Raw genomic sequence first — 55,471 nt, 5'->3', positions numbered from 1 at the left:
CCGGTCCAATAAGGCCGGCGCCGCGGTAGTATTGTCCTGGGTGTAGCGTTCCAGCAACATGATATTGCCGTTAGCGTCGTAGACGATGTTCTTCTCGTCATATGCCCCCTGCTCTAGCGTCCAAAATTCCCACGGATTAACCCGGGCGGCATGCGTGGCCGCCGTCAACCGGCCCAGTCCGTCATAAGCGAAGCGGTAGCTGCGCTCTCGCTCGGCCGGGTTTTGAGGGGCGGCGCTGTTGTGCACCATCCAGCTCACGGCCGAGATGCCGCCGTCATAGCGGGGCGTGTTGCCCAACGAGCCGGGGCCGGCTTGTTCGCGATAGAGCGCGAACCCAAACAGGTCGTTTTCCGAATTGTTTTTCAGGCTGCCGTTATTAATGCTGGTCAGCTGCCCGTGCTGATTGTAGGCAAAGTCTTCGTATTGCAGGAACTTGGCGCCCTGGTCGCGGCTGTGCAATTTCTTTTGAGTCAATTCCCCCAAGCCGGTGTAGCGGTTGCTGCTCACCAGCACTTCGGGCTCGACGGTGTTTTTCCACGCGTGCTGCTGCCAGGTGTGCAGCAGACGGCCCGCCGGGTCGTAAGCAAAGCGATTGCGTACCACGACGGGAGTGGTGGCCCCGTACTCCTGCTTCTTTACCGTCCGCAGCAGCTGGGCCACAAACCCTCCCTCCCGGTACACCAGGGTGGTGACATCGCGGAGGTCGGCACTGGGCTGCAACAGGTTGTTGCCCTGCTTTTGCACCACGTTGCCGTACTGGTCGTAAAAAAAGACCGTAGTCAGCCATCCGCCGTACTGCCCCCCGGGCTGCACCACGCGGCGACGGGTTACCGTGGTCATACCGCGGGTTTGGGTGGTGGCCGTCGGTTGTTCGGCAGGGAGCAGCTGCGGCTCGGCCCGCAAGGAGAAGTCGGCCGTTCCATTGCCATCCAAGTCGTAGTCATCGTAGAACGAGGCGGCGAGCAATACCGCGCCGCCAACCCCATCCTGGACGGCCGGAAAGGTATTGCCGGTGGTGTAGCCACTCGCCGTGCGGGTTTCATACTCCACCGTTTGGGTCTGCGCGAAGGCATCGGCGGCGTCCTGCACTTCCGCCCGGGAGCGGCCGCTGGCGTCCTGCCACAGGCCTTCCACGACGCTGCGGTTCTGAGCGTCGAACTTGGTGAACAGCCATTGCTTATTAGCCGACGCGCGCCGGTTGCCGTCCTGCACCAGAATGGGGCGGTCAAAGGCATCGTACACCACGTACACCGGGGCGGCGCCGGGGAACTGGCGCTCTACCACGCGCCCGCGGTCGTCGTACGTGTAGAGGTAGAGCCACCGGTTCTTGAACCCGGTGTCCACAATGTTCCACTGGCCGGAGCCGGCCATCTCCCGCACGGCCGCGGGAGGGATGATGGCCTGCACGTAGCCGGCGTCGGCGTACACGGTGTAGGTGTCGAAATGCTGGCCGTCGGCCACTTTGCGCTGCAGCACCACCCGCCCTAGCTGGTCTTTGAATACTTCGGTGCGCCGATTGTCGGGGTCCAGCGCGACTTCCTTGCTCAACTGCCCTTCGGGGTACCACTGCCGGCCGTCCAGGCCCTGCCAGCGGCGGACTTCGGAAGCGGCGTTGCCCGCGTAGCTCACCCGCGAGGTGCGGCCGGCCCAGGCCTGGCCGGTCTGGGTTTGCTCCAGCGGCCGACCCAGCGGGGACGCTTCGGTGGTGGTGGTGCTGGACGGCAAGCCGCCTTTGGCAGCGTAATAGCTGTTGAGTTTGGTTAGCGGGTCGGCTTCGTACTCGCCGTTGGCCTTGGCTAGGGTGGCAACGGGGACGGGCAAGTAGGTGAGGGCCGTCGTGCCGGTGCCCTCGTAGCCAAAGTGCTGGACAAGGTCTTCCTGCAAGGGTCCGGCCTGCACCCCCACCTGCTGGATGGGTCGGCCCAGGCCGTTGGCGTAGGTGACCGTTTGCCGGCGTTCGGCGGGCAGCAGGCGCAGCACCTCATCGGCCGTGGTCACGCCCGGCTTGAGCACGACAATCTCGTTGGCGTACGTGAGCGGCTGGTCGTTGACGGTCTGGCCCGCCAGCGCGTCGACAACCTCCACCGGGTTGGAATCGTGCGCCGCGCCGTTGCTGCCCGTGATGCGGACGACATACGTACCAGCCTGAAAAACCGTCAGCCGGGCCGTCGTGGCGTTGGGCACGACGGTGCCGTTGAGCAGCCACGTGTACGGCCCCGGGTAGGCGGGATCCACCTGTTCCGCCTGCAACGGCAGCCCCGGGCCATAACGCAGCGCGACGGGCCGCGTCGGCGCCTGCCCGTCCACGGTGATGCGCACGTTGCGCAGGAGCACGGGGTGGGGCTGCCGGGAACTCTCCCGGCACGTGGTCACGCTCAGGTAGTAGCTTCGGCTAGCGGCGATCGTGGGCGTTTCAAACCGCCCCCCACCCAAATCGACGAAGGGGGCCCGGGTTGGCCCCGTTTCCTGTTCGTACCACGTGTACACAAACGTGGGGTCATATTTTTGCAGCGTAAACACCACTTTGCCGGGGCCGTACCGTCCCAGGTTGGTGGGTTCGGGCCAGTAGGGCTGGACGCCCACGTTTACGGTGAAGGCCAGCGGGGGAAGTGGGCAGGGGCCGGCATTCGGCAACCGGTAGGTTAACCGATATTCATAACTCCCTTGTTCGCCCGAAACGAATAGCCGGCCGTCGCTGTCCGACGCCACCGGGGTGCCACCGGCCGTGCTCCACACGCAATTGGTTGCGCCGGAGGGGGGCGCCAGCCGCAGCCAAGCCTGCGGGCAGGTGGTGGCACTGGTAGCGGTGATATTAACCGGGGGGTTGTTGTTGCTGTAGCTGTGAATGGTAATGACCTGGGGCGACGGGGAAGCCCCCACGTAAACGTCCAGGTAGGCTTGGGGGTACGAGTAACGGCCCCCAATATCATCCAGACACCCCGCGTACAGCCAAATGCGCTTAAAGCCGCTTGAACTCCATGCGATGGTCACGGTGCTGCCGTCCGGAGCTTCGGACAGGCGGTTTCCGCCGACTTCGTCCCACCCCCAGCTGCAGCTCCCGCCGCTGGCATAGGCGTAAAAAGTAGCTGCTTGGCCCATGCAAACGCTTGTCGGGCCGGAAATCGCTATGTAAGTGGGCGAACCCGTTTCGGGCTCTAGTTCAAACTGGCCGAAGGCCGGCGTTGCGCTGCGCCAGGCCAGCAGCACCAGCAGCAGCAGCCCGCGCAGCAAAAGGGAGGGGGGTAGAACTCGTTTCATAAAGGACGGTAGAGCAGCGAGGGAATCAGCACAGGTCAAGGGGCAATAGAAAGCCCGCACGGGTTGGAGGTGCCCCCTTGGCTATTGTAGCGAAGGATCGAAAACACTTGCGACATGCCCAGCACCACGCCGTTGCTGTTGGAGAGGGTGCACCGGTAAGCGCGGGGCTCGGCTACGAGAACCCTAATCGACGCCCCGGTGGCCGCATACGGAGACCACCCGCCACCGTCAACCCCCCGGTACTCCCAGCGGTAAACCAGGCCCGGCCCGGTGGTCGTAACCGTGTACACGTTGTGGCTCGGTCGGCCCGAGGGAACCTGGTTGGGGGAGCAGGTATTGACCAGCACATCGTCCTGCTCCCCGCAGTTATCAATGGACACAACGCCGTTCACGCAGTCGACGACCGTTAACGGAGCGGGGCGGACCTCCACGTACTGCACCGAGCGGAACACTTGCCCTTGCCCCACGCGAGCCAGCAGGGTGACGGCAAAGGATTGAATTTGCCCGCCGGTGGTGAAGCGGTGCAAGACCGTGGGAGCCGCGACAAAGTCCGTTTTCGTGCCGTCGCCGAAGTCCCAGCTGTATTGCAGGTTCGTCGAGCAGGCGGTGGCGGCGGTAAAGGACAGGGTCTCCCCGTCGTAGCGACTGCCGGTAATCGTAAACGAGGGGCTGATTTCGGGTGCCCGGCCGGCCACCACCCGCTCCAGCTGTTTGACAACGGATCCGTTGTGGTCCCGCACCCGGGCCAGGTCGCCCAAGACGTTGTAGTCGTAGTAGGTGGTCTGCCCCCGGCCGTCCGTTTCCGACGTTTTGCCTTTGGCCAGGTCGTAGGTGGTGCTGGCGGCGGCGGCGGCGCTGGGCAAAAACAGCACGTCGTCTAACTGCACGGCGGCAGAAGTCTGCAACTGGAGGGCCAGATTGCTCAGGGACGGCTTGGTAAGGCCAGACAAATTAACCGTGGCTTCGTAGTACCGCCAGGTGCCGTCGGTGTTCCCGAGGACGAGGGGTTGAGCGGGTGGGGCCCCAGCGGTTCCACCCCCTGCGTAGGCCGTGAGGCTGACCGTAACGGTAGCCGCCGCGGTGGTCCGGGCCCAGAAGCTGAGCCGGTAGGCCGTGTTGGCGCAGGCAACCAGTGAACTAGTCACAAAGCTTCCTCCCGGCAAAGAGGCGCCGGTTGTGCCGGTGCGCGCGGCGTCAGACCTTAAGGTAGCCCCCTGCCCGAGGCTGAACCCGTACGGTTTGGCGGATTCAAAATCGGAAAAAAGGACTTCCGACGACAAGGCATTGGCAATCTGCAGCACCGGCACGGTGCCGCTCTGGTCCAGCTGCACGGCGGAGCGTTGCCGGCCGGCCTCGGTGCGGGTGGAGAGCGGCAGCTGCTGCGCGCTGGTTTCGAGGACTGTGGACACCAGGCGGAAGCTGGGACTGACATACAGTTCTTTCCCACCCGCGGCATTGGTCACCACGCGGATAGAATCGTAGGTGCCCACGGGCGGGGGCGTGGTGGTGGGACGCGGCAGCGCGGCCGCGGGCTGCCAGCGCAGCACCTGATACGGGCGGGTGGGCACCCCCGGGCTGGCCGCGGCAAACGTGTTCAGGGTAGCCCCCGCAAAGCGCACGTCCGTGGGACTGAGCACCAGCTCGGTAATGGTTTCCACCGGCGTGGCGCTGATGTGCTCGTTGGTGCCGATGCGCTGCTGCATGGCCTGAAACCGGGGCTCGGCCGCCGAGCCGGTGAGGTCGTAGTCCGCCAGGTACTTGTAGCGGGTGCGGTAGGCTTTGCCGTCGCTGTTGCGCCGGCCTTGGCTGGCCAGCCAGCCCTGGGCGTTGTAGTTGTACCAGGTTTCGGATTGGTTATCGGCCAACGACCCGTTGGGCACTACTTCCGTTTGGCGCCGGATGGCGTACAGAAAGTCCGTCAGAATGGAGTACTTGGCGTAGGCGTAGAGCTGTTGGGCCCCTCCCGTGAGTTGCTCATACGCCAGTCCCGTCACCCCTACGGATCGGTCGGTGGGGGTCAGGTCGCGGTATTCGTAGGCAAACGTTTCCCGCCGAACCGTTGCCGGGGACGCGTTCCCCACGGGCTCGGCCTGGTAGGTGATGCTCAGCGGCAATCCCCGCCGAAAATCGTAGTTGGTGGCGGGCGCGAAAGGATACAGCCCGGTTCCGGCTCGCAAGGGCGCCGCGGAGGGACAAAACGTTCCCTCTCTTCGGGGTACGGTATAGGTTGCCCGTCCCAGTCCCATGATGGCCCGCGACCACGCGAAAGTGAGGCCGGCCGCGGGCTCCTCCGCGACAAAGGCTTCGTCGGCGCTGCCTAGGGCCTGGTACACGGTCACCACCCGGCCCCGGCCCGTCATTTGCTCGCTGACCCGGCGGTAGCCAATGGCCCGCCCTTCAAACGGGTCTTCGGTCAGGTCGTCGCCGCACCGCACCGTGGCGTTGGTCCACTGTTGTTGGGGAGAGTCGCCGCTGGCGGGCAGGGCAAACGCGAACCGGGGCGCGCGCAGCAGCACGCCGCTGGCCCGGCCGTTGTCCTCCTCGTACCCGTAGTCGCGCCGGGCTTCCAGCCCCGTGACGGGGTCCTGCACGCGGACGGCGCGGATGCGCGTGCCGCCCGCCGGGTACGACTGCTGCGCCACGGCGTCGTAAAACCGGTGGGGCTCGTACTCCAACAAGGCCTTGCCCCCGCCCGGGAGCACGAAGGCCTTGAGGGTGCCGGCCAGCGCGGCTTGAAAGTTAAAGCACGCCGCCGGCCGCCGCTCGGCGCCGGGCAGGGTGAAGCCCCCCGCGGCTGCGGTTGGTTCCGGGACTTCGTACAGGCGGTAGGGGGCCCCGGGAACCGGCTGGGCTGGCCCCAGCAGGGCGGGGTAGACGTGCAGCCGGGGCACCAGCGTCGGGCTATGGTTGGGGGTGTAGTAGCCCCAGTAGTCCCGGTCGTTGGCGCCCACCGGCGGCAGGGCGACGGTTTCTCGGAAGGCGTTGCCTAACAGGGGAACCTTTTCAACACCATGGTAGGTGAACTCGTACAGGGGCTGGCTGGCGCACCCGTTCGTCGCGTGGACGCTGCGCAAAAACCGGCGGGTGGTCAGAAATTCCGAGAGGGGGTTGCCGTGGCTGTCAAAGGAGTTTTGCCCGGTTGCCGAACTGGGTGCCGCATTGGTGTAATTAAAGTCGTAGCGGCGAATCAGGGCGTTGTTGACGCCGGACTTGACCTCCACGGCTTGGATGTAGTAGGCAGAAGCGTCGACTGCCACCAGGGTAAAGTCCACGCGGGTAGCGTCAGAAACTACGGACCTTAGATACAGGGTGGTGACCTGCGTTTCAGTGCGGTACTCCTCCGCACCCGCTCCCGCGGACCCACCCCGCAAAAGCAGCCGCGACGACCGCGCTGGATTGTCTACCGGCGTGTGGGCGGCCCAGTACTCCAAGCCAATAGCCGCGCCGGCGGGGGTCCGGATGCTCGAGGCCAACCACGCGGTAGCATAGGCAAAGCGCTTCGCGTTATCCGGTAGCTTATACTGCCAGTACTCCCGTAGAAAGTAGCTGGGGGCGGCGGCTACGTTGACCAGCTTCTTGGTGACGGTCTCCGGCATGTTAAAGTCGTAAACGGTGCCATCGGCCGTCCGGATGGTAAACGAGGTAATGCCACTGCCCGACGTGGCCCCCACGGGAGTTATGTTGATGGGGTCGAAGGGAATGGTGCGGGCGTGGCCTTGCGCGTCGAAGACGAACTTGCCGGAATGGCCGGGCAGCGAATAAGAAAAGACGTCGGGTTCGGAGTCGTACCAGTGGCGGGCACCGGTGAGCCCGTGCTGCAGGCTGCCGAATTGGTGGAGCGCCTGCCGCGCCGCCGCCTCATTACCATCTACACAGGCGTCGGCTGAAAAAGTAGCCGGGGCGGTGGGGACGGCATTCATCTTTGCTTCCGGGGACCCGCTGTTGTAGACCAGCCACCCGTAGCGGAACTCGTTGCGGGTGGGGTCTTCTTCCTTTCTGTCGTCGGGCAGCCCGCGTACTTCCCGGCTTATGCGCACGCCGCCGGTCAAGGCCCAGTTGACGCCCACGGCGCCGCCTTGGTCGTCCACGCGCACCCCCGTGGCCGCGTAAGCCAGGCCCAGGGGTAGGCTAATGCCGGGGGCAGCCACGGTGTGCAGGGGCAGGTAGAGCTGCGCCGTCCCGGTGAATTTGTCGACGGAGATTTCCGAAGGGAACCAGCCGGCGGTGGGCGCTGCGCCTAATTTATAGCCTTGGCTGTTCGCTTCCGCCCGGACCTGAATGTAATCCAGATCGACGCCCCCGCTGTCGTCGGCATCGTAGCGCACCATCACGGTGTTGGAACCGGCCCGCAGGGCCAGCGGCACCGTGTGAATGGTCCAGTTGGCCCACGTGGAAGTGGACGGAAAGAGCACTTGGGTAACGTCCCGGCCGTTGACGTACACGCTCAGCCGGGGGGCGAAAGCGCCTCCGGCGGCGTAGCGGAAGTCCACGGCGTACGTGTTCGATTCGACGACCGAAACGGCAGAAAACGCCACGGAAGCCGTTTTGCTCCAAACCGGCAGCACGGCGTATCGCACGTCTCCGGCAATGCCAATCTGGGCACCGCCCGCGAGCGTGCCGGACTCGGCCTGGTACAATGCTTGGGCCTGTCCAGCGGTTGCGAGGCTGAGCAACAGCAGCAGCGCGCAGCAAAAACAAAGAAGTAAACGTGTAGCCATACAACGCGGGCGGTAGAGGGGAAGACGGTAAGCAAAGCCAGGCCTGAGCCAGTCGGACAAGACCCCGTGGCTGGAAGAGCCACGCTGGGCGCGGCCGGCAGCCCAGGCAGTTGACTGGACATGCTTCGGCACCCCTGCGGGCGCAGCCCATCTGGGATAAAGGCAAAAAGAGGTGCTGCCGAGGGCAGTCGATCGGGGGGACGGGGGCTTCAACGCGAGGCGCCCCGTTGGAGGGCAAAGGGTAGATATGGCGTAGACCGGAAACCGGCAAACGCCACCAGTGCGAACTAAAAGGCCTTTCTGTGGACGAAGGGCCCTTGCTTCACGCGCAGAAGTTTCTGCAGCTTGGGAGAGTGAGAGAGGCGGTGTCAGTACTATTGAATAGAATCGGCATCGCCCGTTGGAAAGGGATAGTACAAATCAACTTGACGAAATTAAACGAACCTAATATTTAACAATTAAACCGCTACTATTTTAGACAATATATTGATAGTGAGGCGCTATATTTAATAGCTAAGTTTTTAACTCACTGCTGGATGCGTGCCGATGTAATTGAATTAAAACAAGATTGATTTTCTGCTTGCCGCGTTAGTCGGCGCGCTTCATCGCGGAGGGCTGCCCGGGCAACGAACAGGGGGGCGCGAAGTGCCCGCTGCGCATCCTCTAGGGAAGCGGGCTTCGCGAATTTGGGGCTAATTTGGTGCCCTCAATCCACTAACTTTTATTTTCTACCCCATGAAACACGTGCTACCGTTGCTTTTCTGCCTGTCCCTCGCCGCCTGCGGCAGCCCAGAAGGCCAAGACCCAGCCCCCATTACCCCACCGGCCCCCCTTACCCCGCAGGCCCGATTGCTGGGCACGTGGAATTGGCAAACCACCCGCGAGCAGCGCACCTACCTATCGGGCAACAATCCCAACACCGACATTACCGTCACCCACCAGAACACCAGCGTGACGTATTTGGCGGATGGCACGTGCACGTGGACGATGATTGTTAATGGGCAGCCCTTGTCGAACTCGACCGCGTACACGTTTGACGGCAAAATCTTGCAGATTATACATGCAGCCCCCAATCCGCCGCCAGCGGAAGTGATTGAGCTGACGGCGAACAAGCTGGTGACGGTGTCGACGGAAACAAAAGTTGGCGGTGTCCGGATCGAAACAATTACCGCTACCCGCTAGGCTAGGCCCGGAGGGAGCTTCGATGGGTGCTTACTCCGCCTTCTCAGTAAAAAGCCCCGGCCTTACAGGTTGGGGCTTTTTCGTTGCTCAAAAACCTTTTTGATTGCGCGAAGCGACATGGGCCACCGTTTCCTTAGACTAGTACGGCTTTCCAAATCTTGCTAAGTGGCCCGTTTAGCACGGCGGGTGTATCATCGGCCCATGGCACAGCTCCCGTTCCGTTCGGCGCAGGCTTTGTGGGTCCTGTTGATGGGCCCCTGCGGCCCCGTTCTGCCCGGCTACGCGCAAGGGGACCCGCCTTCCTCCACCGGCACCCTGTACTGCCCGGTCGGGCCCGTACCCGTCTGCAACGGGGACTTGAGCCACGGTTGATAGCCCCGTGTTGGCCAATCGTCGCAGCAGCAAGAGGGTCATTTCCGTGGGTTGGCGGTGCAAGGAGCCGAGCAGTTCGGATTCGTAGGCGCGAAGCGTCTCAACGCCGTGCACCAGGCCCATCCAGACGCCGCCGCGCTCGTCGGTCGGGAAGCGTGCCAAAAACCGAAACAGCGGCACCTGGGCTTCCCGGGACGGGCCGTGTTCCCACCGCTCGGCCAGCAGGTCACCGAGTTCCTCCCACGACCCGTGCGGGGGAAAGGTGGCCAGGGCCTGGAGCCATGCAGGAACGGCGCGCGGCATTGCGCGGCAAATAACGCCAAGATAGCCTTTTGCCATTTTACTCCTTAATGCTTTCCCGATTGCTTTTCTGTCCGCCTCTATCATTAATACTATAGCTGCAATCATGTCCGTGATGCACCTGCCAAGGGTCATGCTTAGGCCGGTAACGACATCTGCTCGCAACGGCAAAGCTGGCATCCTGGAGGCGTTGTTTCATGCTTTCCCCAGCACCGCCTGCCCCACTACAACCAACGCGCCCGATTCGTAGAGACTTATAAAATACTAGTATAAAAAATATTTTACTATTTAAAATAAAATACTTTTATTTGCTTTATAATTACCCAAAGGTCTTCCTGCCTTCACGTGCTCGCAGAGTCTTCTGCGCCGCAATAAGCTGCCTGGATTCCACACCAGGTCGTTTGTTCGCATCGGTGGCGTTTGCCGGTTTCCGGCCCAAGCCATGTCTGCCCTTTGCCTTTTTGCGTGTGCCTTCCACCAAGGCCCCGCCGCTTCCTTGTAAGTCCTTTTCCGGTTGGCCTCACGCCCGATAGCAGGCGTTGCTGGTAACGCGTCCGCGTCTGCGCGAACCCCAAAGGATAGGACTGCTCAACCCAAGGAAGCGGTTTGCCAACGCCTAGGCCTGTGTGGCCAGGGGGAAGTATGTCCGTGTTTATCCAACCCTGCAGGAGCTTATGCAACGGTGCGTCCTCTTCCGCCAAGGCACTGCCCCTCCAGGAAGTCCTGCACACGCCGGTTGGCGCGGGGGGCTTTGGCTATCCCCCGGCACCACTGCTTTCTGGAAAGCGGCGCCGGGCACGCTCGCGGCCGGCGTTGGGCGGTAACACCCCAAAGAATTCAACTAGTAGTTAGTAGTTCTCTTTTTCTTCACCTTTTCCCCTTTCTCATGCTACCGAATCTACCGCCAAGCCCCTTCTACGCCCAGTGGTCACGCAAAACGACACTAGCCCTGCTTCTGGCCATCGGGCTACAAGGGTGCGCCAAAAAAGATGACCCGGCCATCGCCCAGGCACCCGTTCCGCGGGCCACGCACGCGGCCGATGCGGTCGCAACCCACTACTTTGCGTGGGACACGGACGATTACGTGCCCGGCCCCGCCCAGCCAAAATTGCCACTGCCGTGGGCCGTGGGCGCTACCACGAAAATCAGCGCGGACATCAGCCTCGACTACAAAGCGGCCGCGGGGTGGAATCTGCTTTTTAGCACGTTCGACCCGCAGAAAGACCCCCAGTCCGGGACGGGGTACTTCATTCTCTACAACAAGTACCGGGGGATTTTGCGCATGTACTACCACGTGTCGGACAAGCAAACGTTTGCCCTCAGCAACGACCTGTTTCACGGCGTGAGCATGAATGGCTCGCACGCCCCCAATTCTCCTTTTCTTAATTTTGCAGGGCCGCAGATCATTGACATCAACCAAAAGCTGCAACAATCTTACGTGGTGGTTGAAAAAGGCCGCGCCGTTGCCAGCAACACGTGGTATGCTTGCGAAGTGGAGGTGGCGTACGACCAAAACATGGCCGCACAAAGCTTCAACACCTTTTGGTTCAACTGGTACCTGAACGGCATCCAAATTACGCAGTTCAAGGCCAAGGGCACCGCGATAGGTAACATCACGGGAAACATCTCCATGCCTTCCTCCAGCTTCAGCTACACCGGCGGCACGGTCAACAACGCCAACATCGGCGCGTTGCTCAACGTCAACGGCAACACGGATGTGAACGGGGCGGGGGGCTCCAGTGGCTCCGGCGGGGGCTTGATTTCGACTCTGACCGCGGCGGCCGGGAGCGGGCTTAAAAAAGCGCTCACCAGCGGGGTGTCGGGCTTGGTAACGAACGTGTTCAGTTCCATCTTCAGCAGCGACAGCAACGCACCGAACACGAACCTTAAACTCCAGGCGGACATCAGCTTGACCGGATCGCTCACCTCGACGGGGGCGCTGACTGACGTGAAGCTAGTGCCTTCCGGCATTGACCAGTCGAGCACCGTGGGTTACACGCCGTATTATGACAAAGCATTGGGCGTTTTTTACCCCAATTCGGAGTTGCGCTTCACCCGGCAGCGTAATATTGTACAGCGCATTAATCAGCCATCGACAAACACTTATTTTGTCCATTCCGACCACCAGGCAAACATAGATCGCCTCGTGTTTAACCCCGAGGTCTTGAATGTGGCCACGATAAGCAATTATTCGCAGGAGCTTGTCAGCTTGGAAAACGGGGGGAGCAACGCAAATTTCTCGGGCTTGGAGGAGGTCATTGGCGACAGGCCCGCTTATGACGGCAGCGGCAATCAGACTGGCGCCACGCCCGTCACCTATAGAATCGGCACAATGCTGCAATCCGATAACATCCCCCCGGGAATCGTGGGCATTCGGATTGGGTTTGACGTCACCCCAAAAGACAACAGAAGCCCGAAGGTGCGCATTACAAAAACCTTTACGGCCAGGCTGGTGGACAGCGGCGAAACAGTGGTCATAAACCCACCCGGAGAAGACCCTTATTAGGGCGTGGCTCAAGCCGTTGAGGGATCACGTTCCTTTGACCTTAGGCGTCGTTATCCGAAGCCAACGGAGACAAAAACGAAGCCTAGAACGCCTCTGGGGTGCAATTCCCTTGGGCCCGCGTCCGGCCTTGGCCCGAAAAGGAAGCAGGGCGGTTGCGCCGTACCGCTTGCCGTGGTAAAAGCATAACAAAGGCCCCGCTTCGATCGTCCGGCGGGGCCTTTTGCTTGCCAACTCACGTGGTCGGGGAACACGTAATTTGGGACTAGATGGGGTTTTTTGCTTTGCAAAAGCGTACGGCTTGGGTTACGAGCTGCCGGGGATACTGCAATTCGCCAAGGCGGGTAAAAAATGGTTTGTCCCATAAATTAACCGGGCTTCATTCGCACAACTTCTGTCAGGCGCAGCCCCTGCCCTGCCATTAAGCAGCCCAGTTTGATTACGTATAAGGTGGCTTAATTACTTCGGTGTAGAGTTGGTTGCCGCAGCCGGAAAGCAGAAGTAGAGCAGCGTTTTTACCGGACTTGAGATAGCTCTGGCATTTCCCACGGCATGTTTGCGCGAAAGAAAGGCACACGCATCTTTGCAAACGAGGCGAGTCTAAGGTCTTACCCTTTCAGTGAACCTTGGGCTGTTGATTCTGCAAGGCTTGGCGCAAGGTTTCCTGCAACTGGCGCAACGCCTCGGGGGTGTTCAAGTCCACCACCAGCAAGCGGTCGGCCACACCCGCTGCTTCCAGGCACGCGATCTCGGCCTGAAAGGGCCGGTCCTCGAGCCAGTAGAAGTCGGCACTCAGGTCAATGGCCTCGGGTTTCAGCGCATCCCAGGTCGTGGGGAGCACGGCCCCCAGCTGGGCCAGGCTGCTCGCCGGCAAATACGCGGCGAGGTAGCGCAGGGCCGTGGCTTGGTCGCCTTGGCAATGGGTCGTGAGCCAATAGCACGCGAAGTGCTGCGTGACGAACGCCACGAACGCTTCCACGCCTGGGGCCGGGCGGGTGTGCTTGGCCGTGAGCAACACGCCGTCAATGTCTAAATAAAGTTTGGTCACCCGACGAAAGTACGTCCCTTCTAAATGCTCCTTCTACTTTTGGGACCGTTTTAGTGAACGGGAGTAAGCCTGCTTGGGCATGCCTTGGTGTTAGAGCGCCCGGACCAAAAAGTGCTCGGCAATCACGTAGTTGGACCCAATTAGGACCACACTCGACGGCGGGTCGGGTCGGGCGAGGACCCCGTCCGGGTCTCCGAAGTGTTTCGTCGCGACGCCGTGCTGCTGGCAGACCCCGATGACCGCCTTGGCGAGGGAAGCGGGCGCGTGGTAGAGGAGCACGCCGCTGCCTTCTTGCAGCGTCTGCTGCACCCGCGCCACGGCCTGGAAGCGGTGCCAGCGGCACAGGTAATGGGGCACGTCGCGCCAGCCTTGGGAAAAGGCGTCCACGCAGTGGACTATCGCCGCCCCCAGGGCCTGCGGGTCGTGGGGCCGGGAGGTGAGAAAAAGTTGCACGGCGGGCTCGTTGTGGTCGAGCAAGAGCGGATGCGTGGTGTGATGGGTTATGGCCCCGTGGGCCCCGGGCTTGAGACGCGCCTCTTTCTTCGCGCGGAAGTCGAGGCGGAAGGGCGCGTTGGTGGGCGCCACGGCGACCCGCACATACGTGGTTTGGGCTTGGATTATCGTAGCCTGTCGAGGGTGCGTGAGCCAGTCCGTGAGCATACGGCAAAGTAACCCTCCTTTGCTTGAACGACCGTTTTGCTGAACACATCGTGTGGCGATGGCAGCAAGCAAAGGCGGAGTGCCTTCCGGCTCCGGGCATCCCTACCGCGGTGGAGGAGGGGTCCGCCTTACTCCGGCACCAGGGCGAACGCGTACCGGGCGCCGGAACCCTTCTTTAGCACCAGCACGGTGTCCGAGCCGGCCCGCTTGCGCAGGCTGTCGCCCACGGCCGCCACCGCCTGAAAGGCCGCCCCGCCCCCCTGCTGCGGCGATGGGGCAAAGCGGTAGCGCCGGGAGCCGTCCAGTTCCACCTCGACGAGGACCTGGTCGTGGCGCACCGCCAGGGACCGAAGGGGGCCGGCAAAGGCGGCGCGGCGCAGGGCGGCGGGCGCGCCGGAATCGTCCACGTACCCCGGGGCACACCCCGCCAGCCCAGCGACCAGCCCAGCGACCAGCCCAGCGACCAGCGCCGGGGCCAGCGCGCGGAGGACGGGGGGAAGGAGCGCGTAGAGGACGGAGGGGTTATTCATGGGACACAGGGGCGGCGCGCCTTGCCCGCGAACGGGCGGCGGATCCGCAAAACTACGCGCCCCGCGGGGGAACGCCGGGGCCGGGGCGGCGTTCGCCCGCGGGGCGCGTGGCAGTGGGGCCGGGCGCCCGGCCGCTACTGCCCCCAGACGAACGCCCACAGCTGCTGCGCCAGCCCCCCCGCCACGAGCAAGAGGGCGGTGTAGGTGGCGTTCAGCCCTGCCTCGTGCGCCCGCAGCTCCGACCAGGACACCGGGTCGCCGTGCAGCACCCACCGCAGCAGCAGGCCGGGCACGGCCACGACCACCACGACCACATATTCGACAAACACGTCCATCGGCACCTGCCCTTAAAGCAAAATAGGCAATACGGGCGAGGGCGACGGCAGTTGGTTCGCGCCGCCGGATTGGGGCCACCAGCAGGGGACAAGAATCGCTCGTTTTACTGTTTCGACCGTTTGGCTAAACGCACTCGTTCACAATACGGCCTCTAACCCGCCACGCCTTGGGTCTGCTTTCCCTGAATCGAGGTACTGGGTGACGCTCAGCGGCCACGTGCTTCCCTTTGGGGCGCCGCGGTGGGAGCCGTCCCCTTTTTTCGGGCTTGCGCCAGGATTTCCTTGCCAAACGACGACTGCTGCCACGCCGGCGTGAGCGTGTCGTACATCTCCCGGTAGTCGTTTCCGGTGAGCGAAGGCCCCAGGGTGCACAGCGTCGGCAAGGCGGCGCCGGCCGCCGTGTCGCGGTAGCGCGTGACGTACGCCTTGAGCAAGCGGACCCGGACGGCCTGGAGTTGGCCCACCAGCCGGTCCAGCTCCCGGGCGCTCGCGGTGTCGTGCTGGAGCCTCAGCGACTGCACCACCTGCCGGAGCTGGTGGCGGGAACGGCCGATGCGTTCGTCCTCGTGCAGCCAGGCCTTCCATTGCTGGTCGATTTGCGACCCGCTCACCCGCACGCTGTCGTATACCGGCGCCCCACCTTTTACGGCCAGCGGTTGGTTGTCCAGCAAGATATCCGCCAATTTGGTCGACCGCCGGCCGCGGCCGGCGTGCAGGTACGTGTGCGCCGGTTCGGGCAAGTGGCCGCGCAGCACGAACGTCCCGTTCGTGACGGTCGCGGAATCGATGGTTCGGCGCTGCCCCCCGTGGATTAAAAACACCTTGGACCCCTCGGCCAAGCCGTTGATTTCGCCGGCCACGCGGTACTCTGGCCGGGATTGGGCGTGTCCCGGCTGGGCCGCCACGACTAAGAACAGCAACAGGACCAGGGGCGTGCGGGCGCGGGGTTTGCCGAGGAAAAGGGCGGGCGTTCCGGGAAAGCCGGAAACGCGACGGGCCCAACGGGTAGTCGACGGAAGGGGCATGGGAAGAGGCCAGAAGCAGGGGCCATGCAAGCTAAGGCACCGGCAATCAAGTACGGGCGTTTGATTTTGTGCAGCACCCGCAGAAACTGGCAGGAAAGGAAGGGGGCGTCCCGATTTTCTGGTGGTAAATCACGGTTTACGTGAACGCATTGCCGGCACTGCGCACGTTAGGGCACGGGCACATGGTCCAGCTCAAGGCGCACGGAAGGCCCACCGGCCTCCAACGGCCCAACGTAGGTGGCGCTGACCGCACGCGGGGCTCCGGCCTCGACCCGCAACGTGCCCGCGGTCACCGGCGCCCGGTACTCCAGGGAGCTACCGGGGGTGGCCCCCCCGGCGCGCACGAGCAGGAAGGGGAACAGCGTCACCGGCCCGGGGCCGGGCAGGGCCGGGTCCGCAAAGGGGAAGCTCACCGCCAACGGCCGGCCCGTGGGGAGTTGGGTGGCCACGCGCACCGCAGAGACCGTCACCGGGGGCGGGCCGGGGGCCTGGGAGGGGGGCGACTCCACCACGAGGGCCGCCGAGACGCTCGACAGAACCGTGCGCACGCCGTGCTCGTCGGTGTACGTGGCCCGGGCAGCCAGCGGTGGGGGCGCGGGGTCGGCGGGCGTGCACGCCGTCAGGGCCAGCAGCACCGCCGCGCGGGACAGGGAAGGGTTCATGGCCGAAAGGTAAGCGAGCGCACCAAGCGGAAAAAGACGTACCCTACTTTCCCATTCCGACCCTTTCGCTGAACTGGTGAGCAGGTGGTTCCGACGGGCCGTGTTATTCGTAGGTACGGCACGTCCGTTCCCGAACTCGCGCGGGGGGGGCCACGGGCGGCCGGCGAACGTCGGCCGTCCTACCCGGCGAACCCGCGCACGTCGCTCGCCGCGTGGGCCGCCCTTGCTACCGGTCGCTCCCGGAAGGGAGCGCGTCTGGGCAGGCGGGTCGCAACGAACCGAGGGCCGGGCCCGTTTGTGCAAGCTGGGGCGCTGAAATGCTCCACAAACCGGCCCCTTATTCCCCTTCCGAAGATGATTCGTGTTTTGGTAGCCGAACCCGACGCCGCCGCCCGCGCCCGCCGGCGCACGCAGTTGGCCGGGCAGCCCGGCCTGGCCGTCGTTGGCGAAGCGACGCGCGCCCGGCACGTCGTGGCCCAGTTAGCCGCGACCCCGGCGGACGTGCTGCTCTGGCACGGCGCGCTGGGGGACGCAGCCGGGCTGGACCCGGTGCGGGCCGCCCACCCGGCCGTGCGGGTGCTGGTGCTGGGCCAGGCGGACCGCCTGGACCGGGCCGCGCGGCTGCTCGCGGCCGGGGCCGCCGGCGGCGTGCTGGCGGACGCGGCCGGCGCCGAGCTGGCCCAGGGCATCCGCACCGTGGCCGCGGGCCGCCGGTTTGTGGGGCCCTCGCTGGGCCTGGCGGCGTGGCGCGCGGCGCACCCGGCGGGGGCCCCCGGGCCGTCCGCGCCCCCCCCACCGGGGGGGGGCGCCGGCTTGTCCAAGCGCGAAACCCAGGTGCTGCAGCTCGTGGCCGCGGGGTGCAGCAACGCCGAAATCGCGGCACAACTCTTCACCAGCCGGCGCACGGTCGAAACCCACCGGCAGAACCTGCGGGCCAAAACGGGCTGCGTCAACACGGCGGCCCTGGTCCGCTACGCGGTCCGCGCCGGGCTGCTGGGCTAGGCGTCCGCCGCCAGCTGCCGCCTCGTGGTCACGGCCCTCTTTGTGCTCGGCGTGTTCAACTTCTATCACTCGGCGGTGAACGGCTTTGACCACTAATCCCTCGTTTTGCGATTCGGACCGTTTTCCTGAACAGTTGCAGCGTGCCTCAGCGCGTGCTGCTCCGTGCGGCTGGGTGTCGGGCCTGAAACAGACTGTCCGCTTGGGCAATCCAGCGGGCCCGGAACCCCTTTCCGAACTGCCGCGTCAAGGCCCGGTCCATGACGGCCCCGTAGCAGCCATCCGTAAAGCCCGGGCTAGTTTCATCACTTATCTGCTCGTATTCGAATCGGACGCCGTGTCGCCGGCACACTTCCGCCAGCTCGGCCGCGTACTGCGGAACGTAAGTAAAGGAAAACGGCTTGGGCCAGCAGAACACCCGCCGGCCGTGCTGTAGGTCCTTGGTGGCCCGGGCGATGTCCTGGCGGCAGCGCACGTCCCCAGCCGCGGGGCGGTCGAGGTACCGCTCCGATTTGGTGTACCCCGAAGTGGTTGGGGCGGCTTGTCCTAGGACGGGGCCCTGCCAGAGTAGCACGCCCACAAACGCAAAGGCAGGGATAAAGCGAAACATGCGAGGGGAGAGGAACGGGGCGCGAGCAGTTTAAACGAAGTTAATCGCTCCTTACTTTGAACGGCCTTAGTTTAGGGCACTACCCTTTCGCTGAACAGCCAATAGGTTTAGCCGTCCGTGTATTCCCACCATTCCTTGCTTATCCAGCGGGGCGTGGTTCCCTACCTTAGCCGTATAGACCGTCGCGATTTTTTCCCTTCTCGTTATGGCGCGGGCCTGTGCTTCGGGCTGCTGCTCGCCACCGGGCACGCCGGTGCCCAATCGCCCCGTGCGCCGGTCCCGCACCGCCGGGCGCCTTCGTTCACGCTCCCTGTCCTGCCGACAGCTCCGGCTTCGCCGGGGCTGTCCTTGGCCCAAGCCCAGCGGAAGGCCTACCACCAGGCGCACGTGGCGCCCGTCATCCGGGGGCTGCGCCGCCAAGTGGCGGCCGTGCTCTCGGCCGAGGACCGCCAACTCGTGGACTCGGTCCAGGCCCAAATGCGGGCCATCCGCCGCCGGGCGGCCCCGTTGCAGGACCCCGGGCCCGGCGGCAGCCCGCCGCCCGGGCCCCCCAGTGAACGCCACGCCCTGGCCCAACTCAGGGCCGAACACCAGCAGGCGATGGCGCGCCTGGCCCCGCTCGCGGCGAAGCACGCCCCCTTTCTGGCCGCTTTGGTCGAGGGACTGGCGCCGGAACGGGCGCGCTGGCTGCGCGAGTTAGCTGCCATCCCGCAGCCCGAACTTGCGGCGGACCCCACCCGGGTGAGCGACCAGCAGTGGATTGACCACCAGCTCCGACCCGAGGTGCTGCTCATCAGCGCGGGCGAAGTGCCCGCCACGACGCGCCGGCCATCGGCCAAGTAACGCTCTGCCCGTGCAACCGGTGCGGGCCAGACCACTTCACGCCTATTGCCGGGGCCGTTCACCGGAATCCTCCTTACTTTAAACGGAGCGCGTTTGCGGTATCACCCTTTTCGTGAACACCTTCTTTGATATGGAAAAGGGAGCCATGAGGCATCTTCTGGTCGACCGCTCTTTTACTCCTGGGCGCTCAAGGTATACTCTCTTTCACGAGCCCCTTCCCTTTGCTCCAATGAAGCACGCCTATTTGTTTCTGCTATCGCTTTTGCCGATGACAGCAAGCGTTGCCCAACCCACTTCCTCCCTGTTGGATGCGGCTTACCGAGAACAGTCCACACCCAAACTCGAACAATATTTGCAGGCCTAGCAACTGGTTTCGGCACCTATTACGGCCGCGGAACTCGCTTCCCTCACGCCCTACCAGCAGCAAGCCTATGCGGTGTTTACGGCCTTCTACAAACCCCATCAAATCGACAGCCTTGGCGGGTCAGAATGGGGAAATAACATCTACCAACAGGCCCGTTTTTTATTGGTGCAAAACGCCCTAAAGATTAAGCAGACCGACAAGATATATCACTCAGATGCCGAAGTAGATTCTATCATTATGCGTCCGTACCGGACGAAAACGGATTCAACTCAGCAAGTGCCCACTTGGACCCAGCGCGTGAATGGCAAGCTCTCCCACCTCGCCCGCCGAAACTATTCCTTATTGGGAGACTCCTTTTTTCAAGAGCGAGAGCAACGGGCGCCACAGCGAGTGGTAGACTCCCTCCCGGATTTTCGACCGGTGGTCCCCGTGCCCGGCAAGCAGAGCATCTACTTGACCCCGGCGCTCGCAGAAACCCTAACGGCGTTTCTTGGCACGCAGCATACTCCGCTCGGCAGCAGCGGAACCATGCAGCCAGCACGTGCCAGTAAGGAGAGCCACAAACGGCAAGTCTTTTTGGAGCGGCAGTTGAAGCTCTGGTACGGGCACTGGGGCGGCTACTGGCAACTTGCGTCGTATCCGCTCGTTTCTGCGGTCACCTTTGACCGAGACCTCACCTATGCCCGCGTCAGCTTCCGCATGGTTTATGAAGGAGGTGAAGCCATTTTAAAGCGCACGAACAACCAGTGGACTATCGTTTGGGTGCAAAGGACCTGGATTGAATGAGTAGAGCACGTGGTAAGCGAACTCAAAACCCTCCTTTCAGTGAACCTACTAATCCGCATTTGACTCTGTAACGGTACCCGGCGCCGCGCGGCTTGTCCAGCTCCTAGTTCCGCAGCCGGATGCGGCCCACCCGGAAGTAGTCGTAGAGGGTGGCGTCGGCGGCGTACGCCCCCTGCTCGTCGGCGAAAACGCAGAAATCGTGGTCTTGAAAGAAGGTACCCCCAACATACGGGTGCAGGTTCACCCCGTACAGGTACATGTGCCCGTAGGCCACCCGGCAGGCCGCCTGCCGGGTGCGGGGCTTCACCAATTGGTTGTAGGTCGCCGCCACCACGTACGCGTACATCCTGCAGTGCGCCTGCCGGCCGTCGAGGATTTGATTCGGGTCTGTTAACGCGTTCCGCTTCACGGCAAAGGTCAGGCGCCGGGCGGTCTCGGCCACGGCGAACCGGCGCAAGGCCGCCGGCGGTGCGGCCGTTCCGCTTGCTGAGGGCAGCCGGTCCTGGATGGCGGCCAGGTGCGCCGGGTCCAAGGACGGAGGGTCCGGGCGGTAACCCAGCACCCGGTACGAGAGCCCGTGCACCACCGCGCCGTACCCGGCGAGGACCACCAAGCACAGCACCAGGGCGCGAACGAGGACTCTTTTCATAGGGGGAGAAGTTTAGCAACGGGGCGGGTGCGAGCGCAAGAGTGTTCACTCCGGCCACGTCCAGTTGGGGTGCGCCCTGCTTGCGGCCACAACGCCCGTGTGGAGCCCGTTCGCTGTCGCTTGTAAAACTAGCCGATTATGGCGGTCCTTCAGCGGCGGAGGAATACTCCGCGGTCACCCCGGTCGTTCGGCCACCGGTTCGCAGGGGTTGCCCCAACGGGTTTACCACGCGCCAGCCATCAAGGGGACCGTGGTTATTGCAAAACCCTCCGCTGCGCTTGGGCAAGGGGCTCCGCAACGAGCTGAGAATGCAGTACTGGAAACTTTTTTCGCTGCTTGACGCCTGCCGAGAAAGCGCTCCCGGGCCGCGGCAGACTTCTGCCACCGCCCCGCGCGTTTTCGTGGTTACATTGGCACCTTACTCCAGTCGCATCGCCCGTTGCTATCCTATGAAAATAAGCTATTGGCTGATCGGCATGGTCCTGCTCTTTACTGCCCACCTGCTGCTGGCCGGTTTGCTGTTAGGGGCTATTCTCCAACGCCTCGAAAACCAGCGATATAACTTGGCCTTTGCGGGCGTTGGGCTGGCAATGCTGCTGTTGGCCTGGGTCGGAGCGTTGCTAGTACAGCGGTTGTGGCAACGCCGGTGGGTGGTGGCGAGTGCGCTGGCCGTGCTGTTGCTGGTTGATGGACTGGCCCTGTGCGGGGGCGTGCTGTTGACAGGTGTGATTGGCGTGACGCCCGACGGCTAAGTTGATTGTCACGGGGTAATCAGATGAGGAGAACGCCTTTTGTAACCCTTCCTTATGTGAACCACCGTTTAAATGAACGATAGCCTTGTCTTTTACGCGCAAATTTTCTGCCTACTTGGAGCCGTCGCCGAAGCAGCTTTGGATGATTGACGTTGACCAATCAATCACTGTGCCCCCCGCTGACCGCCATTCTTCACGTCGTCGTTGTTGATGCGTTTGCGCTGGCGGTTCTGTTGTACCTGGCCAAAGCGGTAATTGAAGCTCAATTGGGCGCCGCGTTGAAACGCCCGGAATTCCTGTCGCTCTTCCAGGAAGGGGGTGCGGTAGACGTTGCCAAAAGCCACGTACCGGCTGAAGGGGGTGGTCACGTTCAGCGTGAGGTCCGCCTTTTCTTTGAACAGTGATTTTTTGGCGCCCAGGGAGTAGTACACATAGCCGAGGCCGCGGCCCTGCAATTCCGGCCCCGGCAAGGCCCCGTAGAAAAACGCTTGCACGGTGTAGTTTTGGGGCAGTTTGTAGGACGTATTGCAATTGAGGCTGGCCGCGATGCCGGCCCGGGTGATGCCCAGCGCGGGGCTGCGGCGCACGAGGTACTGCACGTCGGGGCCGCCGCTTACCTCCCAGTTCTGGGTGGGTTTGATCGAACCGTACAGGTTGAGTTGGTAGAACACGTTGGCAGCGACGTTGGCGTAGGTGCGGGCCCGGATACCGAGTTCGTTCGTTGGCAGCAGCACGGCCTCGATGGCATTGCCCGTGCGCCGCACCGAGCCCGAGACGTTCAGCGAGCCGGCTTTGCCCGCCGTGTTAACGCTCACCTCGTACGCGTCGGTTAATTCGGGGTCGAGGCCGGGGTTGCCGTACGAGATGTTGAGCGAGTCGAGGCGGTCCACAAACGGATTGAGGTAGTAGATGTAGGGCCGCGTGACGCGCCGGCCGTACGCCACGCGCAGGCTGCTGGCCTCGCTCAGCGCGTACTGGGCCGACGCGTTGGGCAGCAGGGTCCAGTAGCTGCGCGCAAAGTCCGCGTCGGTGGCGCGAAAGTCTGCCGCCAGAGCCGTGCGCTCGAGCCGGCTGCCCACGTTCACGGTTAGCTTGGTGCCGGCCGCCAGGGAGTAGCTGGCGTAGGCCGCCTGCACGTCCTGGTCGTAGCCGAAATCCGTGCCGCGGTCGGGCAGTTCCACAAAACTCGGCGCTTGGCCGGGCGTGAACCCCTCCACCGTGGCCGTGGACCCGGTCCGCCGCCAAATGGCCTTTAGGCCGGCCTCGAGGGTGCGCTTCTCGCCAAAAGGCTGGGTGAAATCGGTTTGCGCGGTGTACTCGTGGCCGGGCGTGCGGTTGCGGCTGCGCTCGCGGTAGTCGGCCGGCCGCTCCTCCCGCGGCGCCGTTACGTGGTTGTACTGGCGGAGCTCGTAGCCATTGCGGCCGTCGTTGCGGCTCACCTGGCCCAGCACGCTCCACTCGCGCCGGGCCTGCGCAAAGGTGCGGGTGTAGGTGCCGGTCAGCTCGCCGCTCCCTTGCTGGTAGGTGCCGGTGGTGGCGCGGGTAAACAGCCGGTTCAGGGCCGGGTCCGGGGCCACGAACGTGTTGACCAGCTGGTCGGTGCTGGGACCGCGGTAGCCGGTCACTGCGCCAGTCACCGAGACGCTTTGGCGCTCACTCAGGTCGTAGTCGATACCCACGGTGCCGTAGTAGGATTCCCCGTTGAAGCGGCCCGTGCTGCGTTGCGTGAACTGGGCAGGGCCCTGGGGCGTGAAGCTGGTGCGGTCGAGCAACCCTTCGCTGGGGGCGTAATTCAGGCCCCCGCTGAGCGAGGCCGTGACGTTAACCTTGCGTTTTTTGAAATTGAGCGAGGAATTCAGCCGGGAGCTTCGGTTGCCGGCCGAGGCCCCCACCTGCCCGTTTAGCCCGCTTTCCACGCCTTTTTTGAGCACGATGTTGATGATGCCGGCGGTGCCCTCCCCGTCGTACTTGGCGGGCGGCGAGGTAATCAACTCCACGGTTTTGATGTGGTCGGCGGGGATGCCTTTGAGGGCTTCGGCCACGTTCGCGACCAGGGCGGGCGAGGGCTTGTTGTTGACGAGCACCCGGAAATTGCTGGAGCCGCGCATGCGCACGTTGCCCTCGCCGTCCACCGCCAGCAGGGGGGCCTTGCGCAGCACGTCGGCGGCGGTGCCCCCGGCGTTGGTCACGTCCTGGTCGGCATTGTACACCAGGCGGTCGATGCGCACTTCCACGACGGGCTTCGTGCCGACGACGACGGCTTCGCTCAGCGTGGTGCCGGCCGTGGGCAACCGGAACGGGTCCACGGATGTAGGCCCGGTCGTAACGGTGACGGCCCGGGTCTGAGCGGCGTAGCCCACGTAGCTCGCCCGCAACCGGGCGGGGCCGGGCGTCAGCTGGGTCAGGGCAAAGCGCCCCCGTTCGTCGGCGGCCACCCCCGTAATGGGCTGCTCGTCGGCACCCGGGGGCAGCAGCACCACCGTGGCGTAGGGGACGGGCGCTTGCGTGAGCGAATCGAGGACGGTGCCCGTGAGCGAGCCCCGTTCGGTGACCGCTGGCGGCGGGTCCTGCGCGAAAGCCGGCATACCTCCGGTCACCAGCAGGAATAATAGCAAGTATAAACGAACCATTGGGAGAGAGGGAAGAGGTAAAATGCCTACCGGTTGCGGGGAACGGGCTGGTAATCCAAGGGCAGCAGGTCGCCCATTTGCAAAAAGCCCCAGTACCCCTCGGTGAGCAGCGCCAACGGGACCGTGGGGGCTCCGGTGGCGTCCACCTCGGCTTCGACCGGCACCTGCAAATGCAGCACGGACGCTTGTTCGCGCCCCGGCGTCAGGGTCAGGCTGAGTTGGTGGTAATTGGGGTCGGGCCGGCCGGGCGGGTAGGTGACGGCCAGCAAATCGGGGAAGCGCAGCCACACCCGACCGCCTGCTGCCCGGCGGTAGGCGGCCGGCGGCAGCAGCGGCGCGAAGAGGTAGGTCAAGGCCCGGGGCTGCTCGAGGATTCGCCAGATGGAATCCGGCACCGCCGCCTGCCCCAACGCTCCGGTCGCGTAAATGGCTTGCTTGAGGCTGTCGGCCACGGCCCGGCGGCGGTTGGGCACGCGCCGCAGCCGCTGCACCTCGAAGCCCGCTTCGGCCACGGCGTTGGCGTGCACGCTGCGCAAAAAGTGGAGGTACGAGCCGGCGTAGGCCCGGGCCCGGTTGGCGGCCCACCGGCGCTGCCGCGCCGCGCCGCCCGGCAATTCCCGAAAGACCAGGTGGCTAATCGAAGTAATCAGCAACTGCTCGTTGGCAAAGTCGGCCTTAAAATCCAGGTCGTAAAACGTGAGGCGGTAGCCCAGGGCCCGGTTTTCAACCTCCAAGGCCTGTGTGGCCGTGGCCGTGAGTTGATTACGCTCCTCGTCGTATTCCACGTGCAGCGCCTCGGGGTTGCGCACCCGGCACTGCTGGGCGCGGGTCGAGGTGCCTAGAAACAGTTCCAGAAAACGCCGGTAGTCGGCTTCGCGGTGGGGGTTGGGCCGCACCACGACTTCGCCCAACTGTTGCGCGGCGGGCAGCAGGCCCAGGTCCACCCGGCGGTCCCCCGTTTCCACCACGACGGGCTGCTGCTGAAGGTGGTACCCCAGGTAAGTCGCCGACAGCTCGTAGCGACCCGCCGGTACCCCGGCCAAAACGTAGCGTCCCTCGGCGTCGGTGGTGGCGCCGCGCGTCGTATTGGCCAGAAACACGCTGGCGAAGGGCAGGGGCTGGCGCGTGAGCGAATCGCGCACCGTGCCGCGGAGGGTGGCTTGGGCCGCCGCGGGGAGCGGGGAACCCAAGCTGAGCAACAGTAGGAAACAAAGGGCGCGCACGAACAAATAAGGCATTAGCAGGCCGTTAGGAAGTAGGACGGGTTACCGCGACTGGGGAAGGCATGGTGTGGTGCAGCACCTCACGCAGCTCCGGTGCGCTCACCTGGCCCTGTTGCCAGCAAAAGCGCACCAGTTCCGCGTAAGAACCCGCGAAGTGCGCCGTGACCAAACGGGCCAGCCAGAGCCGGGCGTACTCCGGCGCCGAGAGGCGCGGGCGGAACCAGTGGCTCCGGCCGCGCTTGTCGACCCGGGCGTACCCTTTGCCGACCAGCTGCTGCAGGGTGGACGCCACGGTCGTGTAGGGCGGGACCGGGGCCGGCAGGGTGTTCCGCAGTTGGGTGACGCTCGCCCCCTCGGGCCAGTGCCACAGGCAGGCGAGGACGTGCTCTTCAGGGGGCGAGAGTCGGTGCATGCCGCAAACTTACGAACATTTCGTAACGTTACAAATATTTCGTAATTCTGCGAAAAATTCGTAGATTTGCCGTTGCGGACTACCCCCGGGACCGGGGTCAGTCCGCAACGGTACCCGAACGACCCGGAGGGCGGCCCGCCCTTACCCGTACCGGGCCTCGAACGGCTGCACGCCCCTTTGTATGTTGACCAACTTGCAGCCAGCTATTTCGTCAACAGCGAAAGCGCACGCGCGAACGGGCCGGCGGGAAAGGCCTGCTCAGGCCCCGAAAGAACCCACCTTGTTATTGCTCCCGACCTAACGATTTAACCCGCCTCCGAATGGAACGCCTGACCCAAGCCGAAGAAGATGCGCTGTTTGCGCTGTGGAAAACAAACCCGGGGTTTGTTAAGGAGGTGCTCGACCACCTGCCGGCGCCCGCGCCGCCCTACACGACGCTCGCCTCCACGCTCCGCAACCTGGAGCGCAAGCGCTTCGTCCGCGCCGAGAAGCTGGGCAATTCCTATCGCTACACGGCAATTGTCAGTGCCGAGGAGTACCAGCGCCGTTCGTTGGGGTTGTTGGTTCGCGCGCATTTCCGCGACTCCTACAAGGACTTGGTCTCTTTTTTCGTGAAAGAAGAGAAGCTCACGCCCGCGGACTTGCAGGAGATTATCCGGCTCATCGAAGACCAACCGCCCCAGCAGCCATGAACCCGGACTTGCTCTACCTGGTAAAGGCGAACGTCGTACTGACGCTCTTCGTCGCCGCCTACTACGGCCTGTTGCGGCAGCTCACGTTTTTCCAGCTGAACCGCTTTTACTTGGTCGCCGCCGCGTTGTTCGCGGCGGTCTACCCGAGCGTTTCCGTCCCGGCCCTGCTGCCCGCTTCGGCCGCGTCGATGGTTGCCGCATCGGCATGGGGGGCGCTACCCGCCCCCCCGGAAAGCCCACCCACGGGCCCCCTGGCGGTGAACTGGCAGGTACATTTACTCCGGGGGTACTGCCTGGGAGCGGGGCTTTTGGTCGGTCAATTGCTCGTGCAGCTGCTGAGTCTGGCGCTCGTGCGCCGACGCGCCCGACCCGCTGTGGTCCTGGGCCAACCGGTACGCCTGCTGCGCGAGGCAAAGGGCTCCTTTTCCTTTGGCCGGAGCATTTACGTGAGTGAAGCGGCCGTAGCCGACCCGGCGGCGTTGGCACCCGAATTACGGCACGAACAGGCCCACGTGCGCCAGTGGCATACCCTGGACGTGCTGCTGGCCCAGCTAACCACCGCGCTGGCCTGGTTCAATCCGGCGGTCTGGCTGTGGCGCCGTGCCGTCTTGGAGAACCTCGAGTACCTGGCCGACCGGGCCACGGTGCAATCGGGCCTGGAACGCCGGGCGTACCAGTACAGCCTGTTGCGCCAGCAACCGGGCCGGGTCCCCGCCCCGGCCCTGGCCTTTCGGTTTTCCGCGTCCGAACTCAAAAAGCGCATTGCGCGGCTCAACCAGCCGTCCTCCCCCCGCCGGCAGGTCTACCGCTACGTGCTGGCCGCGCCGACGGTGATGGCGTTGGCGCTGGGCCATTCCGGGGCCCGGGCCCGCCCCGGGGCCCTCCTCGAGCGGGACCGGGGCTTGCCGGTGGAGGCGCTGTATTACCTGGACGGCCAGGCCAGTGACCGGGCGACCATCCAGCGCTTGGCCCCGCAAGACATCCGTTCCGTGGATTGGGTCGAGGGCGCGGCGGCCGTTCGGCGAGTGGTTGCCACCCCCCCCTTTCAGCAGGCGGTCGTGGTGACAACCAACGCCCAGGCGGAAAGCCGGGTCGTGCGCGAACTGGCCGACCGCGCCGACCTGGGTTCGGGCTACCACATCCGGGCGCTGCCCGTTGAGGCCCTGCTGCCGGCTTGCTTGGCCTACGTAGCGGAACACTACCCCCGGGCGCGCCTGAGCGGAGAAGTTCGGGAATATACCAAGAAGTCTACCGGGGCCGCAAAGCTGCAGGTGCAACTGGTTATCGGCGAAAGCTTTTTTTACGTCTACTTCTTGCCAAACGGAGAATTCCTGCGCGGCGAGGAGCAGTAAATGGCAGCCTGTTGCTTAGAGTAATTTTATCCCCCCGCTGCTATAAGAAGGCCATACTGCTGCCCAAGACTACAATAGCTCGAAAGACAACAGAAGACGAGTAGAAGAGCTTTGGCCATGCTTCCAGCAGTTAGGTATTGACCTGGTGAAAGAACCCCGCTGGCCGGCGCAACGCGGGCGGGCGCACCCGGTACGATTCCAAGAGTGCGCTTATAACCCTTCTTATATAAAGGAACAGAACACAGATGAAGATTGGAGCAATTCTACTTCCCCACTGCCCCCAAAATTCTGTTTGCCCAGGCCTGGGAAAGTGCCTAACGGAGAGTTTGGGCAACGCATTCCCCCTGCGAATTTTGTAAACTGTCCCGACCCTGCAGTGGCCCACTGGCACTTGGTGTCGGCCCACTGCCAGGCGTCTACCGAATGGAGCAGTTAGCAATTTATCCCAGCTTACAGCGAGAGGCGCACCGACGCCAGCACCTGCGCCGGCCGCAGCTCGTAGGTGCTTTGGGTGAGCAGGAACTGGCTCACGTAGCCGTACTGATACTGGCGTGTATCGAAAATATTGCTCCAGCGCACCTCCAGGTCCACTTTGCGGCCTGCCGTAGGCAGCACGTAACGGTAGCTCACATCGGCGAAGACGGCCTGCACTGGCGCGGCAGGCCCCCGGCTGGCGTAGTAGTCGGCGGCCAGCGAAACCTGGTGGCGGCCCACGGGAAATACGCTCAGCGAAACGTGGTGGTCTTGCAGCAGGGCCAGCGGCTGGTCGGTGGCACCGGCCACGCGGCTGCGCAGCCCGGTCAGGGTGGCGTTGTATTCCAGGCTGCCCCAGTCGAATGCCGACACGCTGGCCTTGAAGGCGCCGGTCAGGCTACGGCTCTGGGTCTGGGTCAGCTGCTCGTTCAGCACCTGCGGCTGCCGGCTGGTGAAGCCCACGAGCTGTAGGCTGAGGTTGGTTTTCCAGGGGCTGACGAATTTGCTCACGCTGCTCAGCACCGAATGCGACAGCCGGCGTGCGTTTTGGTCCAAGGCCACCGCCGTCACGGCCCCGCTGGCGTCTATCTCACTGCTGTAGAGGCGGTTGGTGAGTGTGTTGTTGAACGAGTAGCTGGCGTTGAAGAACAAGGCGTTGAGCGGATTTTTAAAGTACAGCCCCGCGTTGTAGCGCTGGCCGCGCTGCCGGGGCAGCAGGGCGTCGTTGCGGTGCAGGGTGCGGTAGTCGCGCAGCAACAAGCCGTAGTTGAGCTGATTGACGTCGCCAAAATCGTTGCTCAGCCCGGCGCCCGCCGCGGCGTACCAGAGCGCGCCCAGGTCGCGGCGCAGGCGCAGGCGCGGCTCGGCCACTACCACCCGCAGCCGCTGTCCGGCCGCCAACGGCCGGTCGGTGGCCCGGAAGTCGTGGTAACTCACGGGCACCTCCAGGCTGGCGCTGCCGCCCTCGGACTTGTAGCTGATTTCGGGCTGCGCGTAGGCGCGCCCCCGCGCCCAGCGCAGATTATTCCGCAAGTCGGGCCGAGCGGCGGTTGGCGGGGCCGACGTGACGAGCGTTGAGCGCAGGTGCTGGATTTCCTGCGAGAAGCCCACCGTGCCGGCGTAGCCCCAGTGGCTACGACTGCCGTTCAGGCCCAGCGAGTTGCTGGTGAAAAACGAGCTCAGCCGCGCCTGCTGCCGGGCTTCGGCGTAGGCCGCGCCGTCGGCCAGGGCCCCCGCAAATGGCCCTGGACGGACCGTTAGTTCCTGCGGGCTGTCCGTGTAGAACAGCAGCGACGACACCTGCACCGTGCGCCCCGCGCCCCAGGGCCGTACCAGCCCCAGCCGGTTCGTGACGGCCCCGAACGGGTTGCGCGCCGCCTGCGCAATGCGGCGCTGCCCCTCGTTCAAGTCCAGTAGGCCCCGCTGCGAGTCCCAGCGCCGGTCCAGGCTGAGCGTATTTTTGAGGTAGTAGTCCTTCACGTTTTTGATGAAGGCCAAATCGGCTTGCAGCGCGTCGAAGTACAGCCGGTTGTCTTTGGTTTCGGTCAGGCGCACGGTCCGGTTGTCGGGCAGGTAGTACTCGGTGCGGGAGCGGCCGAGCTGCCGCTGCGCGTCGTGCCGGTAGGAGGCGTTCACCCGCAGCTGATTATCCTTGCTCAGGGTCACCAAGTGGTTGGCGCTGAGCAGGTGCACCCGGTTGAACAGGTAGCGGCTCGACGCCACCGGCGGCCGGCCCAGGTTCAGGATACGGGTCAGGTCGGGTTTCTGCGCGCTGCTTTCGCCTTGCTGCGGCAATTCGGCCACGGTCAGGGGGTTGAGCTCGGCGGCCACGTCCTGCCCGGTGTTGTTGGTTTGGTAGGTGTCGAGCAGCTGCTGCTTTTTGGTGAAGAGCATCGGCGACGCGTTGGCGTTCCAAAGCCCGGTGAGGGGCCGCGCCGCCGCGCCCGCGCCGAGCCGGGCCTGCCCAGTGGCGGTTATTTTTTTCTTGAGCGTGATGTTGAGCGCCGCTGCCTCGGGCCGGATGCGGCCATCCAGCGCCTTGATGGGCTGATGCCGCTCCAGCACCTGTACGCTCTGCACGGCGTCGGCGGGCAAGTTATCGCTGGCCATGGTGTAGCGCCCTTCCAGCAGGTTTTGCCCGTTGATGTTGAACGAGCTGATGGGCCGGCCTTCGTAGCTGATCTGCCCGTCGCCGGCCACCGCAATGCCCGGCATCTTCTTGAGCACGTCCGAAATCACCCGGTCCTGCTTGTTCGAAAACGCCGCCACCGCGTAGCTGAGCGTGTCGCCCTGCCGCGTAATCGGCTCGCCCTGTACCACGACTTCCTTGAGCTTGGTCGCTTCCTCGCGCAAGGTCAACGCCACGGCCTGGCTCCGGTTCGCCAGCCGCTGCAGCTGCGCGGCGTAGCCCATGGCGCGGGCCGAGAGCAGCAGGGAGTCGCTGGCCGGCGTGGCCGCAAGGGTCAGCTGAAAGCGGCCATCGGCGGCGGAGACGACGAAGGCCGTGGCGGGGGGCTGCGTTTTGGTTTCGGCTTCGAGCAGGATGCCTTCCAGCGGCTGACCAGCGGCGTTGCGCACGGTGCCGGTGAGGATGGTTTGGGCAAGCAGCTGCGGAGCGGAGCCAATTTGCCAGCCAACTACTAAAATAAGTATCGCGCGTATCTGCACAAATAAGTAAGCCAGCCAAATATTAGTGAAGCTACCGGTTCGAATGTTTACCGCAAGTGCATCATCAGGCCGGCGGCCGGGCGCTGTTACTGCAGTTCCAACGGATTGAGAGGCTTCAACATCCGCTCCCGCTCCGCTGCACTTAAGCTTTTCTCTCCTGCGGCCATGGAGGCCATCCTGCTCGCAAACTGTAGATTGTGAAGGGCCAGTCCCCGCCGCATCTCCGTTTTGGTGACAAGGCGGGCCGCTTTCGTGGGCAGGACGATGAGGTCGGCCGTCGCAGTTTTACCGGCGCGCACTAATTCAAAAACGTACTGCTGACGCGTGTCGTTTATCTTGACGATAAGACCTGGCAACCCATGAAATTTATAGGGACCTTCGCTAATAGGTATCTCGCGCGTAAACCAGGCTTCAAATGCGCGGCCCGCAAACCGGACGGTGGCCCGTTGGCAGGCATAGCCCGCCACGGTCATTTTTTCCGGGCCAATCTGCCACTTAAAAGTGCTATCCGTCTCGATGTAGGTATACCTAGCGTTACCTATTTTTTCATAACAATACAAACGGCCGGTAGTGGCCCTCTTGAATATTGTGTAATAAAATTTGGTGCGTGGAATGGCCAACATTTTGTCCGCAAACTCTTGAGCACTGAAGTTTTCAGCAGTTAAAACATCCGGAAACAGGCTTCTCACGGAGTCTTGCGCCCGACCACCGACTGTCTCAAACCGGGAAAATTGTTCGCCAACCAACAGATTGGAATACTCGGTGGAGGTTTCCGGAATTAAGGAGTCCGGTTTATAAGAAATACGGTATTTGAAAGTTAAGTTTCCTTGCGTATCAGTTGGGGTCAGATTGCTCCTGACGGGCAGATTCTTGGTCGCGCACGAACCCAGCAGTGTCACCATCCAGAGTAGGCAGTAATAGCGTGTCATCGGTCTTTGGTGTGGTTTTCAACAAAAAAATCAGCCAGCTACCTAATACACTGTAACTGGCTGATTTAAACAGTGTGCTAGCAACGGCCACCGTAGCATCCGGGAGTTCCTCCTCCACCAGCTGCGTAAGCTATTGCAGCAGTTAGGGCCGCTTCTTGGTCGCCTGGAATCGAATCGTCATATACATAGTAATAGGTGTGACCATTCGCGGTAAACCGGCCGGTTTGCAAATCAAATGTCTTCAATGCATCTACTTCGGTCAGAATAGCAAAGTTTTCGTTGCTTGACAAGGATTTACTCGCTGGAGAAAGGTCAGAAGCCATGCTGGCCAAGGAGGTGCCGCAAAGTAGCGCGGTCAATAATAAACACTTTTTCATGAGTTATGCTAGAAGGATTGCTTGCGCAGCTGAATACCTCAGCTACAAAGGCCTGCATGACCAAGCGGCAGGGGAGCAGCGCCCCGTGATTGCCGCCGCATAAAATACCGGGTGGCTAGCCGTTGAAGCCAAAAATTCTATGATTGCGGCCACTAACTGCGCTGCAGAATAAGAAGCGTATCGCTTGCCCTCCGCTGTCAAAAGCGGGGCACAAGCGGCTAATCTGCATAAAGACAGCAACCCAAACTAAAAATCAACGAATGCAAACTGCCCAAAGGGCAATTGGACCCACGGCCGCTGCAGCAGCCGTGTACCGGGGAACGCAACGGGTAGAGATTCACCGGGGCCGGAAACCGACGCGGGCGAACGAAGCGAACAGCGGCAGCCCGGCCGAGTGCCGGGCAACTGAGGTTCACAAAGGGAACGCAACAGTGACGAAAACCCGGCGGGGGTGGAGGCCCCGCCGTGGGCGTTATTTTCCCGCCCAGAAAGAATGGGCGGCTAAGTGGGCGAAAGGTATATCAAAATTAGAAAATAATCAATGCCTATTCCCTATTTTGTACTAGTGAGTTGTTAATAAATAAAGAATAACTTTTACTTGTGGTCGTTGGCCATCAACGGGCGTTATCAAAAGAATAGGGTATAACCACCGACTCGAAAGCCGAGCAGCTTGATTGGCAAACGCTGGTGCCAGAGCATGTCAAGGCGAAGCTCACAACCTGGAGTCGCTCAGGGACCATCAAAAAAGCCGTAGAATTGCTCATTGGCTAGTTTCTGAAAGAGTGTTCGCGCGCCTTCCGTACGTTTGCTTTTCTACTCTCCGATGGACCACATGGCGCAAGAAGATATCAAAGCAGGCGTGTGGGTCTTCCACGGCGCAGGGGGGCACTTTGCCAGTGGCGTATTCACCGCACGAACCAAGGCCGAAGCGTGGATCCGGCAGCACGGCTTAACCGGGGTATTGACCTGCTATCCAGTAGACCACGGCGTTTATGATTGGGCCATCGAAGAGCGGTTGTTCTTCCCTACCAACCCCGAGCAGACCTACGCCGGCTTTATTCAGCGGTTCACGTCCGGCAGCCAGGAGCACCACCACTACGACCTGGACGACCTCGGGTGAATTCCATCCTTCCCCTTGCCTCCCCATGCTCGGCTATCGACTGCGTCAGGATAGCGCTTTCCTTCCGCGCTTGTACTCCAAGAGAAGGTCAATTGGCGACAGCGTAAGGGCTTAAAGACGAGTTTACGAAACTCATCCCCTCGGCACGTTTTGTAAACTTTGAATCGTAGACGAGTTTCTTAAACTCGCCGCGCGCACTAGGAGCCTGCTGGCACCTGGTGCGGAGCAGTTGCTAGCAGTTTAAGAAAGGGAGCGTTATTCCGAATGTTCCGGCATTTATTGAATCACTCCCTTCCGGCAGGCAGATACAACGTGGCCGGCCGTGTCCAGAGAGATGTAGTAGCAATCGGTGTAGTGATACAGCACGGAAAGATAGATGGGCACCACCCGCCGGTTGCGTAGCTCTAGTGCATCGCACAGACTCACCGACGGAATGCTTCGGCCCGCCTTCCGCACGACCTTAAAGGCAGTGCCTGCGGGAATGGGCACCGCTTTGCCCGTGGGCTGGGACCGAATGCGCAGAGTGCCGGCCGTCTCTTCGTATTGCAAACTATCGAGCGTGGTGAAGCAGGGACTAAAGATTTGGAAGCTGAAGGCCGTCGGCGAGACGTAGCCCGAATAGTTCAGCTTGCGATAGGTTGGGTGGTCGCGGGGCACGAGCACGTGCAGAAAGTACCGCAGAGCTTCGGCCTCGTACGCCGGAGGGGCGGGCGTTTGCCCCCACGCGCTGGAGTAGGTGGCAAGGGCGCCAAGAAAGAAAACGGTGCAAAAAAAAGGCATGTGCGAAGGTCGCTGAACCTGAGTTCATTTTAACGGTCGTGCCGTAAACTCGTTCCGTTTAAAAGTGGGAGGGGAATAATACACCCTTCGCTCCCGTGTAGTAGGGCTACGAGCAGAACAATCAACCACCTGTCCAAAACTTGACTGAGAACCAATAGCTTTGCCATTCAGCTAGGGTAATAGTGATGCTAGATGCAGTTGTTGAAGTCCTCGTCATGGCACTACTTGCCATCCCGGGTATTCTGATAAGATGGACACTGCACTTGGGGAGAATCCCCTTCAAAAAGTTAGCGGAAGATGACGTGTGGTACAATGCTACTTACACCATTTTATTGATTATAGGCCTAGTAGTTTTTAGGCAATATGTATTAAAAGTTTAACCTCACACGAAGGGGCGGTTCACGAAAACGGTCCGTTGGACGGCCTGCTATAGCTTGCTAAACAAGTAGCTGCCCCCGCCCTGCTGGAGCAGGAAGCTCGGCTTGACCGGGTCAAATTCAATGCGGATGCTGTTGTTGCCCTGCTCAAACGTGAAAAGCCCGGCCCCCTGGCTGTCGAGGGTGACCGCCCCCTGGCCGGTGGCTTCGCTGATCAGGGTCGTGCCGCGGCGGGTCATCGTGATTTTCAGGCCCGGAATCTGCGCGCTGGCGTACGTGCCCGCGTAGCGGTCCAGGTCGGCGGGGGCCGGCACGCCGCCACTGCCCGCGAAGGTGGGCAGGCGGTAGGGCTGGTCGAAATAAATGCGCAAGGCCCCCGCCAGCGCCTCGTGGGGCGAATAGTTCTGGCCGTTGGTGCACAGGGCCACGGCCAGGTGCTCGGCGGGGAAATACGTGGTCAGGGCCACGAAGTCGTCGATTCCCCCGGTGTGGCCGTACCCCTGGCGGGTCTCGAAGGGCCGGGCAAACAGCCCCCGGCCGTAGCCGTCCCGGATGGTCTGCATCTGGCGCAGGCTGGCGGCGGAAACCAGGCGCCCGGCAAACAGGGCTTCGAGAAAGCGCGTCAGGTCGGTGGGCGTGCTCACCAGGGCGCCGGCCCCGCCCGCGATGCGCAGCGAGGCGGCCGCGGTGCTTTCCCAGCCGGTGGGGCCCACGTGGTATCCGCGGGCCGCCTGCGGATGCGGCTTTTCGGTGCCCCCGTCGTAGGTGTGGACCAGGCCCGCTCGGGCCACGACGCGCCGCCGAAGCGCCTGGGCGTAGGACTGCTTCGTTAGGCGCTCGATGATGTAGCCCAGCAGCACGTAGCCCGAATTGTTGTAGGCGGCCCGGGTGCCGGGCGCGAAGTCCGGCCGGCCCTGGCCAATCAGCTGCAGCAGCTGGGCCGGGGTCTGGGCGCTCAGGTGGCCCGAAACCCAGGCCGAGTCGCTGGTGAAGCTATACAGCCCGCTGCGGTGGCTCAGCAGCTGGTCAACGGTAATGGCTTGCGCATTGGGCAGGTGCGGAAAAAAGGTCGCCAACGGCGTTGCCAAGGTCAGTTTGCCTTCTTCAATGAGCTGGAAAATCATCACCGCCGTGAACATCTTCGTCACGGAACCGACCTGGTAGCGGGTCGCCGCGGGGGCGCTGCCCGCAGGGCGGAGCTGCTGCGGGCCGAACGCCCGACTATACACTACCTGGCCGTCGCGGGAAAGGGCCAAGCTGCCCATGAGTTTATCATGCGTGGCCAGCGACGTCAACAAGCTGTCCAGCTTGCCGGTGTTCAGGTGCTGGGCACCGGCCGGCAGGGCCGCCAGCGCGAGTAGGCCGAGCAGCCAGGGGGGCAGCCGGCGAGCGCGCGGGGGGCGGGGCGGGACCGGTGGCAGCGGGCGGGTGGCCGCCAAGCCGAGCTTAGGGAGGTGCGGGCAGGAAATCATAAAGGAGGGGGACGTGGAAAAGGGAACAAGTCGGTTCAGCCGCCCGGGTGCGGTTGGCCGAATAGAGCGGGCCGTTTGTGGGGTGGCGTTGGCCGGGACAAAGGTTTGACCACGCCGGGTGCAGTTCCCTTGTTAAATGACCAACGGGCCCGTGGGGCGTGCCACTGCGGGCATTGGGCCGGTCAACGACGTTGGTCATTTTTAGCGCCGGCGCGTGGCCCAGCGGGCTACCTTTGGGGCATGAGGAAGACCCGATTCTGGCAGCACCGGGCCGGGCGCCACGGCCTGGGCTGGCTGGGGGCCCTGGCGCTGCTGGGCGTCCTGGCCTGGCAGGAAGCCAACCCCGTGCTCCGGGTGGAGCGGGTCAGCTATTCGGTGCTGTCGCTGGGCGTGCTGGCGCTGGCGGTGTACGCCCATTTCTGGCTCTTGCCCCGCTTGCTGGAACGGGGGCGCTACGCCTGGCACGGGCTCGCGACCCTCGCCCTGCTGGCGGCCGGCGGCCACTTGCTAACGCTGGGCGCGCAGGCCCTGCACCGCCTCCTGCACGACCGGGGCGGCTACGGGGCCGGCGTGTTCCTGGGCGCCCTCAACCTGGGGCTGGGCGTCGCGCTGGCCACGGCCCTGCACTACGCCCGCCAGGGCCTCGTCAGCCGCTTCGAACTGCACCGGCTGCGGGCCGAGCGGCTCGAAACGGAACTGCGCGTGCTCAAGTCGCAGGTCAACCACCATTTCCTGTTCAACACCCTCAACAACCTCTACGGCCTGAGCCTGGCCCAGCCCGAGCGGATCCCGCGGGCCCTGCTCCAACTGGCGGGCCTGATGCGCTACCAGCTCGACCACGGCCGGCCGCGGCCCGTGACGGTGGGCAGCGAAGCCGAGTACCTGGCCAATTACATCGGCCTGGAAAAGCTGCGCCTGCGGCCCAATGCCCGGGTCGAGCTGCACGTGCAGGTGCCGTACCCCGACCAACCGCTGGCCCCGCTGCTGCTGCTGCCGCTGGTGGAAAACTGCTTCAAGCACGCCATCGGGCCGGGCGGGGCGGCCACGAGCATCCGCATTTGCCTGACCCAAACGGCCACGACCCTGACCTTGCGCACGGAGAACAGCCTTCCCCCGCATTTTCGGCCCGTGCCCTCGGGCCTGGGCCTGCCCAACCTGCGGGCGCGGCTGGCGCAGCATTACCCCGCCCCGCGCCACGTGCTGGCCTTGGACGCCCGGCCCGACCACTACACGGCCCGCCTCACGCTCACCCTTTCCCGCTAATGGCCCTGCCCCTTGCCCCCCCCCTGCGTTGCGTAATCGTGGACGACGAACCCCTGGCCCATACCGTGCTGCGGGCGTACCTGGACCAGTTGCCCGGCCTGGTCCGCTGGGCGGGTTCCTGCTACGACGGCCCCGAGGCCCTGCACCACCTGCTGGCGACGCCGGCGGACGTGCTGTTTCTGGATGTGGACATGCCCGGCCTCACGGGGCTGGAGTTGCTGCGGGCCTTGCCGCACGCGCCCGCGGTGGTGCTCACCACCGCGTACGAAACCCACGCCCTGGCGGCCTACGAGTTGGGCGTGGTCGATTACTTGCTCAAGCCGATTCTCTTCGAGCGGTTTGTGAAGACGGTGGGCCGCTTGCGCGCGGCGGCCGCGCCCGGTCCCCCGCCGGGGCCGCCGGCCGAGGGGCTGCGGGCGGGGGCCGTGGGAGCGGAGGGGCTGTTCCTGAAAACCGACAGCGGGAGCGAGCGCATCCGGCCCGCGGACCTGTTGTTTCTGGAAGGGCACGGGAATTTTGTTAAAGCGCACCTGCTCACGGGCCGGCCGCTGCTGACGTCGGAGACGTTGAAGCACTTGGAAGAGCGCTTGCCGGCGGGTCATTTCCTGCGCATTCACAAGTCCTTTGTGATTAACATCGCGCACATCGACCGCCTCAGCGGGAACTACGTGCGCGTCGGGGGGCGCGAACTCCCCCTGGACAACACCTACCGGCAAGACGTCTTGCGGCGGCTCAAGCTTTCTTAACAGCCGCGCCGGCGCCAGCGCTCGGGCGGCCACCCCCTGGGCGGCGTGTCAGAACTCCTGCTGTAGTGGTACTCGGCCAAGAAGTTGAAAAGACAAATAAGAACTATTTATGCGCTGAAGCGCCGATGTAAGCAGTTCATTTAAAAGGTCGTACCGTGAACGCGCTCCGTTTAATCAAACGAGCGTAAACTTGTACTACACCTTACCCCGTTCCCCTTGATTACCCTCGTAAAAAACCAGTATTATGAGCTGGCTTACAGTGCCGCCAAAAACAGGATTTATTGCACGTTGATTGGCTATTGGAGGTCGGCCGATTTGGTGCCCACCTACGTAGCCGATTGGGAAAAAGCCGTACGGCTCACCCAACGCGGCTTTACGGTGCTGGCCGACAACCGCGAGATGAAAACGCATCCCGCAACGGTGAAAGCGCTGCATGCCCAAGTCGCCGACACGCTGCCTCGTGCCGGTATGTCGTATCTGGCCGAGGTGGTGGCCATCGATAAAATTGCCGTCCTACAGGTCAGCGGCATCACCCAGCAGGCCGGCGTTGGGCATATCCGAGTGGAGAGCCTCCCGCTAGGCGAGCAGATACTCGACCAACTCATGCCAAGATAAGTATCTTTTAGGCCGGGCATTCAAGCATCTGGACCGCTACGAAAGCTTCCGGCTGAGTCTACTCAAACGGTTCCGAGGTAAACGCGCTCCGTTCATTCAATGGAGGGGTCTGGCCGCTTCGCAAAGGTCTGGCGTGCCACATCGGCTGCGTCGCCGGGACGCGCTTAGTGCTTGCGCGCGGCCCGGCGCTGGCGGGCCTCTAGCTTCCGGCTGCGGGTGGCACTGCTTTTGCCGGGAACCGTGGGGCTTTTCACGGCCCTGCGTTTGCGGGCGGCCCGGGCGCTGTCCGTCACGGGCAGAATCCCGCCGGTGGCTTTGTCCACCACGGCTTGGGCTTCCGCGCTTTGCGCCGGGGCAGGGGTTTGGGCAAAAACGGGCGCCGACGCCCACAACAGACCGCACAGGAGGAGTTTCATCCGGCGAAGCTACGCCCGGACCGCGAAGGCAACCCGGGCTCCGTACACAGTTCAGCGAAAGGGTCGCAATCGCAAAAGGGGCCCCTTCGATTTGCAGGCCATAGGCCCGGATTTCGGTCTTACCGGGCGGGCCTTGGCTAGGCGAGTTGCCGGAGCCAAGCCGCGGCATTTTCCTCGTTCTCGAACAGGCGGTAGGTCAAGGCCGAGGCCCGGGCTTCGTGCATGACCTGGTCCATGGAGAGGCGGGCGAAGACGTCGTGGGCCAAAACGACGGCGCCGTAGAGGCCGCCGGGGCGCTGGTAGGCGGCGTCGAGCCAGTAGTCGACGATCCACGCGCTTTCTTCTGCGGTAAAGGGGGCCATCAGGCGCTGGTCGCCGAGCATGCGGTGCCACTGCTGGCGCTCGAGCAGGGTGCGGGTGCGGGTGAGCAGGGCCTGCAGGTCGGCGAGCCGGCGCTTGCCGGGCTTGTAGGCAAACACCGCGTAGCCGTCGGGGTGCTCGAGCAGGCGGCCGACCGCGTTTTCAAAATGGAGCTGGGGGGTACGGAGTGGCGGCATAGAGCAAAACAGGTGCGGCAACCTCCCGCCACGCCCGCGGCAGGGAAGCGGCAGTCCGCAAAGCTACGACGTCCCGCGCCCACCGCACCGCGGGTCCGGCGTGCTTACGCGTACTGGGCCAGCCAAGCCGCGGCGGCCTCGGGCGTGGCAAAGAAGCGGTAGGTGATGCCCGGCAAGTGGGCCGGCTGGTCGAGGTGGGCCGCCGGCAGCTGCGCCAGGTGCGCGGGAGGGTACACGCCGGCCCCGACGATGGCCGTGCCCCCCTCGGTCTGGCGGGTGAGCCAGTAGTCCAGGATCCAGGCGCGCTCCTCGGCCGAGAAGGGCGTCATCGCCCGGTGGTCCGAAAGCAGCTTGTGCCAGCCGCGCCGGTGCAGCAGCTGCCCGGTGTGCTGCAAAAAGGCCTGCAGCTCGAACAGCACCCGCGCGCCGGGGTGGTAGAGGATCACGACGTAGCCGTCGGGGTGTTCCAGCACCCGGCCCGCCGGGTTGTCGAAGTAGATGCGCAGGGCGGAAAACGGCATAAGGCAAGGGGTGAGCGGCGCCCCCGCGCCGGCCCCGCCGCGGGGGCGGGTTTCGGCGCCGCAGCGGAAGGATACGCCATCCCGTCGGGAACACGGACGTTGCGGGCCGAAGAAACAGGCCGGCCCTCCTACCGGGCCGGTGGCGGCGGCAAAGTTAAGCACCAGGTCGACGGCCCGGGAGCAGGGGAAGCGCTAAGCTAGGGCCATGAGAACCGCCAGCACCGCTGGATGCGCTACTGATAAGCCGTATCGCGAAACAATGCCTTGTTTAGAAAAAGGGTCGTTTTTCAAGTACGAGTTCGAGGCGTTCACCCTGGACCTGTTGCCCGCGCTCAAGGCCGCTTTGCCGTTCGGGGCCTCGTATCGGAACCCGAAGGTGCTGACCCTGGATGACGTGGTCATTCCCCTGATCAGCGTGGACGATTTACTCGCCGACAAAGCCGTGAACGCGCGGCCGAAAGATCTGATCGACATCACACAGTTAAAAGCAATCCGACAGTTGGGCGAGGGGTAGGAAGGCATCTTTACCGTTCAAATTAAGGTGCGGTATTGTAAATACTGCACGTGCGTCTAGCTTTACCTTCTCTCGTTATGGTATGCGCCTCCGTACACTGAACTGGTTCCGGCTCTGTTACGCTCTACTCGGCGCCGTAGACCGCCGTTGAAATTGGTCAGCAGTAAAGCCAGTAATAAGCTTTCTCGTTCCTAAGTGGCGGAAAGCAAGCTCACTTCCTGTATGCCATTCATAGTAAGCAGGAATTGAGCAAGTGAAAACTTCTCATTCCCAAAGGGTTTGTTAATCGGTCGCAAGCTAGTTTAATTGCTGGCATCAAAGCAGGTCATGAGGTTAAAGGCAACAATGTGTTTCCTTGGTCTGACAAGCACACCGCTTCAAGAGCTTAAGTGTTTAGCAAAACAGCCACCCGGGCGTAATGCAATGTGCCTTGCTGCCCCCGCCACTCCAAAGCGGGAACAAGGTTTTAGCGCCTCCTTGCAGGAGTATTAGCCCCCGCTGCTCAGTGGGCGGGACCGGCGGGACTAGACGACCGCGGCCACGTGGGTGCGCAAAACCTCGCGAGCCAGGGCGAGGTTGGCATCGCGCTTGCTCACCATCAAGTGGATAAAGTAGCGGTTGCCGGGCAGCAGCCGCAGCACGTGCCACTGGGAGTTAAGCGTAATCAGGATGTCTTCGATGCTTTCCGAACCCGCGAGGCCCAGCACGTGCAGAGCCTGTTGCTGCTGCTTGATCACCTCGGCATTGTACGCGGCGGCTCGGGCCGGATTGGTTTTGCCAGGGAGGTGGCGCGTCGCCAGCAGCTCGCCCGATTTCAGGTGAATGACGGACACCGCCAGCGAGTCGGGCAATTCCGTGGCCACGGCCGTCAGCAGCTGGCCAAACTGTGCCTTGGGACCGGCACCCAGCGAAGAAGCGTAGGTGATTTTCAGAGCGTCGGCAGGAGCGCCTCCGGTGAGAAGGCGGCGGAGAAAGGGGAGTTTCATGTCGAGCGGGTACGGGCTGCCGGTGGCGGTGGCCGGCGATAAACCGGATTGTGTGGGAAGAAAGGGGCTGGTTTCACGCTCGGCCAGTGGGACGACGGAACAACGTGCCGGCGCGTGGTGTGGAGACGGCGCTACAACCGCCCGCCGGGAGTAAAAGTTAGCGCGGGGTGCCCGGGGGCTGCCCTTCCGGGGCCGGCGCCCCCTCCTTCGCCCGGGTGGCCCTACCAGGTATCGCCAAACCGGGTGGAAAATCCGAACCGGGTGGAAAATACGGAAAGACGTCAGCCAATAGCAGGTGCCACGGGGGAGGGGGGGAAGAAGCAAGTCTTCGCACGGGTTGGCGTTGGTGGACATTTCTCCGCTTGTCATCTCGACCTCGCTGCCGCCGGGGGTGCCCTGCTTGGTGCCAGGAATCAATAACGCAACTGCCGATTCCTGGCACCAAGCGGGCCCCAGCCCCGGCCTAGACGAAGACCCGCCTGACAACTGCGGGCGACGCCGCACCGTGGGGTGATTTTTTTTCGCCGAGCGAAGCGGCTTCGTCGGACTGCGGAATGCCAGGGCGTGGTGGCCCCAGGGCCTTCCCCGCAACACCTTGGACCCCGGCCTAATCCCGAAATGGGAAACGCTACTTCATCGGTTGCCTGGTTGCACCGCACCAGGAGTCGTTGCGCGGGAGATCGCTGGCTACTGCACGGGCTTACGGATTCACCGCCGCTTTCCGGGACTGTTTGCGTCCGCTATTTATTTATAGTGAAGCCTTTATGCGATAAGCGCAAGCGTGATAACACCCCTGGAAGGCAGGAAGGAATCAATCACATAGTAAAAATAAAAATATCATTATGACGTACTAATTACTTTTTTTGTTTAAGTTTGTATGGCTAACAATTAAACAATACCGCCGTGTCTTCGCTCTGCCATCAAGGGAACTACGTTAAAGTTTCGTTTGCAAATAATTGAAAATTAGCAATTAAAATAACGACCACCCCACGTTTTAGGTCGGACACACCCTAAGGCAATAAGTAGGATAATAGTTAGAATATAAATTAATATTTATTTAAATCAAACAACGCACCAACCTATCCTCTTTTGGCAGCCCCCTTTTCCCACAATGGGACTGTGTGAATCATTCTTTCCGCTCCTGCTAAGCCGCTCACTTCCCTTCGCGGATGCCTTGCCCACGGATCGGTTCGAGCCCTTTGGACCAGCGCAACGGGCCTGGCAAGACCCGCCCGGGGGCGCTGACAGTGCCGGGCCACCGGGCCAGCCGGGAGCATTCAATTTGATCGACTTGTTTCCATTTTTAACCCCTAACTTTTTTCCCATGTCGCTTACCGCTTACCCTTTTGACACGACCACGGGTGAATTGCTGCCCGTCTACCGCGACGCGTACCTCCGCGGCGACCTGTCACAGGCTCACACTGCCCTCGTGGACGCCCACCTGGCAAAGCACGCCGCGGCGGGCACCGACACCTGGCAGCGGTTCCACGCCATGGCGCACACCGGCGAGCAGGTGCAGGCCGTGGGCTGGATGCAGCGCCAGATGACGCGGGTGCGCACCTCGCCCCAGCGCGTGCGCCGCCAGGCGGCCTCGTTGGCGGCCTTCGCCGCCCTCGTTGGCGGCGCGGTCTTTGCGAACACGGCGCCCGCTGCCCCCGCCGCGGAAGCGCCCGTGGCCGCGCCCACCGAAGCGGCCGGGCTGCTGCGCTTGACCACCGTACGCGGCCGAATCCTCGACGAAAACGGCCGCCCGCTCATCGGGGCCACGGTGCTCGACAAGGCCTCGCGCCGGGGCGTCAGCACCAACGCCAACGGCGAATACGCCCTGCTGGTGCCGGCTGGCCGGGCCACCACGCTGGCCTACGGCTACGGCGGCTATCTGGACGACGAACTTAAAGTCGACGGAGCCCGCGTGGAAAACGTGACCCTCGTGCCCAATTACGAAGCGCCCGCCAAGCCGGCCCGCCAGGCCACGCGCTGGTTCGCCTTCCTTCGCTAACGCGCCACCGGCCGGGTGGCCGCGCTTTACGCCCCCCTCACCAAGCGCTCGCCCCCGGCTTGTTTAGCACCGAACGACTTTACAATTTTCTTACAAATCACTGTATTTCAAGTAGTTAAATGGCTTACTCCACCAATTCCCCTGCCGGCCAAGCCGTGCAAAACATAATCAACGACTTGCCCCAGCTGATCGCCGTGGCCATCGTCGAAGTCAGTTCGGGCATGTGCCTGGCGTCCCACTCGAACTCGCCGGCGCTCAACCCCGAAACGGCCGCGGCTTACAACACGGAAGTGGTGAAGCAAAAGCAGAAGGCCATGTCGGCGCTCAAACTCACCGGCGAGAAAATCGATGACATCCTCATCAGCCTCACCAACCAGCTGCACCTGATCAACCTGCTCGACGACGGCAAAAAGTTTATTTACCTGGCCGTGAATTCGCGCGACACCAACTTGGCCATCGCCCGGGATGTGCTCCGCCAGCAGTCCGACCTGCTGAAGTAACCCCGCGCCAGCGCGCCCGTTCGCGGACCCGGCGGAAGCCGGCGTGGCCCGGCGGGAACGCCTGCCAGCCGGCTGCGCGGCCGGGCCGTTCCTGCCGGGCCACGCCGGCTTCCGCCGGGTCACCACGTGGCCCGGCGGAAGCCGGCGTGGCGCATTCGCCCGTCCCCCCGCCGTCCGCGGGCAGGGTCACTCTCTGATTCTTTCGCCTGCCATGCACTCTCTTGTCTACACCAGCCGCCTGCTGCACCCCTTCTCCGACGCCGAGGTGCCCGGCATGCTGGACCGGTGGCGCCGCCGCAACGAGCGCGGGAACATTACCGGCGTGCTCCTCTACAACGACGGCGCCGTCCTGCAGGTGCTGGAGGGCTCAAGGGCGGCGGTTCAGGACTTATTTGCCGCCATTGCCGCCGATGTACGCCACTGCGCGGTGGTGAGGCTCGGCGACGGCCCCGTGCCCGGCCGCGCCTTCGCCGATTGGTCGCTGCGCTTTCACGCCGTGGACGCCGCCGACTTTGCGCGCTGCCTGCAGCACTGGAAAACGGGTTCGCCCCGCGCCCAGCAGCTGGCCCCGTTGCTGGCGGGGTTCCTGGCCAGCGAGCCATGGTAGGCCGGCCGCCGCGGCGCTTGGCCGGGTGCGCGCCTGACCACGCCACCAGCCGTGCTGGCAGCAACCGGTTCGTTGCTGCTTAGGTCACTCGGGTGGTCGGTGTTCTGGCTCTACGGCCTGCCACTCGACGGCGTGGTCAATCAAGCGTGGCATACGCGTGACGTCCGGGTTCGCGCCATGAAGTACCCGCCCCGGTATGGCATTGACTTACTCATCGACGATTCTCACGGGGTACGCATCGAAGGTGAACGACATGGATTTCGCACGCTGGTTGTGGACCCGACCGGCCCGGAATGGACGGAGAAAGTCAAAGCACACATCCTGCTGCTGGCAGAAAATGCAGCATGAGCAAGGCTTAAGTAAGTTCATCCAAATGGTCGGAAAGGCGAAAGGGGCCTTTCTTTGAGGATGGAAACAGCACAAGCCGTCCTGGCGTTTATCCAAGAGGCCACCGGCACCCAGGACTTGCCCCTCACCCCGGCCACGAGCTTTGAAGAAGACTTGGGGGTTACGGGCGACGACGCCGTGCGCTTGCTGCAGGACCTGGCCGCACGCTACCACGTGGACTTGGCTCACTTACGCTGGGACAAGTACTTTCACCCGGAGCCCTCCTTGGGCGTGAGGTATCGGGCGGTAGCCCCCTTTACCGTCGGCGACATCCTGCGGGCGGTTGAACACGGAGGTTTTGGGCCCGCGCATTCCTAGGTCATCGCAGCCAGCATACACGCAGGGGCTCGGCCTGCCCCGGTTCACGAAAAGGGTGGTTCAAGCAATGAAGGGGAACTACTGCAGTCGATAGCCAATGCCGACGCCGTAAATGGCGCTTTGTCCGGCTTTATTCAGGTCCGCAAACTTGACCTTTCCACTTACCAGGAGCTGGTCGGTCAGCGCGTATTCGTATTCTACCAGCACATTAAAGCCGTAGTTCAAGGCCTTTTCCTGCCGCCATTTGAGTTGCACGTCGGTCACCTCCCCCGAGGCCACATTGACCGTGTAGCGGCCCCCATCCAACAACTCATCCTGCCGGTACCAGAGCGAGGGACCGGCGCCCAGCCGCAGGGCATGGCGGGCCTGTTTTAACAAGTCGAAGGCCAGCGTGACGTCCGCCGAAACCCGCTCCCGGCGCTTGCCATACACGTAATAATGGTTGGTGTTGGCCAAGTACCGCTTGTTGGACACGCTCAGGTAGCCCAGGTTGGCCCCCACGACCAGCCGGTCGTGGCGAAAATGGCGGCTGTAATTGAGCAAGCACCGGTTGCCGATGGCATCCGGGGCGTCCAAGCCGACGCGTTCAAACCCCACGCCGAAGGAGTGCCGGTGGGTGGGGGTCTGGGCGTGCGCGCCGAAACCGAGCAGCAGGCCAAACAACAGGGAAAGAGTAGTTTTCATCAAGCACGGAATACCCACCATAGCTGGTCTAAAAGGCTACAAGATGAGAACCGGCAGACGAGCTTCCTACACTGCAGATTTACTATTCCTCCCTAATGCCATGCCTGCAGCGTATTTCGCCAAATCCACGTTCAGGAAAACGGTCGGAAAGCTTTGCTTTAAGCGACCACTGCCACCGAGCCGGTTTCACCTGGAAAGACGACGTTCGTTAGCCCCGCTTGCTCGACGGCCTCCCGCAGCCGCTCCGACATAAAAAGGGGCCCCACCCGGCACTGAAAGAAATCCAAGCCGGGGTCAAACCGGTCACTCAGGACGAGTGATCCAACCCCTGGAATCTTATGCGTCGTGTCCCGAAAAGCCTCGAAGGCCTGCTGGTCGGGCAAGGCCAGGTCTTGCCACCGCGGCGCGGCTGGCAAGCCCCGGTTGAGCCGAAAGCGGGAGCGGGCAAAGTCGATGGCGTCATAGCCCAAATAGGGGCAGTAGAACAAGGTGTACTCCCCGCTCACGAACGCGCCGGTCGGGTCGTAGAGGAGCACGTCAAACCAATGGTGGGGGCCGAGGTGATGGCGGGCGAACACCTCCCGGGCCCGCCCGCTGAGCAGGAACGGACAGCCCATGTAGAAGCCGTCGAATAGCAACAAGTCGGTCTGTTTGGCCCGGGGGCGGAGCTGCGCGTACTCAAGTTGAAAAGGCCTCGGAGGGGTGCGGTCGGTGCGCTGCCAGTAGGTGCGGAAGTCGAAGAAGCGCTCCATCTCGGCGCCGGTGGTCGGGTCGGAAAACCGGTCAAACCGGATGGTCACCTGCGCGAGTCCGTCCCGTACGCCGATTACCGTGGGCTCTGGGCTGGTCGTAAAACTGTGGTAGATCATCAAAGCTAAACTTTTCTACTTTGGGGTAAGAACACCTGTTTACCAAAACGGTCGGAATGGCGGAGTGTCGCCGGGCCGCGAGGCGTAGGCAAACCTTCCGGCATCGGGCAAGCCCATCGGGTGGATGCTCTGCGAAGGCTCCACTGGTGGCGGGCGGCCGCTACCAGCTGTCGCGGCGCAGCCGCAGCCGTTCGGGTTGCTGCACCCGCACAAAGTCGCTGGTGGCCTCCACCAGGCCGTCCTGCCGCAGCTCCCGCAGCGCGCGGCCCAGCGTTTCGGGCGAGGTGCCGAGCAGGGCGGCCAGGTCGTCGGGCGAGAGGCGGATGAGCGCATCGGCGGGCGTCAGGCCGCGCTGTTGTTCGTGCAGGTGCAGCAGGGTGTCGGCCAGGGGCCGGCGCAGGGCCCGGCCGTCGGCCTCGGCCGCGGGGGCGGCCGGCGCCGGGGCGCGGCCCACCAGCAGGCGCACAAACCGCCGGCTCACGGCCGGGTCGCGCAGCAGCAACTGCGTGAAGTCGGCGGCCGGCACGGAGAGCAGCAGCGTGTCTTCGGTGGCCGTGGCCGTGTCGGGGTGCGCGGCCCCGGCCAGCAGGGCCCGGTAGCCAAAAAATGCCCCCGCCGGGTAGCGGCCCGTAACCAACTCCTCGCCCGTGGCCGTCACCTGGCTGGTGTGCACCTGGCCGGTGTGCACGAAGTACAGCCGCGTGGCCGCGTCGCCGGCGGCGTACACGCGCTGCTGGCCCGGCACGGGGCGGGGCTGCCGGTCGTCCGAGAGGCCGGCCAGGTTGCCGGCCTGCGCGGCGTCCTGCAAAACCAGGTGCAGGCCGTCGGCGTGCAGGTTGTAAACGAAAGGTCGGGTGCGCGGCCCCGGCCAGCAGGGCCCGGTAGCCAAAAAATGCCCCCGCCGGGTAGCGGCCCGTAACCAGCTCCTCGCCCGTGGCCGTCACCTGGCTGGTGTGCACCTGGCCGGTGTGGACGAAGTACAGGCGCGTGGCCGCGTCGCCGGCGGCGTACACGCGCTGCTGGCCCGGCACGGGGCGGGGCTGCCGGTCGTCCGAGAGGCCGGCGAGGTTGCCGGCCTGCGCGGCGTCCTGCAAAAACAGGTGCAGGCCGTCGGCGTGCAGGTTGTAGTCGGCCTTGAGGTGCGCGAAGCGCCGGAGCCGCCCGGCCACGGCGCTGAGCAGCTCGTCGGGGTCGAAGGGCTTGGTCAGGTAGTCGTCGGCGCCCAGCTCCATGCCCTGGCGGCGGTCCAGCCGTTCGGTTTTGGCGGTGAGGAAGATGAACGGGATGCCCACCAGCGGCGGGGCCTGGTTGAAGTGGCGCAGCACGCCGTAGCCGTCGAGCACGGGCATCATGATGTCGCACACCACCAGGTCGGGCGGGTTCGCCAGGGCCAGGTCCACGCCGAGCTGGCCGTTTTCGGCGGTGCGCACGGCGTAGCCGGCCAGCTCCAGCAGCTCGGCCGTGTTCTCGCGGATGAAGGCGTTGTCCTCAATCAGCAGGATGGTTTTCATAGGGAATGGTGAGGGTGACGGTGGTGCCCACGGCCAGGGTGCTGCGCAGGGCGATGGTGCCGCGCAGCAGCTCCACGTACTTGGCCATGATGTACAGGCCCAGGCCGGTGCCGGGCACGTTGGTGACGTTGCGGGCCCGGAAAAACCGCTCGAACAGGTGCGCCTGGTCCTCTTCGGAAATGCCCACGCCCTGGTCCTCGACCACCAGCGTGAGCTGGCCGGCGGCGCAGGCGGCCCGCACCGTCACCACCGAATTATCGCCCGAATACTTCAGGGCGTTGGAGAGCAGGTTGACCAGGATTTTGCGCAGCAGCGAGGGGTCGAGCCACACGGGTTCGGCGGCGGGGGCGTCCTGCACGATGGTCTGGCCCGGCTTGAGCAGGCCCTGCAGGTCGGCCACGGTGTCGGCCAGCAGGGCGGGTATGCGCAGGGCGGCCGGATAGGCCACCACCTTGCCTTCCTCGATGCGGCCCACCGAGAGGAACTCTTCCAGGATGTCGTTGAGGTGGGCCACCGACTGGCGGATGCGGTCGAGGTGGCGCCGGCGCTGGGGCTGCTGCTCGCCGGCCGGGTACCGCTCCACCAGCGCGGCCGAGGTGAGCACGGCCGTGAGCGGGGTGCGGAACTCGTGCGAGGCCATGCTCACGAAGCGCGACTTGAGCTCGCCCAGCTCCTGCTCGGCGGCCAGGGCTTTGGCCAGGTCGGCCCGGTGGCGCTCCAGCTCCTCGAGGGTGCGCTGCAGGGCCTGGGTGCGGTCGGTCACCTTTTGCTCCAGGTCGGCGTTGAGGCGCTCCACGCGCTGGCGCTCGGCCAGCAGGTCCCGGGTGGCGTTGACCTGCAAGGTGATGTCCTGCACGTACGACACGGCGTAGAGCTCGTCGTCGAGGTGGAAGTAGCTCAGGCTTACCGCGACCGGAAACACCGTGCCGTCGCGCCGCAGGCCCTCCAGGTTGCGGTGGTGGGCGCTCATGCTGCGCACCTGCGGGGCGGCGTTGAAGGACGCGCGCAGCTGCACGTGCCGGCGTCCGGCGGCGTTGGGCACCAGCACCTCGATGCGCTGCCCGGTGAGCGCGTCGGGTGCGTAGCCAAACTGCTGGTGCGCCATTTGGTTGGCCGACACGATGGTGCCGGCCGCACTGCACACCAGGATGCCAATGGTGGCGTTGGCAAACACGGCCTCGTAGCGGCGCACGCTCTGGGCCAGCGCGTGCTCGGCCTGCCGCAGCCGGCTGCGGCGGGCGATGCGCACGAGGAAAAACGGGGCGTCGTCCACCTGGAAAGGGGTCAGCTCGATGCGGGCGGGGAAGGCCTCGCCCCCGGGCGGCACAATTTCCGTCTCCACGTCGGCCCGGCCGTGGTGGCGGGCGCGGGCCTGCAGCGCGGCCCAGTCAGCCGGCGGCAGGGCGGGGGTGCGCAGCGCCCGGTCCGGCTCGGCCAGCAGCGCCGGCTCCGAGGCGTAGCCCAGCAGCTGCACCCCGGCCGGGTTCACGCGCGTGAACCAGCCCGCCGCCGCGTCGTAGATGCCCACGAAGTCCGCCGCCTGGGCAATGAAAAGGTCGGCGAGGACGCGTGCGAAAGGGTCGGTGGGCATGGGCAAGCGGGCGGAAACCGCTGGGCCAAAGAACGGGGCGCGGCCCACAAAGCTCGGCAATAATTTCTTGGGCGTACGGCGGGCCGGTTCAGGCCGCGGCGTCGGCCGCACGCGCGGCCCGTGTTGGCCGGGGTGCTGCACTAGCGCGGCCACATCATTCTGGGTGGAGCCCCCTTGATCCGGTTGGCACTGCTGCTGCTGGCAAATTTTATCAACAACCCGTGAGCCAGGGTCCTTGCTCGCCAGGTTTAGTGAAACGGTTGTGCCGTACACGCGCTCCGTTCAAAGTAAGGAGGGTTAGAGTTCGTTTACCTTTCGGCTGAACTACGCTATGAATGACTTTTATGCAGTGGGAAGCCATAACACTCGAAGCCGTCTACGATCACATTCTGGCGGCCGAAGAAAAGATGCAGGGGGAACTGTGGCGGTTCTGGCAAATGATTCAAATCTTCCCCGAAAAGTGGCAGCAAACGCCCTATGGCGACGAAGGAGGCGGGTTCTGGGTCGTGGCCGTGGTGGGCAAGCGCATCATCTGGTACAACGACATTGAAGAAGGTTTTAACCTCTCGGCTTATGAACAGTACGGCACCTTCCGCGACTATTGGTGCAACCAAGACGAGCTGGTGTGGCCTGTGCAAGCCTTGCTCACCGAAATCAAAATGGGTGGGGGCGGTTACGGACAAGCGGGACCACCCCAAAACATTGATGAGTGAGCGCCCATAAGGCTGGGTAACTAGCAGTTCAATGAAACGGTCCGAATCGCAAAACGAGGCTTCAAAAAACCGGCTTGGCTAATGCCGCCCGCAAACTCGCGAGTAGGGCGGCGCTTTGCTGTTCCATTGCCCCCAGCACGCTACGGGCGTGGGCGGTCGGGTGGCCTTGGGCATCGTAGTACCGCCGGTTGCTCCGGTCCAGGTACTGTTCGGCGGGCGTTAGTTTTAATTGCGCGTCGGTCGGCAGGGTCCACGTGGCGGACGCCACGTACGGCTGCACGAGAAACCCGGTCATCTCGCACCGGACTGCGCCCGGCTGCACGGTTATACGCAGCTCCCGCCACAGCGTGGCCTGAAAGGAGCCCGGCGCGGCCCGTAGCAGGAAGGGCATCCCGGCGTTGGCGCTTAACACGCCATTGACGGCATCGGTGACCGGCGGCACGTGGGTGTTGGGCGCCTCCACCGTGGCCAGCCACTGGAACGCCCGGTCGTAGAGCTGCGCTTGGGTCGCCTCCGGCACCCGGAGCAGGGCGGCGTACGTAATCTTCCCGCGGGCGCTGTCGATGGGCGGCGACGGGAACTGCGCCGCGGCCGGTAGGGCCAGCAGCAAGCCAACGGCAAGAAGCAGTCGTTTCATAGGGCAGCGAAGCTACGAGAAAGCCCCGACCGGGGAGTGCCAGGGCGCCCTGCACTATTTGACGGGTTCATAAAAAGGGTCAGAAAGGCAAAACGAGGGTTTCTTTACGTGGACACTACCTGCCGTTCTACGTCGCCCCTCGATGGTTCTTTTCCGCTTTACGTTGACGTTTTATGGAGAGGCGTTTGCGCCCGAACCCTTTGTGGCGGAATTGGAAGCCCTGGGGGCCGTCGTGGACTGGTGTGCGGAACGCAACGAACAGGTATCGACCCCCTATCTGGAAGTTTTGCCCGCCCTTCTCTTTTCGACGCAGTTCAACGCGGACAACCACCTGCAGTGGTTCATTGCGGTGTTGGACGCCCACTACCCCGCCCTTCGGGCCGCGGGAGTGGAACAAAGCGTGCTGTTTACGGACGTGTACTACGAAGGGGGCCAATGCAACATGGAGCTGTTCAATCCGACCTTCTATGCCTGCGCTGCCCGCTGTGAGCTGGCGACCCCGCTCAGCGCGTACCACATCCCGCAGAAGGCCTGGAACCAGCTGGAGCGAGAATGCCGGGACGCATACGCCGAGCCGAACGAACTGACACCTTAAAACGGCATGGCGCAGTTCACGAAAAGGGTCGTGGCTGTTGCAGAACCCACTAAACGGCCAACCAACCGCATGGGCGAGTACCTAAACGTGTGTAGTAGGGCCTATTCTAGCTTGATTAGGCTCGATGAGCTATCACGTTGAACGGTTGGACCGAGTTCTGCCACCGCCACCACCGCTTTCCTATTGAAGAACAAGTCCAATACAGCCTTGGTATACGTTTAGCGCCTTTCTGCTATCAGAAGGCCACAACAGGCCTATCCTAAGCCCCCGCCAGACGTGCCGCTAACTCTTCGATGTCGGCCCGACGGGCCAGCACTTCCAGCCACTCGGCCGGAATGGCGGCCTCGCCATACGCCAGCCCAGCCAAGCCGCCCGCGACGGCGCCGGTGGTGTCGGTGTCGTCGCCCAGGTTCACGGCGGCCAGCACGGTGGCGGCGTAGGTGTCGTGTTCCAGCAGGCACCACAGGGCCGCCTCCAAGGTGTCGACGACGTAGCCGGAGGAGGAGATGGCGCTTTCCGGTTGGTCAGGCAAGGTTCCGGAAAGCACCCGCTGTCGGTAATGCTTGGCCTCCACAACCGCTGGAATGCTGCCCCTTTCCAACCAGGGATTCGCTAGTTGGCGCATCTGTAAAAAAGCAGCGGCGGGGGAGCGGCCCATCAGCAAGCCCCGCGCCACCAGCAGGTACAGAAAACAGCCCAGGGTGGAGCGCGGGTGCCCGTGCGTGACGCTGGCCACGGCTTCCGTGAGCGCCCAGGCCGCGTGCAAATCCAGGTTTTCAGCGCGCCAGATTTCATGAAAAGCCAGGGGGAGAATGCGCATGAGCGCCCCGTTGCCGTTGTCGGACTCTGCGCGTGGACCGGCGGCCGTGGGCGCAATTCCGCGTTGCAGGCGAGCGATGGCCGTGCTGGTGGCGTTGCCCACGTCAAAGGTTTCGCCCGTCGCGGTCCAGTACGCGTGATACCGCCAGTTGATGCTGCGCCGGGCAAAGTCGGCCAAATCGGGCGCGGCCGTGCGGCCAGCGGGGCGGGCCAGGGTTTCGGCCAGGCAGAAGGTGAGCGAAGAGTCATCGGACCAGGTGCCGGCGGGCTGGCGGTGGGTACCGAAAGCGCGCATCCCGGTCACGGGGTCCTGGCGGCGGGCGACACGGGACAAAAACTCCACGGGGACGCCAAGGGCGTCGCCCACGGCCAAGCCCAGCAGGGCAGCACGAATAGCAGCAGAATGATTGGGCATTGGGAAAGGCTAGTATCGGGATGGTTAACAGGGAAAAACAAAACGAGCGTTTTAACCTCACAGGGCTATTCTGATTAGCCCTTCGACTATTTGCATGGCGACCCCGTAGCGTTGCAGCTGCTGGAAAATGGCGGGGGTATGGTCAATGTGCTTGGGCGGCACGAGCCGACCGATGTGCCATATTTCCACGGGGTCGAGTTCAATCCATTCTATCTCGCGCTTCGGGACAGGCCCGTAGGAAGAGGCTTCGATGTACCCTGGAACCGGCAGGATAAACCAGCGGGCCCAAGCCGAAGGCGCATCCTGATTCCGTAGCTTGGCCCGCGTGGCAATGGGGAAGTCGGCGGTCAGCTTATCAATCACTTCTTCAACTTTCATAACGCTTCACCCCCGAAGAGCCCTTGTTGCAGACAACATGCGGTGGTGCTTAAAGGTAGAGGGTAGTTCAGTAAAAGGGTCGGAAAAATCAAACGAGCCGTTTTCTTAGTTGTTCATCGCTAGGCTGCCGCTAGGTCTGAATCGCGACCCACCGGTGTCCGCGCTTGGTGCCCCTCCTTACGACCCTACCCTGCCTATGGCTACCCCCCTGAAGTTTTCCGCCGCCCACGGCGCGCCCTTTTATGCCACGCTGCGCCAGCGCGTCGACGCCTATTTCCAGGCCCAGCAGCTGTCGCGCCACGCCAACGGGGCCATGTGGGCCAAAACGGTCCTCTTCCTGGCCAGCTTCCTCGCCCTCTACGTGCTCCTCCTATGGGGCCCTTTTACCGGGGGCGCGCGCCTAGTGCTCGCCGGCCTGCTGGGCGCGTGCAATGCCTTTATTGGCTTTAACATTTGCCACGACGCCATGCACGGCGCGTTCTCCGCCAACCAGCGGGTCAACCGGGCCTTTAGCCTGCTGTTCAACCTGCTGGGCGCCAACCCCTACGTCTGGACCCTCACCCACAACGTGGTGCACCACACCTACACCAACATTCCCGGGCACGACGAGGACATCGAAGTGGCGCCGGGCCTGATTCGCTTGTCGCCCGCGGACCCGTGGCGCCCGTGGCAGCGCTACCAGCACCTCTACGCCTTCCCCCTCTACGGGCTGGCGTCCCTCTCCTGGGTCTTTCGCAAGGACTACGTGAAGTTCTTCCAACCCCAAATCGGGCAGCACGCCGCCCGTCACCCCCGCCGCGAGTACTTCAACCTGTTCTTCTACAAAGCCCTGTACTACGCCCTCTTCATTGCGGTGCCCGTGCTCGTGCTCCCGTGGGCGCAGGCCCTGCTCGCTTTTTTGGTGTTGCATGCGGTCGAGGGCGTGGTGATGGGGTTGGTCTTTCAGTTGGCGCACGCGGTGGAGGGCACGGCGTTCCCCGCCGCCGAGGCCAGCGGCACGATGCCAGAAGCCTGGGCCGTGCACCAGCTGCGGACCACGGCCAACTTCGCGCCCCGGAGCGGCGTGGCGAGTTTTCTCTGCGGGGGGCTCAACCGGCAAATTGAGCACCACCTGTTTCCCCGCGTCTGCCACATTCACTACCCGGCCCTGGCCCCCATCGTGCGGCAAACGGCGCAGGAATTTGGGCTGCCCTACCTGGAAAATCCCTCGTTTGGCGCGGCGTTGCGCTCGCATTACCGCCTGTTGCGCCGCCTGGGCCGGCCGCAGCTGGTGGCCCAAGCGGCGCGCCTCCCGACGCTTCGCCCGTAGTTCCCGCGCCAGAAGGAAGGCGTACCCGCCCGCGCAATCCCGGGCGAAGGTGGTCTACGCAAACGGTCGGATTCGTACAAGGCAACCAACGGCGTGGGCCACCCCCTGATCGGGGGGCCTTACATCAAATAAAACGCCTCGGCGGGCAGCGGCGCGGGCACGGTGTCTTCGTCGAGCAAGTGGCGCAGGTTGATTTCCACGGTGCGGGCGATGGCCGTGACGGGCGTGTCGGTGGGCAGGTTGCTGAAGGGGTCCTGCATGTAGCGGGCGGTGCGCTCGACCAGGAAGAAGGTGACGGCGAACATGAGCAGAATGGGCAGTTCCACCAGGCCGTTGATTTCGACCAGGCTCAGCGACAACGTCCCCAGAAACAGGTAGATCAGAAAATGCACCAGCCGCCGGTAGTTGGTGGGGAACACC

At 63.6% G+C, this 55,471-nt stretch carries 51 protein-coding genes and 2 pseudogenes (1 of these 53 only partly in view); 22 read left to right on the top strand and 31 right to left on the bottom strand.

Going from position 1 to position 55,471, the window contains the following annotated elements; translation table 11 throughout:
* Positions 1-3,258, bottom strand: partial view of a T6SS effector amidase Tae4 family protein gene (locus BMZ66_RS21770; RefSeq protein ID WP_092678401.1) — the 5' portion only. The gene continues 2,178 nt to the left of window position 1, outside the view; 3,258 of the gene's 5,436 nt are visible here — the first part of the coding sequence; its start codon is at positions 3,256-3,258; its stop codon lies beyond the left edge, outside the window.
* Between the two features lie 35 nt (positions 3,259-3,293).
* Positions 3,294-7,976 (bottom strand): PKD domain-containing protein, encoded by a 4,683-nt coding sequence (locus BMZ66_RS21765; protein WP_143080342.1) that lies wholly within the window; start codon positions 7,974-7,976, stop codon positions 3,294-3,296.
* Between the two features lie 735 nt (positions 7,977-8,711).
* Here BMZ66_RS21765 and BMZ66_RS21760 point away from each other — a divergent pair.
* On the top strand, positions 8,712-9,158 hold the full coding sequence (locus BMZ66_RS21760; protein WP_092678397.1) for a lipocalin-like domain-containing protein: 447 nt from the start codon (positions 8,712-8,714) through the stop codon (positions 9,156-9,158).
* Between the two features lie 1,558 nt (positions 9,159-10,716).
* On the top strand, positions 10,717-12,336 hold the full coding sequence (locus BMZ66_RS21750) for a hypothetical protein (protein WP_092678393.1): 1,620 nt from the start codon (positions 10,717-10,719) through the stop codon (positions 12,334-12,336).
* A 613-nt stretch (positions 12,337-12,949) separates the two neighbouring features.
* Here BMZ66_RS21750 and BMZ66_RS21745 read toward each other — a convergent pair.
* From BMZ66_RS21745 to BMZ66_RS25275, 6 genes are all read right to left on the bottom strand, one after another.
* A complete protein-coding gene (locus tag BMZ66_RS21745; protein ID WP_092678391.1) occupies positions 12,950-13,381 on the bottom strand; it encodes a hypothetical protein in 432 nt (143 codons plus the stop codon).
* A 90-nt stretch (positions 13,382-13,471) separates the two neighbouring features.
* Complete coding sequence (locus BMZ66_RS21740; RefSeq protein ID WP_092678389.1) at positions 13,472-14,041, bottom strand: hypothetical protein; 570 nt, start codon at positions 14,039-14,041, stop codon at positions 13,472-13,474.
* Positions 14,042-14,169: 128 nt separating this feature from the next.
* Complete coding sequence (locus BMZ66_RS21735) at positions 14,170-14,571, bottom strand: hypothetical protein (RefSeq protein WP_092678387.1); 402 nt, start codon at positions 14,569-14,571, stop codon at positions 14,170-14,172.
* 134 nt (positions 14,572-14,705) lie between these two features.
* A complete protein-coding gene (locus BMZ66_RS21730) occupies positions 14,706-14,900 on the bottom strand; it encodes a hypothetical protein (protein ID WP_143080341.1) in 195 nt (64 codons plus the stop codon).
* Positions 14,901-15,112: 212 nt separating this feature from the next.
* Positions 15,113-15,931, bottom strand: a complete 819-nt coding sequence (locus BMZ66_RS21725) for a DUF4369 domain-containing protein (RefSeq protein ID WP_092678383.1) — start codon at positions 15,929-15,931, stop codon at positions 15,113-15,115.
* Positions 15,932-16,098: 167 nt separating this feature from the next.
* Positions 16,099-16,401: a hypothetical protein gene (locus tag BMZ66_RS25275; RefSeq protein ID WP_143080340.1), complete on the bottom strand. Its 303-nt coding sequence runs from the start codon at positions 16,399-16,401 to the stop codon at positions 16,099-16,101.
* A 546-nt stretch (positions 16,402-16,947) separates the two neighbouring features.
* Between BMZ66_RS25275 and BMZ66_RS26300 the strand changes: the two genes are divergently transcribed.
* Positions 16,948-17,595 carry a response regulator transcription factor gene (locus tag BMZ66_RS26300; RefSeq protein ID WP_092678379.1) on the top strand — a complete coding sequence of 216 codons (648 nt, stop codon included), beginning with the start codon at positions 16,948-16,950 and terminating at the stop codon, positions 17,593-17,595.
* A 145-nt stretch (positions 17,596-17,740) separates the two neighbouring features.
* Here the strand turns inward: BMZ66_RS26300 and BMZ66_RS21710 are convergent, their stop codons facing one another.
* Positions 17,741-18,202: a hypothetical protein gene (locus BMZ66_RS21710; protein WP_092678377.1), complete on the bottom strand. Its 462-nt coding sequence runs from the start codon at positions 18,200-18,202 to the stop codon at positions 17,741-17,743.
* 153 nt (positions 18,203-18,355) lie between these two features.
* On the opposite strand from BMZ66_RS21710, the gene BMZ66_RS21705 reads away from it, so the two are divergent.
* The 3 genes from BMZ66_RS21705 (at position 18,356) to BMZ66_RS21695 (ending at position 20,195) form a co-directional block, all read left to right on the top strand.
* A complete protein-coding gene (locus tag BMZ66_RS21705) occupies positions 18,356-19,045 on the top strand; it encodes a hypothetical protein (RefSeq protein ID WP_143080339.1) in 690 nt (229 codons plus the stop codon).
* A 229-nt stretch (positions 19,046-19,274) separates the two neighbouring features.
* Positions 19,275-19,409, top strand: a complete 135-nt coding sequence (locus tag BMZ66_RS26295; RefSeq protein WP_262507612.1) for a hypothetical protein — start codon at positions 19,275-19,277, stop codon at positions 19,407-19,409.
* Positions 19,410-19,481: 72 nt separating this feature from the next.
* Positions 19,482-20,195 (top strand): hypothetical protein, encoded by a 714-nt coding sequence (locus BMZ66_RS21695; RefSeq protein WP_092678371.1) that lies wholly within the window; start codon positions 19,482-19,484, stop codon positions 20,193-20,195.
* A 103-nt stretch (positions 20,196-20,298) separates the two neighbouring features.
* On the opposite strand, the gene BMZ66_RS21690 is transcribed toward BMZ66_RS21695, so the two are convergent.
* Entirely contained in the window at positions 20,299-20,844 is a 546-nt protein-coding gene (locus BMZ66_RS21690; protein ID WP_092678369.1) for a hypothetical protein, read from the bottom strand.
* A 449-nt stretch (positions 20,845-21,293) separates the two neighbouring features.
* Here BMZ66_RS21690 and BMZ66_RS21685 point away from each other — a divergent pair, with 449 nt between their 5' ends.
* Positions 21,294-21,596: a hypothetical protein gene (locus BMZ66_RS21685; RefSeq protein WP_092678367.1), complete on the top strand. Its 303-nt coding sequence runs from the start codon at positions 21,294-21,296 to the stop codon at positions 21,594-21,596.
* 164 nt (positions 21,597-21,760) lie between these two features.
* Here BMZ66_RS21685 and BMZ66_RS21680 read toward each other — a convergent pair whose 3' ends face one another.
* From BMZ66_RS21680 to BMZ66_RS21670, 3 genes are read right to left on the bottom strand one after another with little or no spacing between them, the layout of a single operon-like run.
* A complete protein-coding gene (locus BMZ66_RS21680; protein ID WP_092678365.1) occupies positions 21,761-24,226 on the bottom strand; it encodes a TonB-dependent receptor in 2,466 nt (821 codons plus the stop codon).
* Positions 24,227-24,252: 26 nt separating this feature from the next.
* The gene (locus tag BMZ66_RS21675; RefSeq protein ID WP_092678363.1) at positions 24,253-25,464 is read right to left on the bottom strand and encodes a carboxypeptidase-like regulatory domain-containing protein; all 1,212 of its coding nucleotides are present in this window, start codon (positions 25,462-25,464) and stop codon (positions 24,253-24,255) included.
* A 10-nt stretch (positions 25,465-25,474) separates the two neighbouring features.
* The gene (locus BMZ66_RS21670) at positions 25,475-25,861 is read right to left on the bottom strand and encodes a BlaI/MecI/CopY family transcriptional regulator (protein ID WP_092678361.1); all 387 of its coding nucleotides are present in this window, start codon (positions 25,859-25,861) and stop codon (positions 25,475-25,477) included.
* 320 nt (positions 25,862-26,181) lie between these two features.
* Between BMZ66_RS21670 and BMZ66_RS21665 the strand changes: the two genes are divergently transcribed.
* Both BMZ66_RS21665 and BMZ66_RS21660 read left to right on the top strand, forming a co-directional pair.
* A complete protein-coding gene (locus tag BMZ66_RS21665; protein ID WP_092678357.1) occupies positions 26,182-26,553 on the top strand; it encodes a BlaI/MecI/CopY family transcriptional regulator in 372 nt (123 codons plus the stop codon).
* Complete coding sequence (locus tag BMZ66_RS21660; protein ID WP_092678355.1) at positions 26,550-27,905, top strand: M56 family metallopeptidase; 1,356 nt, start codon at positions 26,550-26,552, stop codon at positions 27,903-27,905. The genes BMZ66_RS21665 and BMZ66_RS21660 overlap by 4 nt, the downstream gene beginning before the upstream one ends.
* Positions 27,906-28,355: 450 nt before the next feature.
* Here the strand turns inward: BMZ66_RS21660 and BMZ66_RS21655 are convergent, their stop codons facing one another.
* The 3 genes from BMZ66_RS21655 to BMZ66_RS25270 all read right to left on the bottom strand — a co-directional run bounded on the left by BMZ66_RS21655 (position 28,356) and on the right by BMZ66_RS25270 (position 32,352).
* On the bottom strand, positions 28,356-31,046 hold the full coding sequence (locus BMZ66_RS21655; protein WP_092678353.1) for a carboxypeptidase-like regulatory domain-containing protein: 2,691 nt from the start codon (positions 31,044-31,046) through the stop codon (positions 28,356-28,358).
* An 86-nt stretch (positions 31,047-31,132) separates the two neighbouring features.
* Entirely contained in the window at positions 31,133-31,975 is an 843-nt protein-coding gene (locus tag BMZ66_RS21650; RefSeq protein WP_092678351.1) for a GLPGLI family protein, read from the bottom strand.
* 77 nt (positions 31,976-32,052) lie between these two features.
* Entirely contained in the window at positions 32,053-32,352 is a 300-nt protein-coding gene (locus BMZ66_RS25270; RefSeq protein ID WP_143080338.1) for a hypothetical protein, read from the bottom strand.
* 823 nt (positions 32,353-33,175) lie between these two features.
* Between BMZ66_RS25270 and BMZ66_RS21640 the strand changes: the two genes are divergently transcribed.
* Complete coding sequence (locus BMZ66_RS21640; protein WP_214607047.1) at positions 33,176-33,472, top strand: DUF7710 domain-containing protein; 297 nt, start codon at positions 33,176-33,178, stop codon at positions 33,470-33,472.
* A 276-nt stretch (positions 33,473-33,748) separates the two neighbouring features.
* On the opposite strand, the gene BMZ66_RS21635 is transcribed toward BMZ66_RS21640, so the two are convergent.
* A complete protein-coding gene (locus BMZ66_RS21635) occupies positions 33,749-34,252 on the bottom strand; it encodes a hypothetical protein (RefSeq protein ID WP_092678347.1) in 504 nt (167 codons plus the stop codon).
* A 427-nt stretch (positions 34,253-34,679) separates the two neighbouring features.
* Complete coding sequence (locus BMZ66_RS21625; protein WP_092678343.1) at positions 34,680-36,101, bottom strand: serine hydrolase domain-containing protein; 1,422 nt, start codon at positions 36,099-36,101, stop codon at positions 34,680-34,682.
* Positions 36,102-36,341: 240 nt separating this feature from the next.
* On the opposite strand from BMZ66_RS21625, the gene BMZ66_RS21620 reads away from it, so the two are divergent.
* The 3 genes from BMZ66_RS21620 to BMZ66_RS21610 all read left to right on the top strand — a co-directional run bounded on the left by BMZ66_RS21620 (position 36,342) and on the right by BMZ66_RS21610 (position 38,725).
* On the top strand, positions 36,342-37,364 hold the full coding sequence (locus tag BMZ66_RS21620; RefSeq protein ID WP_092678341.1) for a sensor histidine kinase: 1,023 nt from the start codon (positions 36,342-36,344) through the stop codon (positions 37,362-37,364).
* A complete protein-coding gene (locus BMZ66_RS21615; protein WP_092678339.1) occupies positions 37,364-38,110 on the top strand; it encodes a LytR/AlgR family response regulator transcription factor in 747 nt (248 codons plus the stop codon). The genes BMZ66_RS21620 and BMZ66_RS21615 overlap by 1 nt, the downstream gene beginning before the upstream one ends.
* Positions 38,111-38,326: 216 nt before the next feature.
* Positions 38,327-38,725 (top strand): hypothetical protein, encoded by a 399-nt coding sequence (locus BMZ66_RS21610; protein ID WP_092678337.1) that lies wholly within the window; start codon positions 38,327-38,329, stop codon positions 38,723-38,725.
* A 164-nt stretch (positions 38,726-38,889) separates the two neighbouring features.
* On the opposite strand, the gene BMZ66_RS21605 is transcribed toward BMZ66_RS21610, so the two are convergent.
* The 3 genes from BMZ66_RS21605 to BMZ66_RS21595 all read right to left on the bottom strand — a co-directional run bounded on the left by BMZ66_RS21605 (position 38,890) and on the right by BMZ66_RS21595 (position 40,219).
* Positions 38,890-39,141, bottom strand: a complete 252-nt coding sequence (locus tag BMZ66_RS21605; RefSeq protein WP_092678335.1) for a hypothetical protein — start codon at positions 39,139-39,141, stop codon at positions 38,890-38,892.
* A 137-nt stretch (positions 39,142-39,278) separates the two neighbouring features.
* Complete coding sequence (locus BMZ66_RS21600) at positions 39,279-39,698, bottom strand: hypothetical protein (protein ID WP_092678333.1); 420 nt, start codon at positions 39,696-39,698, stop codon at positions 39,279-39,281.
* Between the two features lie 104 nt (positions 39,699-39,802).
* Entirely contained in the window at positions 39,803-40,219 is a 417-nt protein-coding gene (locus tag BMZ66_RS21595; RefSeq protein WP_092678331.1) for a hypothetical protein, read from the bottom strand.
* A 205-nt stretch (positions 40,220-40,424) separates the two neighbouring features.
* On the opposite strand from BMZ66_RS21595, the gene BMZ66_RS21590 reads away from it, so the two are divergent.
* Positions 40,425-40,733, top strand: a complete 309-nt coding sequence (locus BMZ66_RS21590) for a hypothetical protein (RefSeq protein ID WP_143080337.1) — start codon at positions 40,425-40,427, stop codon at positions 40,731-40,733.
* A gap of 524 nt (positions 40,734-41,257) precedes the next feature.
* On the opposite strand, the gene BMZ66_RS21585 is transcribed toward BMZ66_RS21590, so the two are convergent.
* Positions 41,258-41,719: a hypothetical protein gene (locus tag BMZ66_RS21585; RefSeq protein WP_234795202.1), complete on the bottom strand. Its 462-nt coding sequence runs from the start codon at positions 41,717-41,719 to the stop codon at positions 41,258-41,260.
* Between the two features lie 1,324 nt (positions 41,720-43,043).
* On the opposite strand from BMZ66_RS21585, the gene BMZ66_RS21580 reads away from it, so the two are divergent.
* From BMZ66_RS21580 to BMZ66_RS21560, 5 genes are all read left to right on the top strand, one after another.
* Entirely contained in the window at positions 43,044-43,718 is a 675-nt protein-coding gene (locus BMZ66_RS21580; RefSeq protein ID WP_177204847.1) for a carboxypeptidase-like regulatory domain-containing protein, read from the top strand.
* A 119-nt stretch (positions 43,719-43,837) separates the two neighbouring features.
* Entirely contained in the window at positions 43,838-44,218 is a 381-nt protein-coding gene (locus BMZ66_RS21575) for a hypothetical protein (RefSeq protein ID WP_092678325.1), read from the top strand.
* Between the two features lie 211 nt (positions 44,219-44,429).
* Positions 44,430-44,825 (top strand): BLUF domain-containing protein, encoded by a 396-nt coding sequence (locus BMZ66_RS21570; protein ID WP_092678323.1) that lies wholly within the window; start codon positions 44,430-44,432, stop codon positions 44,823-44,825.
* Between the two features lie 51 nt (positions 44,826-44,876).
* On the top strand, positions 44,877-45,173 hold the full coding sequence (locus tag BMZ66_RS21565) for a hypothetical protein (RefSeq protein ID WP_143080336.1): 297 nt from the start codon (positions 44,877-44,879) through the stop codon (positions 45,171-45,173).
* 60 nt (positions 45,174-45,233) lie between these two features.
* Positions 45,234-45,530 carry a DUF1493 family protein gene (locus tag BMZ66_RS21560; protein ID WP_092678319.1) on the top strand — a complete coding sequence of 99 codons (297 nt, stop codon included), beginning with the start codon at positions 45,234-45,236 and terminating at the stop codon, positions 45,528-45,530.
* Between the two features lie 78 nt (positions 45,531-45,608).
* Here BMZ66_RS21560 and BMZ66_RS21555 read toward each other — a convergent pair whose 3' ends face one another.
* The 5 genes and pseudogenes from BMZ66_RS21555 to BMZ66_RS21535 form a co-directional block, all read right to left on the bottom strand.
* The gene (locus tag BMZ66_RS21555) at positions 45,609-46,214 is read right to left on the bottom strand and encodes a hypothetical protein (RefSeq protein WP_092678317.1); all 606 of its coding nucleotides are present in this window, start codon (positions 46,212-46,214) and stop codon (positions 45,609-45,611) included.
* A 158-nt stretch (positions 46,215-46,372) separates the two neighbouring features.
* Positions 46,373-47,083: an imm11 family protein gene (locus BMZ66_RS21550; protein WP_092678315.1), complete on the bottom strand. Its 711-nt coding sequence runs from the start codon at positions 47,081-47,083 to the stop codon at positions 46,373-46,375.
* A 160-nt stretch (positions 47,084-47,243) separates the two neighbouring features.
* A complete protein-coding gene (locus tag BMZ66_RS21545) occupies positions 47,244-47,972 on the bottom strand; it encodes a Crp/Fnr family transcriptional regulator (RefSeq protein WP_092678313.1) in 729 nt (242 codons plus the stop codon).
* 25 nt (positions 47,973-47,997) lie between these two features.
* Positions 47,998-48,594: pseudogene (locus BMZ66_RS21540) on the bottom strand (response regulator transcription factor); the annotation flags it as partial.
* Positions 48,572-50,338 carry a sensor histidine kinase gene (locus BMZ66_RS21535; protein WP_369407611.1) on the bottom strand — a complete coding sequence of 589 codons (1,767 nt, stop codon included), beginning with the start codon at positions 50,336-50,338 and terminating at the stop codon, positions 48,572-48,574. The pseudogene BMZ66_RS21540 and the gene BMZ66_RS21535, both read right to left, overlap by 23 nt.
* 182 nt (positions 50,339-50,520) lie before the next feature.
* Here BMZ66_RS21535 and BMZ66_RS21530 point away from each other — a divergent pair, with 182 nt between their 5' ends.
* Positions 50,521-50,898 carry a hypothetical protein gene (locus BMZ66_RS21530; RefSeq protein ID WP_214607046.1) on the top strand — a complete coding sequence of 126 codons (378 nt, stop codon included), beginning with the start codon at positions 50,521-50,523 and terminating at the stop codon, positions 50,896-50,898.
* Between the two features lie 61 nt (positions 50,899-50,959).
* Here BMZ66_RS21530 and BMZ66_RS21525 read toward each other — a convergent pair whose 3' ends face one another.
* Positions 50,960-51,535, bottom strand: a complete 576-nt coding sequence (locus BMZ66_RS21525; RefSeq protein WP_092678312.1) for a DUF4468 domain-containing protein — start codon at positions 51,533-51,535, stop codon at positions 50,960-50,962.
* Between the two features lie 142 nt (positions 51,536-51,677).
* On the opposite strand from BMZ66_RS21525, the gene BMZ66_RS21520 reads away from it, so the two are divergent.
* Positions 51,678-52,130, top strand: a complete 453-nt coding sequence (locus tag BMZ66_RS21520; RefSeq protein WP_092678310.1) for a hypothetical protein — start codon at positions 51,678-51,680, stop codon at positions 52,128-52,130.
* Between the two features lie 259 nt (positions 52,131-52,389).
* Here BMZ66_RS21520 and BMZ66_RS21515 read toward each other — a convergent pair whose 3' ends face one another.
* Complete coding sequence (locus BMZ66_RS21515) at positions 52,390-53,364, bottom strand: ADP-ribosylglycohydrolase family protein (protein ID WP_177204846.1); 975 nt, start codon at positions 53,362-53,364, stop codon at positions 52,390-52,392.
* A 57-nt stretch (positions 53,365-53,421) separates the two neighbouring features.
* The gene (locus BMZ66_RS21510) at positions 53,422-53,742 is read right to left on the bottom strand and encodes a DUF6678 family protein (protein ID WP_092678308.1); all 321 of its coding nucleotides are present in this window, start codon (positions 53,740-53,742) and stop codon (positions 53,422-53,424) included.
* A 196-nt stretch (positions 53,743-53,938) separates the two neighbouring features.
* On the opposite strand from BMZ66_RS21510, the gene BMZ66_RS21505 reads away from it, so the two are divergent.
* The gene (locus BMZ66_RS21505; RefSeq protein ID WP_092678306.1) at positions 53,939-55,051 is read left to right on the top strand and encodes a fatty acid desaturase family protein; all 1,113 of its coding nucleotides are present in this window, start codon (positions 53,939-53,941) and stop codon (positions 55,049-55,051) included.
* A gap of 119 nt (positions 55,052-55,170) precedes the next feature.
* Here the strand turns inward: BMZ66_RS21505 and BMZ66_RS21500 are convergent.
* Positions 55,171-55,471 (bottom strand): annotated as a pseudogene (locus BMZ66_RS21500) (bestrophin family protein); the annotation flags it as partial.

The organism is Hymenobacter arizonensis (assembly GCF_900115775.1).
Lineage (GTDB): Bacteria > Bacteroidota > Bacteroidia > Cytophagales > Hymenobacteraceae > Hymenobacter > Hymenobacter arizonensis.
Note: the sequence above shows the minus strand (reverse complement) of the source record. Positions and strands in the feature narration are given on the sequence as shown.

Excerpts from the sequence above, each read along its gene's own strand:
- BMZ66_RS21765 (WP_143080342.1), bottom strand. The coding sequence starts at position 7,976 with ATGGCTACACGTTTACTTCTTTGTTTTTGCTGCGCGCTGCTGCTGTTG.
- BMZ66_RS21760 (WP_092678397.1), top strand. The coding sequence starts at position 8,712 with ATGAAACACGTGCTACCGTTGCTTTTCTGCCTGTCCCTCGCCGCCTGC.
- BMZ66_RS21750 (WP_092678393.1), top strand. The coding sequence starts at position 10,717 with ATGCTACCGAATCTACCGCCAAGCCCCTTCTACGCCCAGTGGTCACGC.
- BMZ66_RS21740 (WP_092678389.1), bottom strand. The coding sequence starts at position 14,041 with ATGCTCACGGACTGGCTCACGCACCCTCGACAGGCTACGATAATCCAA.
- BMZ66_RS21735 (WP_092678387.1), bottom strand. The coding sequence starts at position 14,571 with ATGAATAACCCCTCCGTCCTCTACGCGCTCCTTCCCCCCGTCCTCCGC.
- BMZ66_RS21725 (WP_092678383.1), bottom strand. The coding sequence starts at position 15,931 with ATGCCCCTTCCGTCGACTACCCGTTGGGCCCGTCGCGTTTCCGGCTTT.
- BMZ66_RS26300 (WP_092678379.1), top strand. The coding sequence starts at position 16,948 with ATGATTCGTGTTTTGGTAGCCGAACCCGACGCCGCCGCCCGCGCCCGC.
- BMZ66_RS21710 (WP_092678377.1), bottom strand. The coding sequence starts at position 18,202 with ATGTTTCGCTTTATCCCTGCCTTTGCGTTTGTGGGCGTGCTACTCTGG.
- BMZ66_RS26295 (WP_262507612.1), top strand. The coding sequence starts at position 19,275 with ATGAAGCACGCCTATTTGTTTCTGCTATCGCTTTTGCCGATGACAGCA.
- BMZ66_RS21690 (WP_092678369.1), bottom strand. The coding sequence starts at position 20,844 with ATGAAAAGAGTCCTCGTTCGCGCCCTGGTGCTGTGCTTGGTGGTCCTC.
- BMZ66_RS21685 (WP_092678367.1), top strand. The coding sequence starts at position 21,294 with ATGAAAATAAGCTATTGGCTGATCGGCATGGTCCTGCTCTTTACTGCC.
- BMZ66_RS21680 (WP_092678365.1), bottom strand. The coding sequence starts at position 24,226 with ATGGTTCGTTTATACTTGCTATTATTCCTGCTGGTGACCGGAGGTATG.
- BMZ66_RS21675 (WP_092678363.1), bottom strand. The coding sequence starts at position 25,464 with ATGCCTTATTTGTTCGTGCGCGCCCTTTGTTTCCTACTGTTGCTCAGC.
- BMZ66_RS21670 (WP_092678361.1), bottom strand. The coding sequence starts at position 25,861 with ATGCACCGACTCTCGCCCCCTGAAGAGCACGTCCTCGCCTGCCTGTGG.
- BMZ66_RS21665 (WP_092678357.1), top strand. The coding sequence starts at position 26,182 with ATGGAACGCCTGACCCAAGCCGAAGAAGATGCGCTGTTTGCGCTGTGG.
- BMZ66_RS21660 (WP_092678355.1), top strand. The coding sequence starts at position 26,550 with ATGAACCCGGACTTGCTCTACCTGGTAAAGGCGAACGTCGTACTGACG.
- BMZ66_RS21650 (WP_092678351.1), bottom strand. The coding sequence starts at position 31,975 with ATGACACGCTATTACTGCCTACTCTGGATGGTGACACTGCTGGGTTCG.
- BMZ66_RS25270 (WP_143080338.1), bottom strand. The coding sequence starts at position 32,352 with ATGAAAAAGTGTTTATTATTGACCGCGCTACTTTGCGGCACCTCCTTG.
- BMZ66_RS21640 (WP_214607047.1), top strand. The coding sequence starts at position 33,176 with ATGGACCACATGGCGCAAGAAGATATCAAAGCAGGCGTGTGGGTCTTC.
- BMZ66_RS21635 (WP_092678347.1), bottom strand. The coding sequence starts at position 34,252 with ATGCCTTTTTTTTGCACCGTTTTCTTTCTTGGCGCCCTTGCCACCTAC.
- BMZ66_RS21625 (WP_092678343.1), bottom strand. The coding sequence starts at position 36,101 with ATGATTTCCTGCCCGCACCTCCCTAAGCTCGGCTTGGCGGCCACCCGC.
- BMZ66_RS21620 (WP_092678341.1), top strand. The coding sequence starts at position 36,342 with ATGAGGAAGACCCGATTCTGGCAGCACCGGGCCGGGCGCCACGGCCTG.
- BMZ66_RS21615 (WP_092678339.1), top strand. The coding sequence starts at position 37,364 with ATGGCCCTGCCCCTTGCCCCCCCCCTGCGTTGCGTAATCGTGGACGAC.
- BMZ66_RS21605 (WP_092678335.1), bottom strand. The coding sequence starts at position 39,141 with ATGAAACTCCTCCTGTGCGGTCTGTTGTGGGCGTCGGCGCCCGTTTTT.
- BMZ66_RS21600 (WP_092678333.1), bottom strand. The coding sequence starts at position 39,698 with ATGCCGCCACTCCGTACCCCCCAGCTCCATTTTGAAAACGCGGTCGGC.
- BMZ66_RS21595 (WP_092678331.1), bottom strand. The coding sequence starts at position 40,219 with ATGCCGTTTTCCGCCCTGCGCATCTACTTCGACAACCCGGCGGGCCGG.
- BMZ66_RS21590 (WP_143080337.1), top strand. The coding sequence starts at position 40,425 with ATGAGAACCGCCAGCACCGCTGGATGCGCTACTGATAAGCCGTATCGC.
- BMZ66_RS21585 (WP_234795202.1), bottom strand. The coding sequence starts at position 41,719 with ATGAAACTCCCCTTTCTCCGCCGCCTTCTCACCGGAGGCGCTCCTGCC.
- BMZ66_RS21580 (WP_177204847.1), top strand. The coding sequence starts at position 43,044 with ATGTCGCTTACCGCTTACCCTTTTGACACGACCACGGGTGAATTGCTG.
- BMZ66_RS21575 (WP_092678325.1), top strand. The coding sequence starts at position 43,838 with ATGGCTTACTCCACCAATTCCCCTGCCGGCCAAGCCGTGCAAAACATA.
- BMZ66_RS21570 (WP_092678323.1), top strand. The coding sequence starts at position 44,430 with ATGCACTCTCTTGTCTACACCAGCCGCCTGCTGCACCCCTTCTCCGAC.
- BMZ66_RS21560 (WP_092678319.1), top strand. The coding sequence starts at position 45,234 with ATGGAAACAGCACAAGCCGTCCTGGCGTTTATCCAAGAGGCCACCGGC.
- BMZ66_RS21555 (WP_092678317.1), bottom strand. The coding sequence starts at position 46,214 with ATGAAAACTACTCTTTCCCTGTTGTTTGGCCTGCTGCTCGGTTTCGGC.
- BMZ66_RS21550 (WP_092678315.1), bottom strand. The coding sequence starts at position 47,083 with ATGATCTACCACAGTTTTACGACCAGCCCAGAGCCCACGGTAATCGGC.
- BMZ66_RS21530 (WP_214607046.1), top strand. The coding sequence starts at position 50,521 with ATGACTTTTATGCAGTGGGAAGCCATAACACTCGAAGCCGTCTACGAT.
- BMZ66_RS21525 (WP_092678312.1), bottom strand. The coding sequence starts at position 51,535 with ATGAAACGACTGCTTCTTGCCGTTGGCTTGCTGCTGGCCCTACCGGCC.
- BMZ66_RS21520 (WP_092678310.1), top strand. The coding sequence starts at position 51,678 with ATGGTTCTTTTCCGCTTTACGTTGACGTTTTATGGAGAGGCGTTTGCG.
- BMZ66_RS21515 (WP_177204846.1), bottom strand. The coding sequence starts at position 53,364 with ATGCCCAATCATTCTGCTGCTATTCGTGCTGCCCTGCTGGGCTTGGCC.
- BMZ66_RS21510 (WP_092678308.1), bottom strand. The coding sequence starts at position 53,742 with ATGAAAGTTGAAGAAGTGATTGATAAGCTGACCGCCGACTTCCCCATT.
- BMZ66_RS21505 (WP_092678306.1), top strand. The coding sequence starts at position 53,939 with ATGGCTACCCCCCTGAAGTTTTCCGCCGCCCACGGCGCGCCCTTTTAT.